Source organism: Pseudomonas sp. NPDC087342 (assembly GCF_044744265.1).
Lineage (GTDB): Bacteria > Pseudomonadota > Gammaproteobacteria > Pseudomonadales > Pseudomonadaceae > Aquipseudomonas > Aquipseudomonas nunensis.
Genome location: NZ_JBIUXZ010000003.1, coordinates 113,849 through 169,332, shown reverse-complemented (window position 1 = coordinate 169,332; position 55,484 = coordinate 113,849). Strand labels below are relative to the sequence as shown.

The following is a 55,484-nucleotide window of genomic DNA, read 5'->3' as shown; positions in this document are numbered from 1 at the left end:
CGTGCCTTCAGCATACTCGCCGATCAGTAGCCGGACCCGCTCGACGGGCAAGTTGCGCACACGCGCCACCCGGCCGGCCTGATACTGCGCCGCCGCCACGCTGATCTGCGGATCAAGACCACTGGCGGAACTGTAGACCAGGTCGGCGGGCACCGTGGCGGTGTTGCCGGGATCCGCCGCGTGCAGCGCCTCGATCCGCCCCTTGACCGCGTCCATCAGCGCCGGGTTCAGCGGGCCGAGGTTCGAACCGCTGGAGGCTTGGGCGTTATAGGCCATGGGGCTGGTGGCGGAAGGGCGACTCCAGAAGTATTTCGGATCGCTGAAGCCCTGGCCGATCAACAGCGAACCCACGGTTTTGCCATCCCGCTCGATCAGGCTGCCGGCGGCCTGATGGGGAAACACCAGCCGCGCAATGCCGGTGGTGACCAGTGGATAGGCCAGGCCCGTGAGCAGTGAAAACACGATCAACAGGGTCAGCGCCGGACGCAACAGAGTGGCCATGACAGTGCTCCCTCAAACCAGACCGACAGCGGCAAGCGCCATGTCGATGATTTTGATGCCAATGAATGGAACGATGACACCGCCCAGCCCGTAGATCAGCAGGTTGCGCCGCAGCAGCAGGGCGGCGCCGACCGGGCGGTATTTCACGCCTTTGAGCGCCAGGGGAATCAGGAAAATGATGATCAGCGCATTGAAAATCACCGCCGACAGCACCGCCGAATTCGAGCTGGTCAATCCCATGATGTTCAGCGCCGCGAGCGACGGATAGGTGGTGACGAACGCCGCCGGCACGATGGCGAAATACTTGGCGACGTCGTTGGCAATCGAGAACGTGGTCAGGGAGCCCCGGGTCATCAGCATCTGTTTGCCGGTTTCGACGACCTCGATCAGCTTCGTCGGGTTGCTGTCCAGGTCCACCATGTTCCCGGCTTCCTTCGCCGCTTGGGTTCCCGAGTTCATTGCCACCGCGACGTCGGCCTGGGCCAGCGCCGGGGCGTCGTTGGTGCCGTCGCCGGTCATCGCCACCAAGCGGCCTTCGGCCTGGTAGCGGCGGATCAGCTCGAGTTTCTGTTCCGGGGTGGCTTCGGCCAGGAAGTCATCGACCCCGGCCTCGGCGGCGATGGCGGCAGCGGTGACCCGGTTGTCGCCAGTGACCATCACCGTTTTGATCCCCATGCGCCGCAGCTCAACGAAGCGTTCCTTGATCCCGCCCTTGACGATGTCCTTGAGTTCGATCACCCCCAACACCTTGGCGCCGTCGGCCACCACCAGCGGCGTGCTGCCCCGGCGGGCCACGTCTTCGACGATGGTTTGCACGGCGTCCGGGAAATGGCCGCCCAGGCTTTGGATATGGCGCAGGATCGCTTCGCCGGCACCTTTGCGCAGTTGGCGAGTGCCCATGTCGACGCCGCTCATGCGGGTCTGCGCCGAGAAGTGCACGAAGTGGGCGTCGAGCGCGCCGATGTCGCGCTCGCGCAGGTTGAAGCGTTGTTTGGCCAGCACCACGATGCTGCGACCTTCCGGGGTTTCGTCGGCTAGGGAGGCGAGTTGCGCGACATCCACCAGGTCTGCTTCCTTGACCCCCGGTGCGGGTAAAAACGCTGAGGCGTGACGGTTGCCTAGGGTAATGGTGCCGGTCTTGTCGAGCAGCAGAACGTCCACGTCACCGGCAGCCTCTACGGCACGGCCGGAAGTGGCGATGACGTTGGCTTCCATCATGCGGCTCATGCCCGCCACACCGACTGCCGACAGCAGGCCGGCAATGGTGGTGGGGATCAGGCACACCAGCAACGAGATCAGCACGGTGATCGACACCGGCGTCCCGGCCTGGGCCACCGCGACCCCGAACAGCGAGAAGGGCAGCAGCGTTACGGTGACGCCGAGGAACACAATGGTCAGCGCCACCAACAGGATCGACAGGGCGATTTCATTCGGGGTTTTTTGCCGTTTGGCGTTCTCGACCATGGCGATCATGCGGTCGACGAAGGTTTCGCCGGGGTTGGTGGTGACGCGCACGACGATCCAGTCCGAGAGCACCCGGGTGCCGCCGGTGACCGCCGAGAAGTCGCCGCCACATTCGCGGATCACCGGGGCAGATTCGCCGGTGATTGCCGACTCATCCACCGAGGCCGCGCCTTCGATGATTTCGCCGTCGGCGGGGATGATCGAGTCGCCGAGGTCGCCGGCCTCGACCACCACCACATCGCCTTTGCACAAGCCGCTCGATTGCGCCAATTGCCACTCGGCGCCGTAGTGCGGTTCGCGCAGTTTTTTCGCCCAGGTTTCCTTTTTCAGGTCCCGCAGCGAGGCCGCTTGCGCCTTGCTGCGGCCCTCGGCCAGGGCTTCGGCAAAATTGGCGAACAGCACGGTAAACCACAGCCACAAGGCAATCGCGAGGATAAACCCGGAACTGGCTTCACCCTGGCCGCGCAAGGCCTGGACCCACAGGGCGCTGGTGATGATCGCGCCGATGTAGACGACGAACATCACCGGGTTGCGCCACTGGATTTTGGGGCTGAGTTTGCGCACGGACTCGAGCATGGCCGGTGTGATGAGTTTGGGGTCGAACAAGGAGAACGCTTTGCGTGTCATGTTCGTGGTCTCACTTGATCAGGTTGAGGTGTTCGACGACGGGCCCGAGCGCCAGCGCCGGCACGTAGTTCAGCAAGCCGACCAGCAACACCGTGCCGATCAGCAGCGCCACAAACAACATCCCGTGGGTAGGCATGGTGCCGCCGGTGACCGCCAGGCGTTTCTTCGCGGCCAGGCTGCCGGCGACGGCGAGCACCGGGACGATCACGCCAAAACGGCCGGACCAGGCGACGATCGCCAGCATCGTGTTGTAGAACGGGGTGTTGGCCGACAGCCCGGCGAAGGCGCTGCCGTTGTTGTTGGCGGCCGAGCTGAAGGCGTAGAGGATTTCCGAGAAGCCGTGGGCGCCGGGGTTGGCGATCCCCAGCCTGCCAGCCTCGGCCATGACGGCGATGGCGGTGCCGAACAGCACCAGCAACGGCGTCACCAGAATCGCGATGGCGACCATTTTCATCTCGTAGGCTTCGATTTTCTTGCCGAGGTATTCCGGGGTGCGGCCGATCATCAGTCCGGCGATAAACACCGCGAGAATGGCGAACACCAACATGCCGTACAGCCCCGAGCCAGTGCCGCCAAACACCACTTCACCGAGTTGCATCAGCACCAGCGGCACCGCACCGCCCAGTGGCGTAAAGGAGTCGTGCATCGCGTTGACCGCACCGCAGGACGCAGCGGTGGTCACGGCGGCAAACAGGCTGGAGGCGCTGATGCCGAAGCGCAGTTCCTTGCCCTCCATATTGCCCGCCGCCGTGTCGATGCCCAGCGCGGAAAATTGCGGATTACCGAGTTGTTCGTAATGAGTGACGGCGATTACCGCGATCACGAAGATGATCGTCATGGTCGCCAGCAACGCCCAACCTTGACGGATGTCACCGACGACGTGGCCGAAGACGAAACACAGCGCGGTCGGGATCAGGAATATTGCGATCAACTGCGAGAAATTGGTCAGCGCCGTCGGGTTTTCATACGGGTGCGCCGAGTTGGCATTGAAGAAACCGCCGCCATTGGTGCCGAGCATCTTGATCGCTTCCTGGGAGGCGACCGGGCCCATGGCGATGGTTTGCTTGTCGGTGCTGGCGGCCACGGTGAGCGCACTGCCCTGGGCGTCGAGCTTCGGCTGGCCGGCGTCATTCAGCACCGGGGCCTGGTATTGCATGACTTCCAGCGTCGAGACGTCCTTGTACGGGTCAAGGTTCTGGATCGCCCCTTGGCTGACGAAGAACAGCGCAAAGATCAGCGACAGCGGCAGCAGCACCCACAACGTGATGCGGGTGAGGTCGGTCCAGGCATTGCCGATGCTGGTGGCGCTGTGGCGGGCGAACCCGCGAATCAGCGCCACGGCCACCACAATCCCGGTGGCGGCGGACAGGAAGTTCTGCACCGTCAGCGCGAGCATTTGCGTCAGGTAGCTCATCGTCGACTCGCCGCCATAGCCTTGCCAGTCGGTGTTGGTGACGAAACTGGCGGCGGTGTTGAACGAGGAGTCCGGCGTCACCGCACCAAATCCCTGCGGGTTGAGCGGCAGCACACCTTGCAGGCGTTGCAGCGCGTAGACGACCAGCAAGCCCAATGCGTTGAACAGGATCAGGGCGAGGGCGTATTGCAGCCAGCTCATCTGCGCTTGCGGCGTGACCCCGGCCAGGCGATACAGCGGCGATTCGATACGCGCGCCGAAGGCAAACCGGCCCTCCATCACCGTGGTCAGCCAACGCCCGAGCGGCCAGGCCAACAGACCCAGCGCCAACAGGAAGGCCCCGAGCAGGCCCCAGGCTTGCGTGGTCATAGGAAGTCCTCCGGGAAAAACAGCGCGGCGACCAGGTACACCAACAACCCGGCCGCGATGATGCCGCCGAACAGATAGAAGCCTGTCATGACCGTCTCCTGTTAAGCGCCGCACAGCCCCGTGCCAGGCCGATCAGGCTGATGAAAAACAGCGCACCGAGTACCACAAAGATGAAGTCCATGGCGTTTCCTCCCGCGATGAGGAAAAGCCTAGAGAGATGCCTGGAAAGTTGTTATCAGGATTGGGGACAGAGGGATAAAGATCTTATAAAGACCCGATTAGATAATGCCGCTTGAGGTTCCCCTGCAATGCGGAAGGTGGCCGGCGATCAGGGGGGCGTTTGCTAGGGACCTCAACACACGTGGCCACCGCCACTGCAAAGGAAGAACACAGGGGGCAAGAAAGCTGGGGCGCCAGATGTGCGCAGCATCGTCTGAATCGCTGGGATCGAGTTAGGGGCCATGGTCGCTACTGACAGAGCAGTAGCCGCCGTTTAATCCGCTCAGGCTTAGAGCGCCCGTCTGCCCGTGATGAATTCCGCAGGCGAAAAGACTGAACAGAACGCTGGCGTATAGCAGCCATGCAATCGATGATCGGTCAATGTGGGAAGCTTTCAAGGGTGGCGATTCTGGCACCGAATTTTTCAGGGGCAACAGCCGTAGCGAGAATCAGACTGTCTCCGCTCGATTACGCAAGGTGTTCTTTAGTCAGCGACGTTTACTGAGTCAAACGTCACTGATTTATATACATCACGTCATCAATTCATTTTGCTGTGATCAGGCATATTCAGTGCCCGCGCTTTCGCCTCTATCTTGATCGTCTCCTTCTCGCCTTTGTCATTCTCTACCGTCAACGTCAGCGGCACCTGGTCGCCTTCTTTGACTTGGTCAACCAAGTCAATCAGCATCACGTGATAGTTGTGGGGATCCAGGGTGACCGCTTTGCCGGCAGGCAGGTCAACGAACCCTACTTCTTGCATACTCATCACGTCGTTCTTCATGGTCGACTGGTGGACTTGTACCGTTTTAGCTATCGGTGATTGCGCGCTGAGCAGCTTGCTATCGGTACTTGCCGTGATGGTCATAAACGCACCGGTCGCTTGTTGGCCCGGGACCGTCGCTCTAACCCAAGAATCGTCTACCTGCGTCTGAGCCGAAACTTGGCAAGCCAGCCCCAACAGGGAAAGCCCAAGTACGATCTGTTTTACGCGTGCGGTAATGCGGTTGTTTTGGTTGGGAGTTGAATTCATTAACAAACCTCCATGACGGTAAGCAGATCTTCGGCACACTCTTGTGCAGTAAGCGAGTGAGACAATCCAACGCGCAGCGTTCCCCGCGTGTCATAAACATAGCTCGTTGCTGTGTGGGACAGTGTGTAAGTTGATCCACTCGGGATTTTTTCGTAGAACACTCCGAACTCTTTGGCTGTGGCGGCAGTTTCCTGCAGTGTCCCGTAGAGTGCGACAAACGACGGATCGAAGGTTTTGACGTAGGCATCTAGAACGGCCGGTGTATCCCGTTCGGGGTCCAGAGTAATGAAGATAACTTGAAGACGGTCGCCATCCTTTCCCATCAATTTCTTGACTTGTACCGCGCGAGCGAGCGCCGTGGGGCAGATCGCCGGGCATTGGGTGAAACCGAAGAACACCATAGGCATCATGCCGCGAAAGCTCGACAGCGTTCTCACTTCGCCGTCAGTACCCTTTAGCTTGAACGTGCGCCCGAGAATCTGATCACTCAGGTCTTTGCCGTATTTGTACGACAGTTCGCCTCTGGTATCGCAGCCAGTCAGGATGGTCAGACCTAACAATCCCATACCTGCAATCACTCGGCGACGATCCAACATAACACTCATCTGCTACTGCCCTCCGAAAGCGTGTGTGTCTCAAAAATTTTTCAAATTGGTCAGATTATTTACTGCAACTGCGTGAAAAATGACCTTGATCGATACCTTCGACGCGGCAAAGGATTTGCGTTCAATCACCAGTGCAAGCCAATGACGCAATCTCTACGTTGAGTGTATTGGGCTGATTGGAAAGGTCGTAAGTCTAACGATGCAAGCCACCACGATAACCTGCGACATTCTGGCGCATGCACTGCGCTAGGCATGAAGGATCATGCCTGCCAAATTACCTGCGGCAGACTGTCGCAGATGGAGTTGAGAAACTTTGACGGGAGGGTGGTTCGTCTAATGCACGGGCTGTGGAAAGCCTTTAATCTGTTGGCGCATGGTGGTCTCACCGTTGGTGAAACATAGGGAAGCGGCTATGTAGCAGCGCAATCCTGCGCTGATCCCCGTAGGTGTTGAACGGGCATCGCTTTTGTCGAGTGTTTCAGCCGTGTGAGACTCTTCATGACTCCTGACTGAATATCGCTTCCGCCGTTTAGATATCTCTTGTGAGGGGGGGCAATCGGCAATTGCCGTTCTTTAACCCCTTGTTCTTCGGTGTTAATGTTGTGGCTATGAATCTTTCCATTTCAGACCGCTCACTCGTTGCTTGGATGCTGTATTTTTGCGTCCTGTACAACGTGTTCGCCTGCGGTTTTGGGCATGGGCAGATGACCGGCCTTGAGCTGAATGGCGTTGGTGGTCAATTTTGTTCCGCAGTTGAGGGCAAGAGCCCTACACAGAATTCTGATTTTTCTGACCAATTAGCAAGCGGTTGGGCCGGCAGTATTTCCTGCGCAATGTGCTCCGCGGTGACGTTAAGCATCGCGTTTCTATTTTGCTTTACTTGGCTGCTGCGGATTGGAAAAAAGCTGTTCCTAGGTAGCGAACTGCGCTGCAAAGCACCTCCCCGCTACTCCTGGCCCTCGGCCAACCCTCGCGCTTCCCCTCGAGTTTGACGCCTGCAAGTGGTCGGTTTGATTCGCCGGCTGCCGCTTGATTTCGTTCGCTTACGCCTGTTGTCGCTGAAACGACAACAGGTGGACGCCGTTCAATCGTCACGGGAAGGAAAAAATAATGTCTCGCAGTATTGATCATCCAAGTTGTAGATTCACAGCACTCGAAAGGAAATCTTTAAGTTTTTTTCCATCCTCTATACAGCGCACAGCGATGGCATGGAGGCTGGCATGCGCACTGTAGCTATTCCCTCAGGAGCATCGCGACTTATCAGTAACAAGTCGCGAGTCAACAATCGTGGCGACTTCCTGTTGCCGTTTCCTGACTACCCAAGTAATGCACGCTGTTTTGTTCACCTGGATGCCCGTTTGCTGCCTTACTGGCATACGTTGTTCGACGTTTGCCCTGGGCTGCTTAAGCTAGATCCGCCCGATGGTTTGAATATTTTTCGAAATTTTATGACATGGGCGTATCGCAACCATCCCCCCTTGAATTGGACTTACTACTTGAGTGTATGCCGCTGGTTACTTGGTTCAGCTTACAAGACGCAGATCCTTGATGAACACATCGATGCCTTCATGACTGCAGCAGCAGCCCGATGGATAAATACTGATGATAGCCAGGCACGCGGGTTAGTGGTGACCTGGCAAGGTTCGTTGATGAGGGTATTCGACTGGAAAGTTGCGCCACGAACTCTTCCTACGGGCTTAACAGAGGACCCTGAAGCAGAAGAGTTTCCACCGGCGCCTTGGGACTTCGCTTGGTGTCCGTTGACAGGGAAGGGTGGTACCGGGTTTCGACGTTGGCTACCTATTCCTGGATAGCTGTCCTAGATCACAGGGTCGCTCCGCTGGAGCGACCTTTATTTCGACATCCAAGCAATAACGGCCTTGTAGTCCTCTTCAGTGCAATCCATACATAGACCTCTTGCAGGCATCGCTCTGAATCCTTCTGTTACGTGTTTAACTAAAACGTCGGTACCTTTCTCTAGACGGCGTTTCCATGCGACGTGATCGCCTTTTTTCGGCGCCATCCATGACTGGCCACTGTGGCAATTGGTGCAGGTTCCGTTGAATACAGCTTCTGGTTCCTGAACAGCATATGCGCCAGAGGATGAGAGTAAAAAGACGGCCGCCAGCATTTTTTTCATAGTAAACCTCATAGGTCGATAATAGATATTTTGCCGTCGGAATGACGCTATGCATCCGCGGCTCCTGGGCATTGGAAATATTTGATCCATCTGGCAGGGCGTGCTTGTGAGATGTTTCGAGTTTACTGAGGGGGTTTTGACAACCAAAATGCGACAAACTGCCGCAGTTGTTGGTTCGACGGGCATGTAGATGGTCGGAGAATTTTGGTGTGGCAGAATGTCGCAGCCTAATTTGTCTGTAGATGCAGCCGCATTCACGCTGGCATGGGGTTCTTTTTGGCAGGATTAACGTTGTTTATGAGCGCCAAGCCCCCAAAAGGGGGCTCTCTTCATACTCGCGGAGGGTTCACACAGATACTGAAGCGATTTCTATAAAAGGCCTGCGCGAATCTGAGCCTTTTTTGGTGCGTTTAAATATTGATATCGGTATCTCCCGTCGGAAATAAAGCGCATGGGTATTTTCGTACGCTGATATATAACGATGCTTAGACTAATCGCAATCCTGTCATACCACACATTATCGCCGCAGAAATAAATACGCTGAACGATAATCCTGCCCACCAAAATCGGTTAGCCCTAGAGGAGTTAACACCGTGGGCCAGCATTACCACCCTCAGTCCCGATATCAAATGTGCTAATACGAAAAACACACCGAGTGCATAGTGCGGCAGGAGGCGAATATTCCAAGGGTCGTGAATCAAACCGGTTGGCAGTCCGGCGGCGAATGCCCAGTCGGTAGGAATATCAAGCCAAGTCCGAGCGTAAAAGAATACAGAATTCATGTGCCCCAAGATGAACACAGACATGAATACCCCAGACGCGATTTGGAACACCCTGTAACGGTCGGCTAATGTTTCACTCCATGTCCATACCAAGCGTAGGCCGCTAAAAATCTGGAATAACATCACAGCCACTAATATGGGTTCTATGATCTTTGCACGATAGACCGTACGGCCTATATCCATAACGGCCGCGTGAGCTTCGGGACTGATAAGACCAAACAGGTGGTTGAAAATATGGAAAACAACGTACAAAGCCGCAATTGAGCCGCTTATGCCGTGAGCCACCCGCAGATGTGCAGACGTGCGGGGTTGTTCCGAAATGACGGCGTCCGTGCTTCGAGATGCTAAGTATCCAAACAGAAGCCATACAGGTGTCCAGATCCATGTGTCTGGCACTTTGCTGCCAGCCATGTAGGACAGTACTCCAAAGAATACGTACACCGTTGGCGCCGTCACAGCGAGCAACGCAAATCGTCGTGCTCGGACACTCTGGGCTGTTGGCTTCGAGAGTTGAGGGCGACTAGCGATCATTATATTGATTAACGGTACGGCGAATGCAGCAATCAGCAGCAAAGCGGCCAGAAACGTGGAGCTAGAGTTTATTCGAATGCTTTCGTTTGAGGAGACGGTCGGTGTTACTGACCAATGAAATGCATCGAGGATCCAGGGATAAATTGCGGCAGTCAACGCCGGAATCCACACTGCTAATAATTGGGAATCGATTGATATCTTGGTACTTTTTACGAGCGTATCTTCCGGGTTTGGAAAAGCTTGCATGGGGGAATACTCCTGCTACCGGAGAAAACTTTGCGCCGGCAATTATTAGTAAATACGTTGGAGGGAAAGCCTAAAGCTGCTGTACGAAATGCAGTCCCTTCGCCAGCAAGCCTTCACGAAAATAGAAGCGTTGCGCTAAAGCGTTATGCAGCCCGGTATCCAGTACGAGAAAGGCACAACCAAGCTGCTTGCCTTCATCTCGCACGTTGTCCAACAATTCTGCGCCAACTCCTGAATGCCGCTGACGAGAATCGACCACTAAATCGTCTACGTATATGAAGCGCCCGTAGAGTAGGTTCTCTGATGCCCGAAATCCGATCAGCCCCGCCAGTTTTTCGTCCTGCCAGAGTCCAGATAATCGGTAACCCTGGTGTGATTGGCGGCCTAATTGTTGAGTGAATGACGTTACATCGTCCAAATGAGGCCTTAACTGTTGCATCAGTTCGAATCCGGCGTTTATTTCGGCCTCGCTTTGCAGCTGTTTGAACTCGCATCGTTGCATGACCATCATCTCGGCGAAGAAAGTGATCACAGGGTAATGCTTGTATGACTTATCCTATAGAGGCAAAAAATGAAAAAACGACTAGGACATGTTTGTGACAAATCTCTACACCTCTGGCAAAGAATCGACTCCGATTTATCGACAGATTTACTTACGCTTCCGTACCTCGATCGCCGACGGGCGATTGAAGCCTGGTGATCGGGTACCTTCAATTAGAGCGCTAGCCTCGGAGCTGAATCTGGCCAGAGGAACCATCGAGACGGCCTATCAGTTACTGATCAATGAGGGATATTTGGTCGGAAGGGGGGCTGCTGGAACAATTGTGTCACCGCTTATTAAATCCGTTCCGAAACCGTCAGAGGCATCTCCTAGCTCAGTACCACAATATGCTCTCGTCCATTCGGGAGAGCCTCCGCAGCCTTTTCAAATGGGATTGCCAGCACTAGATGCCTTTCCCCGTAAGCTATGGAATCGTATAGCCTCAAATGAATTGCGGCACTCCTTTCTGGATGGTTTGATTTATCCAGACGCCAGGGGGCATTTGTCGTTACGGAGTGCGGTTGCGGGATATCTTGGTGTTTCACGCGGCATATCCTGCACGTCAGGACAGATTTTCATTGTTGCTGGTTATCGCGCATGTCTTGATTTGATCAGCCGTAGCTTGATGCAACCAGGCGATAGCTGCTGGGTCGAAGATCCGGGATATTTTGCGGCAAACAGTTTTCTCCGTGAGGCTGGGGCAACATTGGTTCCAGTACCTGTAGATGCTGACGGTATGGTTGTCGAAGTCGGCGTAAATCGAGCGCCTAATGCACAATTTGCGGTCGTGACTCCGACTCACCAGAGTCCACTATGCGTAGCACTATCAATGCAACGCCGCCAAGCATTGCTCGAGTGGGCGAACCAACGAAAAAGCTGGATTATCGAAGACGATTACGACAGCGAATATCGCTATCACGGCCGGCCTTTACCTGCTCTGAAAAGTCTGGATGTACAAGATCGAGTCTTGTACTGCGGTACGTTCAGCAAAGTGCTGCTGCCAAGTCTGAGACTGGCGTACTTAGTGGTACCGAAAGAACTCGTTTCTCGCTTTTCTGAGATGGCTGACAAAATGCACAGCCATTGCCCTGCGCTATGGCAGGTGACCGTTGCGAGGTTCATTGAAGAGGGGCACTTCGGGCGTCACCTTAAAAAAATGCGAAATCTCTATGCTTATCGTCAGCAGCTACTTGCACAGGCGCTGCTCGCAAAACTGTCGACTCAGCTTTCTATTGATCCTCAGGTAGGGGGTATGCATCTCCTGGCGCGCCTTGATAAGAGTCTGGACGATTGCAGAATTTCTGAAAATGCCAAACTAGCCGGGCTACGAGTTGAGGCACTTTCTAAATGGTACTTAACACCGACAGCCGAGCATGGCTTGCTGTTGAGCTTTACGAATGTAGTCAACGAGGAACAGGCGACTGAGCTAGTGGAACGCCTTGCCCTAGCATTTATTACCAAGTCTGAATAATGCCTCATCAAAGAGGTCTCATGCCTTCGAAAAGATGAAAAATCTCAAGCAAGTAGGGATTTTTGCTCTTCGAAAACGCTATTCAATGTGTGGCAGATCACGAATCTACGCAAAGGGCGCTACAACGATTCCTCAACCTGAAATGGGTATATGGATATGATTTTTAATTCTATTATGGAATAACGAAGTTTTGTTAAGATAGCAGCACCGGAAGACCGGACATATTGAGCAAACCTGTTTATTGGAGCCCCCATGTCCGGCACCGACTCAACTCCCAGCCACAATGTAGGCGACTTATTCCTTGCTCCTTACGAATTTTTTTCTAATTACGTGATCAAGGGCGATGCCAAAACAGGCATCGAATCTCTAACGAAAAATTTTTACTCAGTAGCCGACCTGTTGCGCTGCAAGGACGTCGTCCGCAGGCCTGCCGGTTGGACGTTGAAGATAGCCGCCAGCCAAAAACCCAAGGTCTATTGCCTGATTGAAGCCTCATCAACTTCTGCGGCGGCTCCGGCGCAGCTGTGGATGGGGAACACGCGTCGTCTATCTGTCATAGCAAACCGGTGCTGTTCTATGACTGATCGCCAAACCAGTTAAGGGGGTACTTCAAGCTTATCAAACTAGAGGCGTTTCCCTTTAATGCGGAAGCGTGAAGGCATTAGCAGACATAAAAAACTGATCCCGCAAAGCACCCAATTCGATGCCAATACTCTTGGTGTTTGGCATATCCACGCCATTCACGGCGCAATGCCCGCAACTGGTGACGATCTTTGAAAAAGCCGATTTGCCTACGATTTGCTCAACGGAATTCTCAGGAAGATAAGCGAGAAACGTAAGAAGCGTTGGGAAGTGGCTGAGGTCTTTTAAAAGAGCAGTCGCAGGTATGGCAAAAATGAGTGCTGTCAGATGTGGCAGAAAAGTTAAAGGCAAGTCTCTGAGCGGTCGTTCCGAAGCTGTGCGTTGAAACGATCGCTCGGGCGCGCCTCAATTGTTTTTATAGTCGTGACGCAGAGTCATAGAGAGTATTCCCACGCATCGCGTGGGATCGATAAGAGGTGACAATGATGGTTAAGTTGTTCAGCGTGATCCTGGCTTCATTGATGTTTTCAAATGCAGTGTCGGCTGCCGAGCCACCCACTTTGCGTATTGGGTACCAGAAAAGCTCGGTGAGCATGGTGCTCGCGCGCGAGTACAAACTTTTCGAGCAGGAACTTCCCGGGACAGAGGTGCAGTGGACCGAATTTCTCGGCGGTCCGCCGTTGATGGAGGCCCTAAATAGCGGCAGCGTAGACATCGGAAATATTGGCGACATCCCTCCGATCTTCGCCCAAGCAGCAGGCATCGATTTACAGTACATCGGCGTGGAGCCTAATGACGGAAAAACCGAGGCCATTTTGCTGCCAAAAGCAAGTACCGTGCAGTCTGTAGCTGAACTCAAAGGCAAGCGCGTGGCGTTGCTCAAAGGATCGAGCGCACACAATTTGTTCCTGAAAAGCTTGCTGCGTGCAGGTCTGCAATGGAACGATGTGAATGTAGTTTACCTCTCGCCATCAGACGGCCGTGCTGCATTTGAACAGGGCAAAGTTGATGCCTGGGTGGTGTGGGATCCCTACTATTCGGCTGCTGTAGTTGACGGCAGTGCCCGCGTATTAGGAGACGGTGAGGGCCTCAATCCCGCAGGTAGTTTCTACGTTGCTAGCAGCTCTTTTGCCAAACAACATCCACTAGGAGTCGCCGCGATTCTCAAGACTCTTGGTCGCGCGCAGAGCTTATCGTTGGACCAGCCCGAAGAGAGTATTGCGCTGATGGCTAAGACCTTGGGCCTTCAACCAGATGTAGTGAAAAGTTACTTTGGTCATCGCTCTACAACGCCAATTCGTCCGTTGGAAGCCGTTGATGTAGCTAACCAGCAACGCACCGCCGACCTGTTTTTAGCCAATGGCCTGATCCCGAAAAAGGTTGATGTACAACAGATCGTGTTCAAGGCCCCTTAATCCAATCAGTGAGCAGACCATGCAACCGATCTACATCGATTTTCTCAATGGTCTAGACGTCAAAGAACTCAGCTTGAGTAACGATGGAAATCCTCACTGCCATTGAAGAAAGTTTGGCTAATTCAGGACCGAAATGAGGCTGTGAACGAGCCGCGTACCCATCTGATTCCAGGTGGCCAGATCAATGGCCACTTCAATGTGTTACGCGGCGTATTGAAGGGTGATATAGGGTATGCCGTAGTTAAGGTGGTGGGTGATTTCGTGGAGAACTACCGCAACGGCTTGCCTTCGGAGCTAGCGATACTCAACCTGCTGGATCCCGCTACCGGCGTACCAAAAGCTATCCTCGATGCTTCGGCAATAACTGACATGCGCACCGGAGTTGTAACTGCTATCGGTGCAAAATACCTACCTCGATCGGACAGCAAAGTTCTCGCGCACATTGGTGCAAGAGGCACGGCGTATTGGAACGTGCGATTGTTGGATCACCTATTCGACTTTGAGGAAATTCGTGTGCATTCTCGGCGGGAGGACAGTCGTCAGGCATTCGCCGAACGCTTAAGTCGTGACCTAGGGAAAACAGTGACAGTTACACATGACTGGGAAAGCGCGGTCCGTGAAGCGGACATCGTGGTCGAGGCATCGCGCCTGAATCAACCCGAGCCGCTGCTGCATACTGAGTGGATTAAGCAAGGAGCGTTCGTCGTGCCTTACGGCACCATGAGTGCGGTGCAACTGTCGCTTACCGACATCATGAGTAAAGTCGTGGTGGACGATTGGGGGCAATGTAAGAGTGGCATATTTGGCTCCTTAAGGGCGCATATCGAAGCGGGGAAACTCAGCGAAACTACCTTGCACGCTGAACTAGGACAAATAGTCGCCGGACTTAAGGATGGCCGGCATTCGCCGGAGGAAACCATTCTTTTCTGGCATCGCGGCCTAAGCCTAAGCGACATAGCCTTGGGACATGCTCTGTTGGAAAAAGCGCATCGTTTGGGTATTGGGCAACGCCTGCGTTTTGCATGACCCGCCTCGATCCTCAAGGGCTTGCGCTGGCGATTTGCGTAAGCGGTTGACCAACACACCTTCACACTGCTGGCGGAGTATGATTCAGTTCACCAGCGCCATGCAGACGCATCGCGGTTATCTCTGGACCAGGACACACCACATGCGTAATGACGAAATCTGGAACACCGAGACTGCCGAGTCTTATGATGCACTCGACAGCGAAATGTTTTCGTCCGAAGTGCTGGTGCCAACCGTAGATCTGCTTGCAGAACTCGCAGGAGAAGGCGGCGCGCTTGAATTCGCAATTGGAACCGGGCGTGTGGCCGTACCGCTCAGCAAGCGGGCATTTCCGTGACTGGAATAGAAGTATCTCCTGCAATGGTGGAGCAGTTGCGCAAAAAGGTTGATGAAGCAACTATCCCGGTTGTTCTAGGAGACATGGTTAAAACCTAGCGCCGGGGCACTTCAGCCTCGTTTATCTGGTTTACAACACAATTTCAAACCAGTTGACGCAAGCAGATCAAGTGATGTGCTTTCGCAACGCTGCACAGCATCTTGCTCCAGGTGGCCATTTCGTGGTCGAGCTTTGGGTTCCTGAACTTCCCAAGACGACGGCTCCGCAGACTGTAATTCTCTGCTCCGAACCGGGCTATATCGGCCTCGACACCTACGACGTGGTGAATCAAAAAGTCGTATCGCATCATTTCAGATTTGGTGATGACCGCCAGGCTCACCTTTTCCGCTCCCCCCAACGTTATATCCGGCCTGCTGAGCTTGATCTTATGGCACAGCTGGTCGGGTTCGAGATTGAAAGCAGGTCTGCTGATTAGGCTGGCTCGCCCTTCACCAGCGAGTCGCGTTCGCACGTCTCCGTGTACCGCCTTCTGGGCCACTGAGGCACGCGCCAAAGCCGTAAAGGATTGAAGTAGTCACGCTTTTCTCGCTGACTTCAGCCTCTGCTGGTTATGAAAACGGCCAATGGCTTCTACCTCATTGAAACGCGATTGACCCGCAGCCGTGTATGCGTCCGGGATTGAGGTCACGCTGGATTAGAACCGTTGCCATTCATGCGGAAGCGACTGCTCAATTTCACTTGCTCGTCGCGTCGGCAGGCGCGTGAGAACATCCTTGATATACGCGTACGGATCATGACTATTAGCCGTGCAAAGAGCCAGTTTTTGCGCCCCGATGCCCACGCTCGGATTTGGTTCTCACACCAGTTAATGTCAATGGGAACGGCCCCTTCATCATGAGGGCGCGACAGCGCTCCACAAAGTTTCAGGCTGTAATCGAGTTCTCTGCTGTTCTTCGATCCTTTAGGCACCAGGTCAATCTGAGCGATCATCCAGGCATGCATCATTTCTATCACCGGTACGGCTTTTTTTGCTGTATTCGACGTCGTAAATCCAGCTCCTGGTCGCGGATTTCGCTTTCGATTTTGTACTATTGAGTCGAGAGCGGTGGGCGTGGGGCGCTTGGCCAATGCGTCGAATTGAAATATATGTCCGGCGCACGGTTGGCCGGGCAGGCGAGGGCGCTAGGGCGTTTCACCAACCGTCACAGACAACCTATTGTCGTTTAACAAAAGTGGTCTGCCATTTTGATAGGTGTTTTGAGGTCAGTTTCTATCAAGAGCATCTGGTAAAGAAAAAGTAAACTTGCTCAGTTTTTTGGAATTTTTTTTCCGTAAGTCGCTCTTTTGCATATGTGCATAAGGAGGGCTTCATGAATCGCACTGATCTGTACGTCATTGAATACCGACTCCATGGCAGAGCTAAGTCGTTCGTCATTCGCGCCCTGAAAATGTGCGACGCTGATGCATGGCATTGGGCATGTTGCGACGCTGAATTGGCGCCTATACCCAAACCGGGAAAAGCGCCGCTGAAGGTTTTTAGCAAACCCATGGCCGAAAGATTCGGCGTGACGGATGTGAAATGGCGGGAGACCTCCAAAGTAAATTGGACGGTTGCGGTTTCCACGTGAACCAAGACACGACGCAACTCGTGGTTTCGCAGGGCTGTTATTAATTGACCTATGACGCTGTGCTTACTGCTGGGTAATTGCACTCCACCTGACCACCCATTTGCATTGCACTTGCCCACTCATTTGCATTCAACTTGACCAGTCGTTCGCATCGGATTTGACCAGCATACTGAGTGGCCCTGACTGGCAGAAGTCGACCCATAGCTGCCCTTCACAAAGGGCAGCTAGCGACCCTTAGCGGCCCCTTGCGACAGGCAGAGTTCGGCCAGGAGCGGTCATTTTCGACCAGATTCTTACCCGTCAAGAAAGCTGGTCGTACCCGAATGCACATCCAGCAAGTACGTCGGTTGGTTGATAATCTCCGCTCCAGCCTCGGCTGCGACCGCGCTCAGAGATCAGATGTAGGTTCTTTCTAGCCCGCGACGAAACCACGTACATGAGCTTCTTCGCTGTCTCGGCCTGGTTCGGATCGCTGAAATGGGGAACCATCCCTTCTAGCAGGCCATAGGCGATCACTGCATCATACTCAGCGCCCTTTACCCCGTGGATCGTCGATACGGTGATACCAGTCCGGCCCGCAAAGACTTTCCTGAACATCTCCAATTCAGCGATCGCCTCAGCGCCTTCTTTGATGAGCTTGTCGACGCGCTTCTGCGAGCATTCAAAGAAAGCGTCGTGATGCTCTTGGAGCGCCGCGTAAGTGTGGCGATCGACTCCCAAAGTGGAACATAGCTGGTCGAAGAACACCCGGAGGAAGACCAGGCCATCGGTTTCGGTGACGGTGATGGAGTTGCAGACGCGCAGCAGTGTCTTGCGGTCCAAACCTTGAACCTCGACGCCCGCCACGCTGAGGTCAGCGATTACTTCCCCCGCCCATCGCATCCGGCGTACATAGAGCTGTGGGGACGCCTCCGTCAGAATGATCCGGGCGAGCTTGTACCAGAAATTGTCGACGTCGCGCGCGAAGGGCACCATGCCCGGGCCATCGAACGAATAGGCCGGAAGCGCCGCGACCAGACGGCGTGTCATGCTTGCGAGATGGACCCACCAAGGCGCAACGATGCAGACCTCATGCTGAGCGATCCCGAGCGTTTCGACGTTGAATTTGATGAGCCTTACAAGCTCTTCTTCCAGCGCGTCGCGGTGCGTCTGGTGATCGAATGACACCACGCTCGCGTAGTCCTTGCCCCTTCCCACCGCCTCGATCTTCGAAGGCAAGACGTTGTAATTGCCGAAATAGCTCACAATGCGCGATGACGACCGATAATTGCCTGATAGCTCCATTTCCTTGAAGGCGATGCCGCACTGCGTCCCAAAGTCCGCCGCCGTGATCGCATAGCCGCCAAGCGAGCCATAAATTGCCTGATTAGGATCGCCTACGACGAAGGCGGACGCACCACCTTTAGACGCTTTCAGGATCGATGCGAGGATCGCATATTGGATTTCCCGCGTATCCTGAAACTCATCGAGGAGCACGCATTCAAAGATCGAGCCCAGCACCACGCTGATCGAGGGATTCTTCTCGATGAGTTGATAGGCGTAGAAAAGGATCAGTTCAAAATCAACCTGCCGCTCGGCACGGAGCGCCTTCCAATATGCCTGCAAAACTCCACGAATTGCTTCATGCTTGTCAGTCTTGTTGCATGTCAGGACACAGCCGTTCGGCTTCAAATAATATGCGCAGTCGAAGCTGCTGAGCTTAGTGCCCTGCACCGCGCTGCAGAGTTCCTCGTGCATTCGTTCGGTGTCATGGGCATTGATCACCCGGAAACCGTGCTTGAGCGCCGAGTGATAGATTCCGTAGGGCTTTAAGATCCATTCGAGACAGAAGGAGTGGATCGTGCCAATCCAGAGCTGGCTTGTATAGACACCAAGCTGCTCAATCCGTTCGTGAATCTCATCCGCAGCCCGGTGGGTGTAGGTGATCGCGACGACGCGTTTTTTGTCCGACTTAAGCTCCGACAACAGCCGGGCGATCTTGTAGGTCAGGGTCCTCGTTTTACCGCTCCCTGGGCAGGCAACGAGGAAGACGCTGCCTGGATGCTCGATGGCTGCGACTTGGGCGTCGTTCAGATCCTTCCTGTCCCAGACAAACATTCTAGAAGCTCGCCAGGATAGTGTTGATGCCGTCTGCCGGAAAGGCCTGTAGCATTTCGGCGCGGACACCTGCAAAGTCGATCTCGCCGCGGTGGTAGCGTCTGATTTGCGCGCGCATCGCGTCGATATCTCCTGGCGCGTGTAGTTGCGACGCCGCAAGGATCGAGACCCGATAGTCCAGCACACGCGCCCATGTCTGGATGGATACCGGGATATGCGCTTGGAAGATGGCGTCGAGGATGTAATCCGGAATGGAAGTTTCTGGCGTGATCATTCGCCCTAGGATGATGGCGAACCACCCTTTTCCGGCGTAACGTGCCATCGTCAGCACGCGCGTCCCGAAACGTGCGATGTCGCCCGATTCCAGCTCCATCTTAGACGTCGCGATGGTGCCGCCATCCTTATAGACGTCGCCCAGCACCGAAACGACAGTGCCGACATTGCCGGCGGAGACGAAATCGACCTCGAAAGTGTGGTCGGCGAAGTGCGCCGTCAGCCAGGGATTCCCGGCACACAACTCCTTGAGCGCTGCCTCGCGCTGGAGTCCAGCGATCTGTGACCCCAGTGCTTTCTTCTTCGCGGCCGCCTTATCGTCACTGTCTAGTATGTCCGTGGTCGTATCGATAAACGCGCGGTCAAGGTCGGTGATGATCGCGCAGCGCTTGCGGATGCGCTCGTTGTGGAAAAGCACCGCAACGTTCTCGAAGCCGGTGCTGCGGATGTTGATCAAGCTGATCCCCAGCTCGTCCAGGCTAAGCCCGAACACTTTTTTAACGAGGATTGGGATGAGGATCTCCTCGGCGTCGCCCTCGACTAGAACCACGCTCTTGGCGAAGAGCAGATTGCTGCGGACAGCATCGAGGTAGCGCTGGATATTGCCAATCTGGCCGGCGTCAAGTCCCGTAGATGGCTGAAAAACCTCGCATCGTCCGTCTTGCCGGCCGAGGATGTTGATGTTCACGACGTTGTTCACTTCGGATATGTGGGTCGAATGGGTCGAATAGATTATCTGGGTGTCATCAAAGTTCAGCCGGTCGAACAGCGTTTTCTGGATATGGGTGTGGATGTGCGCCTCCGGCTCCTCAATCACGAGGAAATTGGCGAAGGACTCTTTCTGCTTCTGGTATTTGAACTCGAGCAGCTTCAACGTCAGGTAGATGAGGTTTGCACCGCCTAGGCTCAACTCGTGAATCGCGCCCTCATATTCTTCCTCACTCTCGCCCACAAATAGCTTGAGCGACTGGAACAGACGGTCGGCCTCGTCGGACAGATCCGAGCGGATCGAAAGTGATCGCGGAGAGTAGGTCTCGCCTGCCGCATCGGTGATGGTGTCGCGGATATCGGTGCGGATGGTTTCTACATCTGGTAGGCCCTCAATTGCATCGTTGAGCCCTTTGACGAGCGCGGTGATCGGCTCGAAGCTCTGCGGATCGATCTCACCGCTTCGACATTTGAGCAAAGTTAGGAGGGGGTTGGTGCGGTTGTTCTGGAAGTCGGCGACCACATCGCGCAGTGCTTGCACGAAGGTGAAGCAAACTTCGCGCGAGATCGAGAGCATGCCCGGGATGACGCCCCCGATAGCGGGGATCGTCAGTTCTTGGGGAAATATTACCGCATCGAAGTCGCCAACCAGTTGCCTGTAGGTTTCGGGATCGAGGAAGTTTGCGGTGCTCTTGCCGGTGAAGATCGTTTCATAATCCGAAATGGTGATCTTCGAACGTGCCTCGGCTAGTCCTACGGCATCACCGACGGCAAGGTCGGCCAGGGTCCGCCGAACTGCCGCCTTGGGGCGAAAAATAAGGTTGTAGGTCGCCTTGCCGATCGCGTCGTCGGCGATATTACCGGTCCCATGGAGAAAGAGGGATTGAATCGCTTCGTCCTGGGATACCTCATCGAACTCGAGGCTAATGACTACCCAGTGACCGCGCCAGTCGCCAAGGCCCCGGTGGAAGTCCTTCTCGTCGAGCCTATATGCCGCGCGCAGCAGCGTGTCGTCGAGCAAGAGACGCAACGCCCGGAACAGGTTGGTCTTGCCTGATCCGTTCTCGCCGATGATCGTGTTTACGCCCTTGTTGAATACGACATTCGCGCATTCGAAATTCCGATAGTTGACGAGTTGTAACCTTGAAATATGCACGAATAACGTACCCCGTTTAGCCGTAGCTCGTTATTTTAGCCTGCCCAATCGAGCTGGAGCATTGTGCGCTCCCGTGGCTTGGTGGTGAAGATACGGCTCAATCGCTTAGCAAAGCACCGATCGAATCCTGCATTGTAGGCGAACACAAGCGCCGCCGGCCCTGCAAAGGCTGCAGCCCCTGCGATCTTGATCGGAACTAATCGGGGCAGACCACGATATTGATACTGACGGGGAAGTCCAAAACTGACTCTACCGCCAGTAAGTGACTGCTCTTGGCCGATTGCTGCCGGTGACGATCGACTGAAAACAGCCAAAAGCGGATTGCCCTATTAATAAATCCGTCCCCTTTGTGTCCAAACCACAAGTCAAATCTCTGCGCTTTACTGTAATTTTTCTGGGCCAAAAGTACCGGTTATTTTCCAAACAGTAGATTGATGCTCTTCAAATTTCCCGCCCAAATCTAATCCGGTGCCCTTTATGGTGGCTTTAAAACCAGCATTCAGCCCGTAATCGTCCGAGTACGTTAGTGACAGATTGAAATTCCTTAATCCGTTGTTTACGCGAGCGGTAGCAACAGTCTGCCAAAGAGCTTCGTGAGGATACCAAGTCAAATTCTCAGGGATTGATGGATTGTCATGCCCTGTCAATTTTGCGTCAAAAATAATTGTGGAGTTCTCTGCTCTATTTTTTCCGACGCCAATCGAAGCAGAATCTCCAGCCGGGGTTGTAACGCCGAGACCTGCTGAAAACTCTTGATCCCAGCCGCTGACATGCTCAACCTTAATTTCATTAGCGCCTAGGCTCGATAGAAGCGTTATCACTTCCGCAAACTTATGCTCGAACGCCTGACGGTGGAACGAGCTAGCGGTGTAGTACATCAGATGATTTGCCGGATGTTGAGCGTAAACAACATTTTCTCGCGGATGACCTGGCGGGAAAATAAGATTAATTTTCTTAGATTCGGAATAGCTAAGAGTGGTGAGATCAGCCCCTTTATCTAGAGCATCCATAATCGTTTTAATCAGTTCTACGGCTTGCTTGCCGAGAGTAATGGCAAACGGTTCACCATAAAAAGAGAAGACTGAATTAGCGATTTTTTTTACGAAGCTCTCTTCAGGTGCTACTGGTGCCATCTGGACTTCGCGCATTGCTTCAGCTGTTTTATCCGGGACCACGACAATGAGTCTATGGCCAATCTCGTAGCTGTCATCCATGAGAATTTCGATACTCTAATTAGATTGATAAGTGGTGGTATTCAAAGCCTACTAGATTCGGAAAGGAACTCCAACTGTAGCTGGTTTATTTTCCCCTGATATACGCGCTGATATGCCTCTGACAACGATGATGATTTGAGCCAACGCTCTCAGCTTTGGAGACGAGCGATCCTAAGCGAAGGGCCGCTTCTGGCCGAAAGCAACCCCTCACGTAGATCCGCTAAAAAACCATGGTCGCCAGTCATCTATGCCTAAGCGTAAGGGCAATTACTAGCACTCCCGCAGTCGCATAATTGCGTCTGTAATAGCTTTTGCGTTTGTGTCCAAGGTTTCCATGGCCGCTACTGCGTTTATTGCAACACTCTCTACGCTATTTTCTAAAAGCCATTTGGTGATCTCTTCTATTGCTGCACCAAGAGCGTGCTGATTGTGCAAAAGCAATGTCAGAGCATCCGCCGTGGCAATCGCGCAGTCTGGGTTATCCGGCATGGCGGTCATCCTTGATGAGTGGTGACGGAAGCCTAGTTCATCTCTCTACTCTCCGTTCCGGCCGTCATCTTTAATGCGGTCGCTATCCAGTGTCTTGTCTCATTGGTTTACTGGCACCCAAGGACCTGAAGGTTCATTGGTTCCTACGAGCATTAACGTAAGGACACCGTATTCGTAGCTCCCTGGCACTCCGCCAAATTCGATTTTTTCGCCGTCTTTGAAGATTCCATCGTAAAGCGTAATTGGGCTGCCATTGCGTGGCGTGATTGTTACCTTCGTCCTGCCCGAAGGGCGGCAGGAGCCTCGGACAAGGGCTTCAGTGTAGTTGTCACGCTCCCCTTGATCGAAAGTACGAACTTCAGTTTTTCCACCGGGACGGCGGCAGTCTTTACCATATAGCCCTACAGCCATGACCTCTGCTGATCGCTCTTTATCGACTTTTGCGGAAATGTAGAACGTCAGCTGGGCGACGATTTGCTGGTCTAAAGGCATGGGAAAAATTTGGTCCTGCGCCCAGGCGACAAGCGATAAAAACAACGGATTGAAATTCTGAGACAAAAAATTGCTGTAGGCCTCGGCAACGGCCCCGCCTGTGGCAGACAGAAGTGCTATCCCGGCACTTTTGACCCAGCTCTTTTGTAGCGTTTGGCTCGTGGAGGAAGGCTTCGAATGCTCAGGATTTTTTCTTACTGTGGGCTTGTTTCGCACTGCATCCTCGCATTCTTATTGGTCCAATATTCTTCTGATAGCGAATGAGCCACCCTGACAAGGAGGCGTTACCGTGTGCTTCCTTTTTTCCTACATCAAATGATGTAGAATTTACGGAAATCCCCAGAGGCACTCCCTCATGCGCAGCGAAGATTTTGCTTTTCAGGACGTACCACCGGAACTTGCAATTGAACATCTCTTCGGGATCACAGAGAGTGACCTCCGGGCGACGATCATAGATTGCTTTCGATCATTCGTAAGCGCTGGCCCCCTCCACCCGAAAGGTTCGGGTGGAACGCTTGCATGGATACATGGCATCCGGGCTCTACGAGCCATTCTATTGCCAAAGGGCTGGACGTCAGACGATCCGCGAAATCAGCCGCGTGTTGTCTCTCCGGATGGCAAGCATGCAATCACCGTAATCTGCGGCGATGAAAACACTGGCAATCCTCATCAGACGCCTTTGACCCGCAACAAGCGGGGAAGTCAAACCACCAACAGTGTTCATTACAATGCAAGGCAGCAGGATTTGTTTCCCGTTTCTCGTGAGGAGCTGCAACGCTTCACTCCAGGGACCGAGCGTCAGCAGACTTTATGGATCTTGCTTTTCCACGTAGATGTGCAGAACCGTACGGTGCATTACGAATTGTCTCGCCCAATCAACATGGCAGAGAACGAAAAGGTTGACGACTGGGCGCCTCGCTTTATCATGCCGCCGCTGCAACTTGGCGAGCCGGACGGGTTCCAAGGTCCAGCAGCAGGCCCAGACATAGATATCCCTGTGACACCGAGATCATGAACGAATTGAGCGATTTCAATCCCAACCGGCTAATCCTTGCTAGGCAACGCCGGAGTCTTACCAAGAAATTGCTCGCCGACCGTGCAGGTCTTAGTAGTAAGCTGATCACGCTCTATGAAACCGGTGTCCAGGAGCCTACGGCTGAAAGCTTGGGCCTGTTGTCTCATGTCCTAAAATTTCCCATGAGTTTTTTCTTTGGGCAGGACATTGAGGCGCCTACAGATGAGAACGCTAGTTTCCGTTCATTTTCTCGCATGACCGCAGGGCAACGCGACGCTGCTCTGGCTGCTGGCGGTATTGCGTACCTGCTAGCTGACTGGATAGATCAGAAATTTAATCTTCCAGTGGCTGACATTCCGGACTGTTCGGGCATGGACCCTGAAGCTGCCGCAATGGTTGTCAGGACCGAATGGCTGCTGGGTCAGACTCCGATTAAGAACATCGTCCACTTGTTGGAATCTAAAGGTGTGAGAGTTTTCTCACTTGCTGAGGAGACGAACCAAGTCAACGCTTTTTCGTGCTGGCGTCGAGGCACGACTCCATTCGTGTTTCTAAACACCCAGAAATCGAGTGAGGCAAGCCGGTTCGATGCTGCCCATGAGTTGGGGCATCTAGTGCTGCATCGCCACGGAGAAAACAAAGGTAAAGAAGTGGAGGCTGAAGCGAATGCTTTTGCCTCAGCTCTCCTCATGCCGCGCGACAGTATCCTCGCCTATGCACACGGATGCAGGACCACTGCTGATGTTCTCAAAGCGAAGAAGTTTTGGAATGTCTCGGCGATGGCTCTGACCTACCGGTTGCACAAGGTTGGAATACTGACTGAGTGGGTCTATCGAGATCTGTGCATCGAGTTTTCGACAATGGGGGCCCGGACTTCAGAGATTGACCCCTCTCCGAGGGAAAGCTCCCAGGTGCTCCAAAAAGTACTTAGTTTCGCTCGGGATAGAGGAAAATCGCTTCAGGGTATTGCGTCGGACTTGAGCGTGGCTCCAGATGATCTGACTCCAATTCTCTTTGGTCTAGCTCCGGTGATTGTCACAGGTAATCATGCAGGATTACCCACTGCTAAGCGCGCGCCAAACTTACGGGTAGTACGTCCCTGAGCTATTCGTGCGATGGATTGGTACAAGCTGCCTAGATTCGCCGAGGCCGTTAAGAGATCGCCCTCTTGGGCCACTTCAGCGCAGCTGGTGAATCGCAGCTGGCTAGTCAGATAAATAACGCGTACCGCGAAATAGTCCAGTTGGCAAAGCGCCGTCAGAGGGGGGGCGACCAATCCCCATTCTCGCGTTTCTATCACCGCAGAAGGGAAGTGACTTCACAGCGGATGGGGGCTTGACGATGATCTTGAATGGACTCAATTCGATCAATCACGCCCTTCACAGAATGCCATTACCTCTACGAGTTAACGCCTGGGAAACAGGGCTTGCCTGTCACCGTTACCTCGCCGCTCTGATGTCTTGAGTCTGCACGTTATGTGCCCCCCACTGATTGGCTTATGCGGTTGCCCGTTTGGACTCCGTCATGCACGCCTAAAGTTTTGTAGAAACTGAGGAATTGGTCTGAGAACTCTTCGGTGAGTCCCTGCTGGGCAGACTTGCGGGACCTAATTACAAGGAAGCCCGTGTCAATCTTCACGGACAATGGCCGTGCTTCCAGCCCCTTGCCAGCGAATTCTGTAGCCGTAGGAGGGTCAACAATGCTGACTCCTAAACCCTGTGCAACCAGAGCGCATGCAGTGTGTGTCAGGCTCGCCTCCAGGCTTGTGATTCTGGGTACTTGGGCAAGGGCTAATTGCACCCCAGATGAAAAAAGAGATCCTGGTCGCATGGAGATGAATCTCTCTCCTGCAAAATCTGAGGGGCTCACGATTTCCAATTTGCTCATCGAGTGACCGGTCGGCATTACAGCGACGGCATCCATTTCAACAGCCTCCATCTCCACGCCGTGAGGGTTCAAAGGGCCTTCGGCGTAACCGATGTCAACTTGACCTGCGGATACCATCTCAACAACTTGGTGCGATGGAACACCAAGGATACTGATCTGCAAATTCGGTCGGTCCGGTAGGAATCGGGACAAAAACCTAGGTAGTAGAGTGTTGGCGACGGCAGGCATCGCTGCAATTCGTAACGAACCTGCGGTGTGTTCACGAATACCGGCTGCCAGTCGACCTATGCGGTCGAGCCCAATGAACGAGCGCTCAACCTCAGGTATCAACGCCGCCGCTTGAGGAGTCGGGATGAGGTGACTCCCTTTACGTTCGAAAAGCGGCAATCCGATTGCTTCTTCGAAATCTCGCACTAGGCGTGTCACTGCTGGCTGCGTGACCGACATCAGATTCGCGGCACCTGTCATCGATCCGGTACGCATGACGGCATGAAAGGCTTCGACTTGGCGCAGGTTGATCCGCATGATTCCTCCTATAACATTTTGACATACTGAATAGGGCGATATTTGATTTTGAATTATGCCGCTGGCATGCGAAATTGCAACAAAACCAAAGCAGAACAATAAAAATATGCGACAGCCTAGAGTCCTCTTGAAGCCCCTGCCCCCGAAATTCATTAGCTATAAGTGCTTGCCGCTTGTGGAGTAGTACCTTGAATTCCCTCCAAATTATGAGCTTTGGTGAACAGGGTTGGGCGGCAGATATGTTGCTCGCAGCCCTCATGACATGCGCGATCTCAGTCTCGGGTTTTCTCGGCGGGTCTGTCATTGGTTGCTTGGGCTGCTGGGCGAAGCTTTCCCAGTATGCGCTCCTCCGATGGTTGGCAGATGTCTACACAACAGTGCTCCGTGGTGTGCCCGACCTGCTGATCATTTACATGTTCTATTTCGGCAGCAGTATGGTGTTGACCCAAATTGCGCAGTCCCTCGGCTTCAAAGGGTTTGTTGGCTTTCCGGGATTTTTAGTTGGCGTGGCAGCCATTTCTGTAATCAGCGGTGCCTATCAACTTGAAGTGCTTCGGGGAGCGGTTATCAATGTGCCGGTGGGTACCATCGAGGCCGGAAAGTCGCTCGGGCTTCCAAAATTAAAATTATTTGCGCTGATCCTTGCCCCGCAAGCGCTGCGAATAGCTCTTCCAGGACTCGGTAACGTCTGGCTTTTGGTTCTTAAAGATTCTGCGTTGATAAGTGTCGTAGGGTTGGTCGAACTCATGCGTCAGTCTCAAATGGGAGCTGGAGCTACTCATCAGCCCTTCTTGTTCTACTGCACGGCTGCGGCCCTCTATTTTGTGATCAGTGCCTTGAGTAGTCACTTGATCGGACGGCTTGAACACAAGCTGGACAAGCCAATGAGGAGAGCATGATGGATTACACTTTTATGCTTGATTGTTTCAAGCGGTTATTGGCGGGCGTCCCTCTAACTCTCAGCCTTTCTGTATTCTCATGTGCTGTGGGACTGGTACTGGCCTCGGTGCTCTGCGCAATGCGGCTTTCAAAAAAGCCTTGGTTGGATTATCCCGCACGTACGTTTGTTGGCATTTTTCGTGGCACGCCGCTTCTTGTGCAGTTGTTTGTTATCTATTACGGGCTAGGTCAGTTCCATGGCGTACGTGACAGTTTCTTGTGGCCCTACCTGCGTGAGGCCTACTGGTGTGTTTTGCTGGCACTCGCTCTAAACACAGCAGCTTATACCAGCGAGATTCTACGTGGTGGAGTGAACTCTGTTCAGAGAGGGCAAATCGAGTCAGCTTTATCCGTAGGACTTCGAAAAGACCAGATTTGGACGAATGTCATCATTCCTCAAGCATGGCGCCAAATGCTGCCTGCTTATGGCAACGAGATTATCTTGCAAATCAAGTCAACCTCCTTGGCTTCAATTGTAACGCTCATGGAAGTTACAGGTATCGCGGCAAAGCTTGTGTCTGAAACTTATAGACCAATTGAGGTTTTTGTATGCGCGGGCGTCCTGTATCTGATTTTCAATTTTGTAGTAACCCGCGTCGTACAGCTTATTGAAACCCGGATTACACGGGGACTGCGGCGCTAATTCGATAGTCGTGCATCTGCCAACAATCGCAAATGAGGAAGTCTGATATGACATTCAAGAAATTGATGATGGGTACCATCATGTTCGCTTCAGCTTGCGCGAGCATTGCGCACGCAGATGACGTGGTCAGAATCGTTACCGAAGGTGGTTACGCGCCTTGGAACTTCGTGAAACCAGGTGGGCAACTCGACGGATTCGAGATTGATCTCGCAAAAGATCTATGCGACCGCATGAAGGCTCGCTGTGAAATCACTGCGCATGACTGGGACAGCCTGATCCCATCCCTCAACGCTGGTCAGACTGACGCGATCATTGCAGGCATGAGCATCACCCCAAAGCGGCAAGAAGTGATCGGCTTCAGCCGCACGTATGCAGCCCCAATCAACACCTTCCTGGTTGCGGGTGATAGCCCCCTTGGATCGCTCCCTGGGCAAGGGAAGAACATAAACCTGGACACCGATGAAGCAGGTGCTCAAGCACTCGTGAAGGAGCTTACTCCATTGCTGAAGGGCAAGGTGCTCGGCGTACAGGGTTCGACGACAGCCTCTGCATTCGCTGAAAAGTATCTGGTCAACGTGGTTGAGGTCCGTGAGTACAAGACGGTCGATGCCCACAACATGGACCTGATGAGTGGACGCATCGACGCAGTGCTGGCCAACGCTGTCGTCTTGAAACAGTCCATGAAAGATCCTTCGATGCAAGAGGCGAAAATGGTAGGCCCGACGTTTACCAACGGCGTGTTCGGCCCTGGCATCGGTGTCGGCCTGCGTAAGTCTGATTCCGCGCTGAAAGCCAAATTCGATGAGGCAATCACCTCTGCGGTTAAAGACGGCACGGTCAAGAAGCTTTCAGAAAAATGGTTCTCGGTTGACGTAACCCCATCGGAATAAGTGTGTGTGGCTTCCAGGCTGACCGGAGCAGGATGTGATGAGTAGCGAAACAATCGTAGTAGGCGGAGGCTTGGTTGGTTTGGCAACCGCCTATGGCTTGGCGCGCGCAGGCGTGTCAGTGCGGCTGTTGGATCAGGGCGATGTCGCATTGCGAGCAGCCCGTGGAAACTTCGGCTTGGTCTGGGTGCAGGGCAAAGGCTATGGCCTTCCAGCGTACGCACGTCTAACCATGCGCTCAGCAGCTGGTTGGCCAAGCTTTGCTCATGACTTGCTCAGTGAGACCGGCATTGACGTTCATCTACGGCAGCCTGGGGGTTTTACTCTTTGCCTCAGTGATGAGGAGATGGCGGAAGAGACGCGAATCCTCCACTGGCTTCGTGAAGCGTTAGACGATGATTATCGCTTCGAGGAGCTTGATCCTTCCGAGTTGCGTCGTCGCCTGCCATCTGTAGGCCCCGATGTGGTTGGGGCTCTCTATTGCCCAGCGGATGGTCATGCCAATCCGTTGTTGTTGCTCCGGGCACTTACCGCTGCGGTTCAGAAACGTGGCGTGAGTCTGGAGACTGGTTGTGACATCTCTGCCATTGAGCGTGATGGATCAGGCTATCGGCTGGTCGGAGCGGGCAAGTCCTGGAGCTGTGATCGAGTGGTTCTGGCCGCAGGGCTTGGTAACCAGTCGCTAGCTGAGCAGGTGGGAATTTCTCTCGGCCTTGAGCCCAACCGAGGTCAGATTCTAATCACAGAGCGGGTTCCCTCATTTTTGGACTATCCCACCAACTATGTGAGGCAAACAGGTGAAGGCACTTTACAGCTTGGTTATTCAGGGGAGGCTACAGGTCTGAATGACGGGGTCAGCACTCCAATTATGTCTAGCATCGCGAGCAAAGCGGTCGCGTGCTTTCCTCGATTGGCGAATGTGCAGTTGGTTCGAGCCTGGGGCGCACTTCGCGTACTCACGCCGGATGGCTTTCCAATCTACGAACAATCCAAAACCTTTCCTGGTGTTTACGCATTGACCTGTCATAGCGGTGTAACGCTCGCAGCTGTTCATGCCTACGAAGTCGCACCTTGGATCTGCGGTGGTCCAGCTCCCTTGGAGCTTGAAAGCTTTAACAGCCAGCGATTCCTCAATCCTGTCCGCGAGGTATCCAACCATGCGCACTGATCCACTGTTTCGAGCGCTGGATGACCATAACACCTTGGTTGAGATCGAGTTCGATGGCGAACGGTTAGAAGTCCCGAATAACGTCAATCTTGCCGCAGCACTTCTTGAAGCTGGAGTCACCAGCACCCGGCGTACCCCAGTGAGCGGCGCTCCGAGATCCGCGTACTGCATGATGGGTGTCTGCTTTGAATGCCTGGTTCAAATTGATGGTGTCACTCGTCAGGCCTGCCAAGTGCGAACGCAATCGGGATTGAAAGTGGAGACTCATTTTTCTCGTTCGACTGATGGTGAGTCCAATGTCTGAGCACGTACAGGTTGTAATCCTTGGCGCAGGGCCAGCTGGCCTTTCCGCTGCCCTCCAGCTCCATGCTGAGGGTATCAGCGTTCGCGTGCTAGATGAGCAAGCCACGCCCGGAGGCCAGATTTACCGCGAAGTGAGTTTGGCATCTTCCAAACGCAAAGCGTTGCTGGGCAAAGAATATGCGGCTGGTGCTCAGCTCGTTACCGGATTCCTTCGCAGCGGGATTGATTATGTCCCTGGGGCATCCGTTTGGTTCGTGAGCCCTGAGCGGGAAATTCATTATCGTGTGGCTGGTGAGACACGGGTGGTAACGGCGGATCGGGTTCTGTTCTGTAGCGGTGCCTACGAGCGTCCGATGCCTGTACCGGGTTGGACATTGCCAGGGGTCATGACAGCCGGGGCAGGCCAAATCCTACTCAAAACAGGAGCCAGTGTGCCCAATGGCCCAGTGGTGTTGGCAGGTACCGGCCCGCTGCTTTATCTCCTAGCAGTTCAGTACGTAGAAGCCGGTGTGAAGATCAAAGCGCTCGTGGATACAAGCAAGCGCTCTGACGCCCTAAAGGCCGCCCGCTACCTGCCTGCCGCGCTTCCTGCATGGCGACAGTTGCTCAAAGGTATTTTGCTCATGGCACGCATCCGGCGCGCAGGTATTGAGTGGTACCAAGGCGTGTCGAACATCGCTATCCAGGGAACATCCCAGGCTGAGGGTGTCCGTTTCACTAGCAATGGAATTGAGCACCACGTTGATTGCTCATTGGTACTGCTCCATCAAGGCATCGTGCCTAACACTCATCCAACGTTGGCTATCGGCGCTGAGCACCGTTGGGATGAGGGGCAATTGTGCTGGATTGCCAAGCAGGATCAGTGGGGCGAACTGAGCGTTCCTGGTTTCTTCGTTGCTGGTGATGGTGCAGGGGTGAATGGTGCTGAGGCTGCTGCATTGCAGGGGCGCCTGGCTGCCACGGGTATTGCCCATTCAATCGGTGGTCTCACTGCGGACGAAGCTGCCAAGCGAGCCAGTGTTGTGCGACACGCCTGGAAGAAATTCAACAGCATCAGGCCCATGCTTGAGCGCTTGTACCGTCCTGTGGTTGAGCTTCAGCTCCCCTCCGATGACACGATTATCTGCCGCTGCGAAGAAGTTACGGCAGGAGCCGTACGCCAATACGCGGCGCTGGGCTGCCTCGGACCAAACCAGACCAAAGCATTTGGCCGCTGTGGAATGGGCCCATGCCAAGGGCGGCAGTGTGGCCTCGCCGTCACACAAATACTTGCTGGTGCGCGAGGCGTATCTCCGGCTGAGGTCGGGTACTACAGAATCAGACCGCCGCTCAAGCCGATAACGTTGGCTGAGCTGGCACGTGAAGAATGAGTGGAGGAACTCAAAATGACAACGATTGAACGGATTGATAGCAACGCCCGCCTGAGTCGCGCCGTGGTTCATAACGGAACGGTATACCTCGCCGGGGTCACTGCGTCTGATTGCACTCAGGATATTGAGGGCCAGACACGTCAGGTCTTGGCGACGATTCAGGAGCGTTTGGTCCGGGCCGGTAGCGACAAAGGAAATGCTCTCTCCGTGCAGATCTGGCTGGCGGACATTGTGAGAGATTTCGATGCAATGAACGCTGTTTGGGCCGAATGGCTCGGTGCCGATGGTCGACCAGCACGCGCAACGTGCCAGGTCGCATTTGATGATCCGGATCTGCTGATCGAAGTCATTGTAACGGCAGCTGTAAGTAATTAATTGCTCATAGCTTTATAACTATTCTAAGGCTTTCATTTAGCCTGATCGCGCATGGCAGAAGTCACGAGCGCGGAGATAATAGATAGGGTACTTTATGTCCATACCTTCAGAAGCTGCGACCCACAGGGATGGCGGGCAGACAGTAGAAATTATTAAAAGCCCGGTGGCCGAAAAGCTCATTATCTCCGGTCTGTGCAAACACTATGGCGAACATCAAGTATTGCGAGGCGTCTCCCTCAATGCTGTCAAAGGGGACGTTATATCGCTCATCGGCGCGAGCGGCTCGGGTAAGAGCACGCTCCTCAGGTGTGTGAACTTTTTAGAGCAGCCAGATGCTGGCCGAATTCAGTTGGATGAATATTGCCTGGATATCGGTAACGGGCTCCGCCCTAATTTGCCTAAGGCCAAGGAGTTAGAAAAACTTCGCTCTCGGTTAGGTATGGTTTTCCAGCATTTCAACCTCTGGAACCACATGACCGTCTTGGACAACGTCTGCCTTGGCCCTCAGAAGGTCTTGGGCATCAGTCGCCAGGAAGCGGTCACCCGCGCGGAGGGTTACCTTGAAAAGGTAGGCCTGCCAGCCAGAACGGCACAGCAATATCCTTCGTTCCTTTCAGGAGGCCAGCAGCAGCGGGTCGCTATCGCTCGTGCATTGGCGATGGAGCCCGAAGTCCTTCTGTTTGACGAGCCAACCTCTGCACTAGATCCAGAGCTTGTCGGAGAGGTGCTGAAGGTGATCAAAGCACTCGCCGAGGAAGGGCGAACCATGCTGATGGTTACGCATGAAATGGAATTTGCTCGCCAGGTTTCCAGCAAAGTTGTCTTTTTGCATCAGGGACTGATAGAAGAGGAAGGTGGTCCTTCTATTCTGGATCAGCCTAAGAGTGAGCGACTTCAAAAGTTCCTTTCTAACTGTCTCAAGTAATTTTTGGACTAATTCCGGTAGTCGGTTCAGTTGAATGAGCCGCTGGCTCTTTTGCAAATGGCTATTGCCATTCGCGGTATTGGTTCGATGAGTGCATGGCTGCAAATGCCATCTTAAATGTTCGGCGGCTAAAAGTTTGCTGCCAGAGCTGGTTCTACGCCTGGGAAATATCATGACTAATATCACAGAGTATGCGCTGCGCGCTGATTTTGATAACTATTTAGTTCCGAGCTACTCTCCCGCTTCATATATTCCTGTGAAGGGTCTCGGCGCTCGGGTATGGGATCAGCAGGGCGTAGAGCGAATCGATTTTGCAGGCGGTATCGCAGTTAACGCGCTAGGGCATGCTCACCCTGTCTTGGTGAGTGCGCTAATGGAGCAGTCGGACAAGCTCTGGCACGTTTCCAATGTTTTTACCAACGAACCTGCGCTCAAGCTTGCAAAGGCACTGGTTCGCGCGACATTCGCGGATCGAGTGTTCTTTGCTAACTCAGGCGCAGAGGCAAACGAGGCTGCTCTGAAGCTCGCGAGACGCTATGCGCATGATAAATCGGGCCCTGAAAAGTTCGAAATCATCTCGATGGTCAACAGCTTCCATGGTCGAACGCTGTTTACCGTTAATGTCGGTGGCCAGCCTAAATATTCCGACGGGTTTGGCCCAAAAATCGAGGGTGTTACGCATGTCCCGTTCAACGACCTGAGTGCCCTTAAAGCGGCCGTTTCCGAGAGGACCTGCGCGGTCATCATCGAGCCCATCCAAGGTGAGAGCGGTGTCGTTCCTGCCAGCAGAGATTACCTCCAGGGCGTACGTGAACTATGTGATACCAATGGCGCGCTCCTGATATTCGATGAGGTTCAAAGCGGCTTCGGGCGTACTGGTCATCTCTATGCCTATCAGGCCTATGGAGTAACGCCAGACATTCTCACCAGTGCCAAAAGCTTGGGTGGTGGATTCCCCATCGGTGCGATGCTGACTACTGCTGCCATCGCTGCTCACTTCACTCCAGGCACCCACGGCACTACCTACGGTGGCAACCCGCTCGGGTGTGCGGTGTCCCTCGCAGCGTTGGGTGTTATCAATACCGACGAAGTACTGTCCGGTGTAGCCCTTAAGCATCTGCGCTTCAAAGGTCGATTGGAGCAAATCGGCCAACGCTACGGAATATTTGATCAGGTGAGAGGCGTAGGGCTGCTCATTGGCGCAGTGCTTTCCGAGCCATGGAAGGGGCGTGCTAAGGAGGTTCTCACTGCTGCTGCGGCGCATGGAGTTATGGTTTTACAAGCGGGTCCGGATGTCGTGCGGTTTACCCCTAGTCTGGTCATCACCGACGAAGAAATCGATCAAGGCTTGGACCGGTTGGAATCCGCAGTCGCGGCTCTCACCAGGGATTCAGCAGCATGTTAGTGGTGAGACCAGCAACGCTCGCGGATTTGCCTCAGGTTATTAGCCTGGCCGAGCAGAGCCATATAGGAGTGACGTCTCTGTCTACCGATATGGCAAAGCTGCGCGAGAAGATCATCGTTTCGAAGACATCGTTGGATGCTGATGTCGCGTTTCATGGTGAAGAAAGCTATTTCTTCGTGCTAGAGGACAGTGACACCGGTCGATTGCATGGTTGTGCGGGGATCGTGGCCTCGGCAGGGTTCTCGGAACCATTCTACAGCTACCGAAACGATACCTTTGTGCATGCCTCTCGCGAGTTAGGCATCCACAGTAAGGCCCAGGTGTTATCGCTGTGTCACGACCTTACTGGTTACACGCTGCTGACCGGCTTTTATGTTGATCCAGACTTGAAGAACAGTGCAGTGGGAGAAGGGCTTCTGCGCGCTCGTCTGATGTTCGTGGCCAACCATCCAGCACGTTTTGCCAGCCATGTTGTTGCCGAGCTTATTGGGCACAGCGACGAAACAGGTGACTCACCTTTCTGGAATGCCGTAGGGCGTAATTTTTTCGATGTGAGCTACGACGAGGCGGAGCGCCTGTGCAGCTTACACAGTCGTACCTTCATCGCTGAATTGATGCCGTCATACCCCGTGTATGTCTCGCTGCTCCCGGATGATGCTCAAGAGGTAATGGGGGCCGTACACCCACAGTCAGCCCTCAGCCATGACGTCCTAATACGCGAAGGATTTGAAAGCGACAGGTACATCGATATTTTCGACGGTGGACCCACTCTCAAAGCGGACCTGGCGTCCATCCAGACTGTCGCAAATAGCCACCTGGCAACTGTGGTGGTCGGTGAGCGTCCAGTGAGCGCCTCAAACTATCTGGTTAGCAACCTTGGCCTGAGCGGCTTCCGTGCGATCACTGTGCAAACGGAATGGCTGCCAGACGCACCACTCATTTTATCCCCAGAGGCTGCTCTCGCACTCGCCGTGACCGAGGGCTCCTCCGTGCGTGTCGTTCCGCTCTGGAGCACTGGAGTACAACCATGATTGTCCGTCCCGTTCGTGAAGCTGACCTTCCAGCACTGCTTAAGCTGGCGAAGAGCACAGGCTCAGGACTTACAACATTGCCCGCAAACGAGGAACGTCTGGCGCACCGGGTAAATTGGGCAACTAAGACGTTTCGCGGCGAAGCAGAGGCTGCGGATGCAGATTATCTATTTGTGATGGAAGCGGACGATGGAGATGTCGTTGGCATCTGCGGGATCGCTGCTGCGATTGGCATGCGTGAGCCTTGGTACAGCTATCGAGTCGGTATGACCATTAGCGCCTCTCAAGACCTGGGTATACACAAATGCAATCCCACGTTGTTTTTAGCCAACGACCTCTCCGGGCATTCCGAGCTTTGCTCGCTGTTCCTGCACGCCGATCACCGTATCGGCTTGAACGGCCGTTTGCTTTCCAAAGCGCGATTCCTATTCCTGGCCGAGTTCAGCGAACTCTTTGGCGAAAAGATCATTGCCGAAATGCGCGGTGTATCCGATCAAGACGGTCGTTCACCTTTTTGGGAAAGCCTCGGGCGTCGGTTTTTCCAGATGGAGTTTGATCGCGCGGATTACCTCACTGGGCTTGGCAGAAAAGCTTTCATTGCTGAGCTGATGCCCCGCTTTCCTGTTTACACCTGCTTCCTTTCAGAAGAGGCGCGCAGCGTGATTGGCATGGTGCACCCGAACACCGAGCCAGCGCTCGCGATGTTGAAACAGGAAGGTTTCAGCTACCAGGGCTATGTCGACATTTTCGATGGGGGGGCATCTATCGAAGCGACAACCAAGTCTATCCGAGCCGTGGCAGACAGCCAGGTTCTAGTCCTCGCAGTTGGTACCCCTGGCGACCAAGCTGAGTCATTCCTTATCCACAACCGCCAATGTGAGAAGGCGCGCATTACTGCGGCGCCGGCACGCGTGGCCGCCGGATCACTCATCGTTAATCAACAGACTGCTGATCGCTTGCAACTCACACCTGGTGCCTCGGTCCGCGCAGTCCCCCTTAACCCTCCTAAACGCAGTTGAGAGAGGACCAGACTATGAACACTCATTTCATTGCCGGGAAGTGGTTAGCCGGAGCGGGCGAAGAGCTGACTTCCCTTGACCCTGTTACTCAAGCAATCGTATGGCAAGGTAAAACAGCATCTCAGGATCAGGTTGCCGATGCGGTCAGCGCTGCTCGTGTAGCATTTCCATCATGGGCGAGGCAGCCAATTGAGGCGCGAGTCGGCCTGCTCGAAAAATTCGCAAACATTCTCGCCGAGCGCTCTGATCAACTCGCCTGTGCTATTGGTCAGGAAACGGGAAAACCCTTGTGGGAAGCGAAAACCGAGGTGACCAGCATGGTCAACAAGGTAGCCATTTCGGTGCAGGCCTACCGGGAACGTACCGGTGAAAAGTCAGGCAGGCTGGCAGACGCTTCAGCGGTGTTGCGGCATAAACCGCATGGCATAGTTGCCGTGTTCGGACCCTATAACTTCCCTGGTCATCTCCCTAACGGCCACATCGTTCCCGCACTGCTGGCAGGCAATACTGTGGTTTTTAAACCCAGCGAATTGACTCCCAAGGTTGCCGAGCTGACGGTGTTGGCGTGGCAAGACGCAGGCCTGCCAGCCGGAGTGATCAATCTGGTTCAGGGTGGTCGCGACACGGGAATTGCTTTGGCCGCAGACGACGGTATCGACGGATTGTTTTTCACCGGATCGAGCGGTACGGGCAATCTGTTGCACCGCCAGTACGCCGGTCAGCCGCAGAAGATTCTTGCACTGGAGATGGGGGGCAACAACCCGCTCATCGTCGATCACGTACAAGATGTAGAGGCGGCGGTTTACACCATCGTGCAGTCGGCATTTATTTCGGCAGGCCAACGCTGCACCTGTGCGCGCCGTCTGTTGGTACCTGTCGGCGCATGGGGAGATATGCTGCTGGCTCGCCTTGTATCGGTCAGCTCTCAACTCGTGGTCGGTCGGTTTGATGCAGAGCCGCCTCCCTTCATGGGGGCGGTTGTATCGTTGAGCGTCGCGCAAAATCTGCTGAAAGCACAATCCGATCTGCTAGCCAACGGCGCACGTGCTCTGCTCCCGATGAGCCAATTGCAAGTTGGCTCTGCGCTGCTATCGCCGGGTATTTTGGATGTCACGGGCGTGGCTGATCGCGTGGACGAGGAGTTGTTCGGACCACTGCTCCAAGTGGTGCGATATGAGGACTTTGATGCTGCCATCGCCGAGGCCAACCGAACTCGTTATGGCTTGGCCGCTGGGCTGCTTTCGGACTCTCGTGCACAGTTTGAGCGTCTGTTGCTAGAAGGTCGCGCCGGAGTTGTGAACTGGAACAAGGCTCTAACTGGTGCTGCAAGCAGTGCCCCCTTCGGTGGTATTGGTGCCTCCGGCAACCATCGTGCGAGCGCTTACTACGCCGCTGATTACTGCTCCTATCCCGTTGCCTCGCTGGAAAGCGAGCGTCTTGCTCTGCCTGAACACCTCACGCCTGGAGTAACTCTTTGATGCCAGTTTTCGAGATGAAACCCAACGGCCTTGAGAACCTGCTGGAGTTAACGCTGGCTGATGAGACCCCGATTGCAACCACACAGCAGGTAGCGGACGGTACTGGGCTGAGATGGTTGAGTGAGGGCATCCTAGAAATCACTCCACCGAACGGCCAAGCCCAAAACCTTGATCTTCTGTTATCCGCTGGCCTGCATGGAAACGAGACTGCCCCGATTGAGCTGCTGGATCGCTTGGTAAAGGCGATTGTTGGCGGCGAGCTGAGAGTCCGAAACCGAGTGTTAGTGGTGTTCGGAAATCCCGAAGCGATGCGCCAAGGTAATCGGTTTGTAGATGAGGATATCAATCGCCTGTTTTCTGCTGCTGAATCGTCGAGCCAAAGCCTGGAGGCGAAGCGTGCGACCCTGCTCAAGAGCACGGCATCGGCTTTCTTCACTAGCGATACGCGCTCCAAGCTTCACTACGATCTTCACACCGCTATTCGTGGCTCAAAGATCGAGCAGTTCGCCCTCTATCCGTGGTCAAGAGGCAGAACGCCGTCATCTCTAGAATTACGAAGACTCAGCCACTGTGGCATCAAGGCTGTCCTCTTGCAGCGCAAGGTGGGAATCACCTTCAGCTCGTACACATACAACTCTCTAGGGGCGGAAGCGTTGACCATAGAGTTGGGCAAAGCTAGACCTTTTGGGCAGAATCAAGGCTTGGACCTGTCGGCCATAGAAGGCGTCATACGCTCACTGGTTGATGGTAGCTATAGCGATGCACCTGAGGTTGAGCCTCCTCTCAAGGTGTTTGGCGTCTCCAGAGAGATCATCAAACGGAGCGATCACTTCCAGCTTTATCTGGAAGACTCAGTGCAGAACTTCACGCACCTGCCAGTAGGCTACTTATTGGCGGAAGATGCTGATGGCCTACGTTGGGTCGTCGATGAGGAAAACGCCCACATTATGTTCCCAAATCCAACGGTCAAAAATGAGCTAAGGGCTGGCCTGATAATCGTGCCGTTATCAGAAAGCGCAACTTCAGCATCGATCATCAGCGACTAGCCGACAAACCCCCATCCGCAAAACGCATCGCGCCGTATGTTCCACACCATGCACTCGATAACCCAGATGTTCGTAGAGAGTTCGATGTGATCCCGGAAACTGTAACGGCACATACGTTTGCGCCTATCTCGGCAGAGGCCTCAACTTGTCGCTTGCTAGACAACTGGGATAAGGGGCTGCAACTGTTGGCAGCCAAAGGCTTCGCGCAGGTGAGTATCCGGGTACTGGCAGCGTGCATGGGGGTATCACCTGGTGCGCTTTACCACCATTACCCCAGTAAACAGCATCTACTGTTTGGCATCGTTGAGGAATTTTACGAGGAGCTGTTGGCGGCTCTGAAGCGCGTAGACCCAAGAACGAAAGAACCCGTGAGTGCAGTGATTCTCGCCCATTTGGACGTTTACGAGGACCACCGCTGGCACTGTTGTATTGCGGTTTGCGACTGTAACTGCCTTACCCCAGATCAGCTTTGTGATCTCGCTCGGCTGAAGGGGCGATATCAACAGCGCCTGGGTACTTTTTAGGCTTTGATCTCCTTGAATACGAGGAGGAGTCCGGGCAGATTGCCGGAATTATAGGCGCGCTACTGCGGTCAACTCCGCTGTGGGATGTGGACCCTGGTTTGACGCCAGACAAACGGAAAACAGTATTAGGTCATCTGCTGCGCGGCGCCATTGAGGGCGCTTTGGCCCAGAGCTTCGGCTCACACTGTCCACGTCAGTCAGACTCGATTTCATAGCTGGCATCGACCGGCTGGTAGCTGCCTCTGGGGCACTTCCGCGTAGCGGGTTTCATTACGCGTGGACCGCTTCGCGAATTTGTCCAGGGGGACGGCATCCTGATCTAGCCGATTCCTGTCATACGGCCGATATTGGCCGATTGCTGCCTGTGGTGAAGGACAGCTATCGACCCAAAGCGGACGTTGTCAGTGCACTGAGCATCTAGTAAAAAGGTCATCTTTTTCATGTTCTGAACCGTATTCTGACGATTCCTGACTGACCGCTTTTGGCCGTTTTTTGCCGGTCAAGGCCACTCAGTATGCTGGTCAAATCCGATGCAAACGACTGGTCAAGTCGAATGCAAATGGGTGGTCAAGTCCACGCAACTACGCAACTGCGACGCGGACCGACTGGAAGCGTGTGCCTACAGCCTCGTTGAGGCCGATTCGAAGAGTCCGTTCTCCTGGCAAGCGTTTTACTGAGACTAAATCACATCGCTGATACTGAACGTATTGAAGCTCAGAGGGCTGTTGCGCATTCCGGGGAGCTTATAGACTCTCCGCTGCCATGAATAATGCGGCGTTGTACTCGATGGTCAACTGTTCAAGGAACCAAGAGTGGTGGCTTTAAAAAACAACGGCGACCGCAGTCGCCGTGGCGTATTGTCCGCCTCAGCAATGCGGCGACATCATGTTTGCAGATGCCCGTCCATCGTGATTTGGGGACCGAAGCTGTCGATTTTTTTATGTTCGATTAATTCAGCGCCACCGAGCAGAACCGCCATGGCGCTGAGTATGTTGAACTAGTACGGCATGTTGATCTTAGCTACCTAGATAGCTTGACCACCAGATACTTCGATACGCTGCGCGGTTACCCAGCGATTGTGTGGAGTCAGAAGGCTCGCAACCATAGGGCCGATGTCATCCGGAACACCAACCCGTCCCAGTGCAGTCATCTCTGCAAATTGCTTATTGAGCGCAGGCATGTCACGTACTGCGCCCCCGAGAAAATCAGTTTCAATAGCGCCTGGCGCCACGGTATTGACCGTGATTCCACGGCTCCCAAGTTCCTTTGCCATGTAAACGCTCAGTACCTCGACGGCGCCTTTAGCGGCCGAATATGCGGAGAAGCCAGCCATTGAAACCCGCGTCAACCCGGATGAAAAATTCAAAATGCGCCCCCCATCCACCAACAGCGATACCAATGCTTGGGTCAGGAAAAAAACACCTTTGACATGAGTGTTGAATAGAGAGTCAAACTGCGCTTCAGTGGTGTCGATAAACGCTGCCATTTCTCCTTGGCCAGCATTGTTTATCAGATGGTCGAAGCAGGCGCGCTCCCAATGGTTTGCGAGTTCTTTGGAAACTTCGCCTGCAAAAGCTTGGAACGAGGTGACGTCAGTTACATCGAGCTGAATCGCCACGGCCTTGCGCCCCATTGCCGCAATTTCGGCTACCACCTCTTGCGCCTCCTCTGCGCCGTTGCGGTAAGTCAATATGACATCGCCACCACTACGAGCGATCGCAAGCGCCGTGTTGCGACCAAGGCCCCGATTCGCGCCGGTAACAATCGAAATGGTCGTCATCGTTTTCTCCTGAGGGTTGATGCTATAAGTGCTGCAACGATGACGCCTGACAGATTTTGTAGGTTGCGCGATTATTCAATTGATTTGCCTATTCGACCAGCCTGTCCTTGAGACTGGTTTGCCGAAGCGCTGGTATAGTGCAAGGTAGCTGGATGATTTGCCTATTCCTTCAAACTACTTGCTGCATTATTCACTCGGAAGCAAAGGTACGCGCTCTGCGCGGCAGTATGTTTGTCTCGAAAAACGAGTTGATGACCTATGAACGAGTTGCTTAAAGCTGTCAGTCGCTACGCTGACGCTAACCAGCAGGGCGGAGTTGCTCACACCCCTTTTCCAGGAATGGTGATTCTCAGAGAAACGATGCCAACGCCTCTGCTCTACGCGATCACCAAGCCACTGGTTGCGTTAGTGGTTCAAGGAAAAAAGCGTGTATCGATCGGCAATAACACCGTTGAATTCGGTGCAGGAGATTCACTAATAATCACCGCAGATGTACCGACGGTAAGTCAGGTCATTGGCGCGTCTCGAAGCGAGCCGTACTTGGCGTTTGTCGTGGAGCTTGATCACGCATTGATAGAGTCGTTGGTCGTTGAGATGGGCTCAGCTCCCTTCGACCTAGGGGAAACCTTGCGTGTTGATTCCACGGAGATGGAGGTGGCAGACGCAGTCCTTCGCTTGCTTCGCCTTCTAGATCGTCCTACATCGGTAGGAATACTAAAAGATCAACTGGTAAGAGAGCTTCATTACTGGCTCCTTTCCGGGCGATATGGCGGCGCGATTCGCGCGCTTGGGATCACCAGCAGCCATGCACAAAGAGTTGGCCGTGCGATCGCGCGGATTCGTGATGACTTTGCCAAACCGCTGCGTATGGAGCAGCTTGCTGAGGCGGCGGGTATGAGTCTTTCTGGCTTTCATACACATTTTAGGATGATTACTTCTCTGACTCCGCTTCAGTATCAAAAGCAACTCAGGCTGATTGAGGCAAGGAGCGCGCTCCTTGCTGGTTTGCCAATTGCGAAAGCCGCGTATGACGTTGGGTACGAAAGCATCCCGCAATTCACACGCGAGTACGGTCGAATGTTTGGCTTGTCACCCGCAAAGGATATTCGTGAGGTTAAAACGAGGCTAAGCACATCGGCTCAGCCTTGAGTCGATGCCTTTGCTGCCCCTATCAGGTGCCCGAGCGCTTGCTGCATCGACTAGCACTCTAAATTTTTTGGGAAAGCGCTTGCCGATTTGACGTGATCGAAACATTGCCCAGAGGATATTGCATAAACTTAGAGGCAGCAGTTGTCTTTGAAACCACCTTACGGGTTCGGGCTGTTACCCATTGAAGCGACGCTTTATCTGCCGAAACGTTACGTTCGCGCCAATACATTATCGAGATGGGCGTGCTGCCTTAGACAGGTGGGTAATCCTTAATTTGATGAAACCTCATTTGCCCTGCTGCGCTTTCCATAATGAACGAAATCCTCCTCTCGGTCGCATGGTGAATTAGGTATAGGAGGTTATGCGATTTACCCACTGCCCACTTTTCAAAATTCACCAGGCGATTCCCATTTTCGTCAGTGATTGTGGGAATAATGTAGGCTTCTAATAAGCTTCTCCTGATTATTTCGGAGCTTCGAGAATGAAAGATTGATACCGGTAGAAAGGCAAAGAGTTCCAAAAAGTTTGCAGTGCGAATTTTTGGAAGGAGCACTACTACGTCAAGGGCCGAGCGGCATCGATCTGGTGTTGATGACTGAACCGTTTATATGATCTATTATGAGTTTACTAAGCCAATTACATTTTTCAAAGGAGACACTGAATGTCTAAGCTTGCAGAATTCCGCCAACTCGAAAAACATTTGGAAGAGCAGATGAAGGCTTTGGAAGCCTTGAAGGGTGATGCTGGTCTGAAAAAAGAAATCGAATTCGAAACGAAGCTTCGTGATTTGCTAGCCAAACACGGCTACAGCTTGAAGGACGTCATTAACCTTCTGGATCCGCAACAGGGGCGTCGCGCTCCTGCCGTTGAATCCAAAACTGGAACGCGCAGGCCAAGGCAGGTAAAGGTTTATAAAAATCCTCATACAGGGGAGGTCGTTGAGACTAAAGGCGGCAACCACAAAACCTTAAAAGAGTGGAAATCGGAGCATGGTGGAGAAACTGTGGAGTCATGGCTCGCCCGTTGATTCGATTGCAATTCAATAAGGCCCTTTTTAGGGCCTTTTTGCTGCCTGGCATGTTGAAAGTAATCGGTCGATTAAGTGCAGGCAGCAGCGTACTATTCCGACGCAAAGACTCGGTTTACCAGCAGCACTGCAATGAATAACGCGCCTACTATCCCTAAGGAAATCATCAAACCGTGCTCGCTGACATAGGAAACCGTGGCGCCAGTGGCAATGGGCCCTACTACGCTTCCTAGCGTGTAGAACATTGCGATGGCTGTCATAGCTGTGGACACTTGGTTTTCGCTAATTCGGTCTCCTGCCTCTATCACCGCTAGGGTGTTCATACCTCCAATGGCTCCCCCCCCAACAAAATAAGATGAGGGTAGCAAGCCAAGGAAAAGGTTGGCTCAAGGGAATGGCAACCGTACCCAGCAGCAGAACAAGACCACAACCTAGTTGACCGGTCTTATACGAACTGCGGTCTGCCATCCAGCCGACAGGAAGTTGAAGGACAGTCCCTCCAATGCCGAATACCGAGATCAGCAGTGCCGCGGCAGTAAATACATATCCGACCGAGAGTCCGTATCCTGCAAGGAAGGACACGGAAGAAGTCTCTGAAAAGCCGGCGATAAACGCGCCACACAGAGCTACCGGAATAACTTTAAACAAATTACCATGGCGCTTTTCTACCGGGGTTAGCGGCTGTGTATCCTGTTTTTTCAGAGTTAGGGCCAAAGCTCCAGACACTGAAGTAATCACCATGCAAGCGTAATAGGGAGCAGCACTACTTGCACCGAAAACTACCAACAGCAGAGGGCCTATAGCTATTCCCAACCCCATTAGTGTCTCGTGCACTCCGATCGCCCGGCCCCGTTCACTTTTCGATGCAACAGCCACAATCCAGGTATCGCAAGCAATCCAACGCAATATTAAGCCCACACCCAGCATGAAGTTTAATGCGAAAATTATTACCAAGTGGTTGGTTAGAGTCATTCCAATCAACGCCGGAATAGTGAGCACGGTGCTGAGGATGTTGCTTTTGACGAGTCCTAGATAAGCCAGCAGGCGCGGTACTATTTTGTAAAGCAGCAAAATCGCCAGCCACGAAGCGCTGACAATCAGCCCAATCGTCGCCGGCGGTACACCTCGTTGTTCCAATGAAATAGATAGCAGTGGTGTAACGGTACCAATCTGCACTATCTGTGACAGGGCCGAGAGGGTATTTATTTTGATGAGGGCAAGCCATCTTTGCCTGTCAGTCTGTTCGATGCTCGGGATTTCCATTCATTGCTCCTCCAATTCTACACAGTGCGTAAATTGGTGTATCCACCGTAAGCCAACCTAGTAATTAATGAGCATTTTTTCCGAAATAAAGCCTTCATTATCGCGTATCTCACAGTTGCACCGGACTACCATTTCGTCGCTTTAAACGGTCATACGATAGGTAAGCGCTATTCTATGGCACATTAATATGATTGTAAGTAGTTAGGTAGCAGTTTCAAACTGCCTTTCGTACAGCTAATAGTACTTGTTGTTCTAGCCATAGACCAATCGCTCACATGGCTCTTAAGGAGAACATGCATTTTAAGGAATTGTTGGGTTTAAATTTTGTGCCCGCTAGCCTCGCATGGCGTGATTTTGTAATTGATTAAAACTGGCTTAAGTGTGTGGTGGTCGTGCAATAGTTTGCATGATTGACAATGAGGGGCCGAGGGGGATCTTTAATCTTGTTACTTAAATTTTTTTTGGTTTCGGTATTTGATATATGAGGTTTTTGATGTTAGGATTTTTCCATTGGATGAATTTTTGCGGGGGTATCAATATATGTGGAAAGATACAGATTATGATCATGCGCTTATACAAGCGACGGTGATTGGTGTAGATGAGTTTGACATGGGCGATAGTGGTACAGATCCGCGCTTGCTTGCGTTCTCGACCTCCTACGTCATGGAGAACTATGTCAGGCCAAATGAGTATGCGGTATTTGGGAGCGAGCTAAAGCGGGAAAACGATGTTGGTTATGAAATTCAAGAGGTAATGCAGGTGCTCGTCAAAGGTTCTCCAGATGCGACTGCAGTTTTTCTAAGATCTGAGACGTTTTATTTGGGCTTGGACTTTAAACCTCTTGTCGATGGGCTAGTTATGAATGAGGTCTCACGACATACTGTTCGAGAATTTATTGTGCGAAATAACATTGGTGTCCGTCCGGTTGGTAAAAAATGACACCGTATTCTGTTCCTAAGTGCCACAGAAAACCTATACTGGCTTCACTGAACTCAGCAGTCGGTTTTTGACCGGTGAATGGGTATCGGCATTCGCACGGCCTGTCGGATTTTGGAGAAAGCCAAGTGTTTGATGGAGCAATAGACATGACTTATACTCCCGGTGCTGTCAGGTTGTAGCTCAAACGTTCATCAGTTTGCTTATTGGACAATCGATTATACGGAAAGCGCTACAGTTACACAGGTGCTTCAATCGTAAGGTGAATCGCTATCGATTGAGGAAATGAGCATTACACCATTCAAATACTGTACACGAGACACTTTTATGAACGAAGATCTAAGTGAAGAAGAAATGCGTCGTGCACTTTTTGGCAGTCCAGGTAAGGAGGCTGCGCTGAAGGCGCCCCATTTAGAGGTAACGTCAGATCAGCAGCATGTTTCAAAATCTCGAAAAACATCAATTTTGCGCTCGCCAAAGCTGAGAGTAACGCTTCGTGTTATGTCCGAGTTCGAAGGAAAGGCTGAAACGTTAATTTATGATGCGAGTACATTGAGTAGCATCGTGGCTGAGCAAGAAGCAAAAATGCAGGCGAGGAAGAAAAAGTTTAAGTATTTTGAGTTGGTCTCGATCGAATCGATTTAGCGTTTTGCGAAGGCTTTGTTATTAGTGTAGGCGACCGGGCTCGAAGAACCTATACAGCGCTTCTCGCACCATTTCTTGCGCGTCGGAATTGATTTGATGTACAGCGCGGCCTCTGGTTCGTCATCGTCATTGCGCTCATGCCGTTGATAGAGCGAATTTCAGCTGTTCAATTGAACTGTTCGTAAGAGCCAAGGCTGCTCACAGTGGTCAAGTCGGCTTGAGTGGTGGGGGATTGGACGCATGGCCAATATGACTTCATGTCCGGCGCACCACTACCCCGGCTACACAAGGGAGCGCTGATATTGCAACGGTTGTCATTATCGGCCTGTAAGGGGGAGGGCGGAGGCATCGAGCCTGAAATTTAATCAACTGAATCCCTGTGTATTATGAACAAAACCCTCCTCCTGGCAGTCGCAACACTAGTCCCTGGGTAAAGAGCCTTTTGTATGTCTTTACGATCCGTTTCCGTCGTTGTGCTGTTCACTTGTTGGGTTGCCATGAGTTCGGCCGCTGAGCAGACGCCGTTGCGCCTAGAGCGTGTGGAACGCTGCGGTAACCTGTTGGTGAGTGAAATTCAGGATTGGTGCATGACTGTGCGAGGTCTTTCAGAAAAGTTGCCTGTCTTGAAGCTCGGCGCCGAAACATTATCTCCGGATGCTGTCCAGCGAGATGGCAGCAGTCTTAAAGTGCGCATCGCTAGGGCGGAGTTTCAGAGTGGGCCTTTGTGGTTGCAAGATAGTCGACGTGAAAGCAATGCAGTTTGGCTGACGTTGCGCAACAGTCACGTTCTGGCGGCCGGCCCCGACGAAGTCATGAAGAATATGGAGGGTCTTAGCACCTACGTTGATCTGATTAGCCTTTTGATCGAGGAAAACCACAATGGCCTCCAGGAGGCTGAACGTCTTGCCAAAAAATATGGGGCGAAGGTTGTTGGCAGCATTGCCCCCTTAAACGTCTATCAGCTTCGTTTGCCCGCTAAAAATCTTGAACAACGCGACGCTTTGGTCCTACGGATTGGCAGTGAAACTAGTGTGGATGCTGTAGTGATTGAAGAGTCTGCGGCAGAAGGGACTGAACAAAATACGGCGCATCAGGAAAAGGAAAAAAAACCGGCGCCTGACTCAGACGAATGGGCCGCAAATCGGTTTCTTGATGCCGTCAATTATTACCGAAAGTCTATTCCACAGCGTCAGCTGCCCTTTAGTCCGCAGCCAATACGTATTGGTCTAATTGAGCGCGACGTGGATTTCGATACTTCAGATTTTGCGGACTATTCCGGTGCCTGTTCGATGCCCCGTACGTGCATATTTGCACGTGATGCAGTCAAGTCAGACAGCCATGGCACTACTGTCGCAGGCATTTTGGGCGCGCGCTGGGATGATGGCGGTAACACAGGTTTTCTACGGGGTTTGGACAAGACCAGCGGTGGATTCGACATCATCGTTGATCGTAACTCCGACGCAGGGATTACGGCGAATATCGCAGCCTCGGTTAACCTGGTTGAGGATGGCGTACATGTGCTCAATTGGAGCTGGGGCATACACCGTGTGGGAGCACAAAATGTTAAAGGAGACGACGTAGACTCCTTCCTGCGTTCCGGCATAGCGATGAGTGGTTATGAAGAGTTACTTGAGGAATTTTTCCTCTGGCTGCGCAAGGAGCACCCAGACGTAGTGGTGGTGAATTCGGCTGGGAATGGAGCTTCATTCTCTGGAGCAGATGAATATCGCCTACCTTCTTCATTTGTAACGGAGCAGTTATTAGTTGTTGGTGGCCATCAGCTCAGAGAGCACGCCAGTCTCCACGTCGACGACCCAGCCTATGTTGAAAAGCGCAGCTCCTCCAATGTCGATATGCGTGTTGATATCACCGCTGCTGCTTGTGCTCATTCCTCCACCAAGATCGTAGGGCAGGCAAGCGAAGTTCATTGCGGAACGTCTTACGCGACGCCATTGGTCGCAGGCTTACTGGCAGCCATGCTTTCGATTAATCCTGAACTTCATCCCGAGCAACTGCGCATTTTACTGCGCCGTAGTGCCATGACTATTGGCGAAAATCATGACTTCGAAGGGATGGATTCGGAAGACCTCACAGCCCCGATCCTACCATCCGAGCGCGGCTACCAGATCGATGATAAGGATGTAGGTCGTTCGGCGCGGCTAGATATGCTCAAGGCTGTGGATTTAGCAGTGCAAAGCCGCAGTCGGGTGCGTTGAACCGATATTGGTGTTTGGGATAACCATTAGCAAGAAGACTTGTCAGGTTCAGCAGTGTCATTGCCTTCAAAGACAAATGGTCTGCTGCGGCCAAATTGAGCCGCAATCTCGCTGCAAATTTTATTGAATTCTTTGTCAACGAGCGCTTTTTCTTCAGGGCTTAACGCCTCATATTCCGCTCGCCAAGCTCCTCTTCTGAACGCAAGACGTTCCTTGTTTAGAGCTTTGATTTTCATCAAGCGCTCAAAATCAGAGTCGTCAAAAATGTGGTCTGTCATTTCAGCCTTCCTTTCAACAATCCATGTCCATTTTTGGATACCTCAATTTATACAACAACGCCGTGTTCTATTTTCCAAATTAACGCTTCAATCAGTTCTAAGCCCACGAATGAGGAGAACAGCGCTATCGGGGCCTGATTATCCAGCGCCAAGGCCGGTCTTGTAATCCAGTTACGCATGGCAACCTGGTCCCCCTCAAATAACCCCAGCGTGGATCGAAGGACAATGGCTGAGCGGAGAAGGTAATCGCTTTCGGTAGAATTTAGTCTGCCGGTGCTCAGCCACCTTCGTCTTGCGGAATGTTTTACACCGAGAAGCGCAGCCATTTCTCCTGGCTGCAGACCGACCAAGGTACTTACCTCATTGAAAAATGACGTAGGAAGACCCTGTCGTATGAATTTCGAGATCGAGACCCAATCCACTTTGTCATCAAGCGTTCGCAGGAAGTCCTTTGAGCCTGGTGAGGAGGGTGGAACAAAAATCTTGTGTTCGTCCATTTTTTCAACCTCTCAACGACGTCACTGGCTTGACGGCATATCCTCCAACTCTAGCGATCTATTCGCCGGGTGCGCCCTCGTTGGTTGAGAGATCAAGAGCGAGATCGACCTGAACCTTCTCGAAAAGCGATTGCAAGTCCTCATCTGACGATCTCTCCAAATAGCACCCAATAATGAGGCTTGCAGGGTGGATGTTCATAAAGGCCGCGAATTGCTCGATTTTCTCAATCGTCGGAGATTTCAGTCCTCGCTCAAGCTGGCTGATGTAGGTCCGGCTGGTCACCAGCGCGAAATCATCCTGGCTAAGCCCCCTCCGCAGCCGCAATTTTCTGAGGGATCGGCCAAGGGCTTCATTCAATTCCATTTTCTCATCTCACAAAAGAGATGATGAAGCAGGAAATGAACACTATAATGCCACGCACTATAGTGTTCATTACAACTTTTTGAGAAATTATATGTTTGAAACCTATGAGGCTGCGAGGCTGCCGGCCCTGCCGTCATTCGAGCAAAATACCACTCGATGGGCGTTCATTGCCCAGTCCGCAAATAAAGAGTGGTTCTACGTGACGCACCAATATTTTCAAGACGGCGACCGTGAGAGTGTGTGCAATCAGCAGTTCATGATCCCTGACGTGATTGGCTTGATGAGCTTGGTGCGGTCCGATACCGCCGACGCGTTCGTTCGCTCTGTGCAACTGGTTTCGCCAGGTTGGATGAACGGCACCGAAGAATGGCGGATGGAGTTCCTTCTAGGGCTGATCGCTTTACGTGGAGATGAATCCGGCAGATATGCCTACGAAGTGGCGGGTGGTGGAATTTATCCCACTCTATTTGCAAATGCCGCGCAAAGCTCCGGAAAAAAAATATGGTCAGCTCGATAGGAGAAGCCCCAAGTGAGTCCGCATCTTGAGCATCTGCTCTGCAAACCGAATCTGTCGCTTTTTCCTAATGCCACGATAGTGGACGACCATTTTTTTTGGGGGTTCGAATGTAGCGATGGCTGGTTTGACATTCTTAACCATGCGTTCGCGCTGGTGTCTGCGAGAACGGACATTAGTCCCGAGTGTGGTGAAGTGGTTATCGAAGAGGTTAAAGAAAAGTTTGGGGGGTTGAGAATCTACTATCGCGGTGGGGACGATTTCGTAGAAGGCGTTCTGAATCTGGCGGAAGCCGCCTCAGTAAATATCTGCGCCATATGCGGTAACCGTGCTCCTAACAGGCGTATGCATTTCCACCACCCCCGTTGTGAGATTCACTATGGCGATTGAGTCCATCAGATTTGGCATGGTGAACCGAAAGGGGCTGATCAACGATTTGAAAAATCATTTCGGCCGAAAAGGCCATCTCATCGAGCTGGAGGACGTAAAGAAATGCACGTCATCGCCTAGATTGTTCGACCTAATGATTCGTCAGCTCCCGACGGAGGGACTAGTACATGTCGGAGATACCTTTCTGGATCAGAGAACAATGCTTGCGGACTCGCCACAGCGTACCTATGGAGTTTCTTTGTCCCAATGGCAAGGAATGCAAAAACACGTGGAGGTGGTTGACGTCTTTCATGTAAATGAATTCAGCGTCTCGAAGGTCCAGGTCTGGCCCTTCGATCCTGGGAGCCTGGGTGAAGAAGAGGCTAGATTAGCCATAGCTTTGTCATATACAGCTGCGGAGTTGTATGCGGAGCCAAGGATAGTAGGCGCGCTCAACGATGTGCTCGATGAGCTGGGGTTTTGGGTCAATCCAGACCTTTATTGATAAGGTCTGGGGGGAGCCAGTTTGGCTTGTCATACTCTGGATTTTCAATGGGGCGATGCGACATCGAGGCAGGCACGATGCCTATGCACGCTGATAGGCTTTCATGAACGCTGCATCGTTCTTATTGATCGCATTGGCGAAACAGGATTAGCCTTACCTCTGCGGCTACTTAGATGCCCGGTCAAATCCATCCGGATTGCGCCACATAAAATATAAAGTGCATATGGCAAAAAAAGCGAAAGCAAAACCAATCAGCAGACCAATTTTCTTGGACATCCAATAGCCTGTCAGACAACCCAACATTATGGATATCACGAGGATTATACTGTCGCTCCCTCGGTGCGCATCACGAATCAGGCTCCAGCTTGATTTATCTAAGGAACCTTTATTCATTTCCTGGCCGACCATTGCTGGATCTGCGCAAGGGTCGCAGTGGCTCCGCCACAGACCACCAGTAAAACGTTGTCGTACGGGTCAAGTGTACGGGGGGTATAGGCTACCGCGAGTGCCGCACCGCACGCAGGCTCAACAAGCACACGATGATCCAACAGAAAACGCTGGCACGCGTCGAGGGCATCCTGATCGGTAACCGTTACGCTTTTTACGTGGTGAGTAGTGGAATACTCAAATGCCTGGTCGCAGACTCGCTTGGCTCCAAGAGACGTTGCAACTGAGCTGATGCCCTCTATTTCCACAGGTTTGCCAGCCATTGTTGCGGCGTGAAAAGACGCAGCGCCTTCAGTTTCCACCGCTATGACTGGAACGTCCTGCCATCCATTACGATGTAGCCCTTCGACTACGCCACAGAGCAATCCTCCACCGCCGACTGAGAGCACTACCACGTCAGGCTTTTGACCAAGCTCGGCGACTTCGTCGATTAAAGTCGCATGCCCGGACCAAAGTAGCGGGTCGTCGAACGGATGGATGAATGCATCGCTGGGGGCCATGAGTGTCAGTGCCAGTTGGTTTGCCTCCTGCCAAGAGCTACCATGAACGATGACTTTCGCCCCTTCCAACGCGAGTAACTCTTTCGCTCGTTCAGTCGTAGTTTCCGGGACAACAACCGTCACGGGGACACCTAACTGACGCCCGGCATACGCTACCGCCAGTCCTGCATTGCCTCCCGAAGAGGATATAAACCGCGTGGCCCCACGCGCGTGATGAATCTCACACGCGTGGCCTACGCCGCGTAGCTTGAAAGAACCACATGGCTGAAGAGCATCTAGTTTAAGCCAGATGGTGCTCTTGGCTATGGCGCTCAGAGGGCGAGATTCAATAAGGGGGGTGTTAATATGCAGGGCCATAGTGAGTTTGCTCTCAAGATAAGTTGTCAGGATGGCGGCAGTCTTTATTTAGGAGGCCTGAGGCGCTACAGCCTGGACTTCAATCTCAACATCCAGATCAAATGCCAGCTTGGCGCTTACGACCGACCGCGCTGGGAACCCGTTGTTGAAGTACGTTGCGTAGGCTTGATTGAAGTCAGAGAAATGCTTCATATCGGATAGCCATACGGTGACCTTGAAAATATCTTCAAGCTTCGCCCCGAGCGATTCCAGCGTCTGCGATATGTTTTCCATGATCACTCGCGTTTGAGCCTTCACATCTCCGTGAATAGGCGTTGCATCTGCCGCCATGGAGACCTGCCCAGACAGAAATAAAAAACCGCCCACCTCAACGGCTTTAGAGAACGGGAAAGGTAAAGCGGTAGGATATTGTTTGATCGCGTGGTTCATATAATCACCGGGTTGTTGAAGCGTCGACTCGAAGCTGCTCCAGGTAGTTGTAGACCGTGAAGCGAGTGACCCCCAAAGCAGTCGCCGCTTTCTCGACCCCACCTTTTACTATGAAGAGACCGCGCTCCTGCATCACTCGCACGGCATCAACCTTCGCTTGTTTGTTCATCTTTGCTGAGCCTACGCGCGCCAGCGAATCCTGAATAATTTCCCCCATCAACAACTCCATGTCCGCGGGCTCAGACGGTTGCTGACTGGAGTTTTGCATCATGGGCTGCAGCTGTTCCAAAAACGCTTGGGCCGCGTTTAGTCCGGTCAGATCCGCATTGATGCAAAGGCTGGCGAACGGATGTCCGCTACTGTCACGAAAGACAACTGTGGCGCTACGCAGTCTTCGTCCATTGACCGTTGTCGGGTAATCAACAATGACCACGGGGTCGGTACCGCTCTGCTTCGCAGAAGCGTCCATCACGGCGGAAAAGCCCTTATCTTGATCGAGCCCGCCGATGACAGGGCTGCCCACTTTGCGCCCGGAGACATGTCCATTGGCGATTAACAGAACAGAGTTTTCAGGCTGATCGAGGTCATGGAGCACGATTTCCGTATTCCGCCCTATCACGCTACTGATCGCCGTGATGGAGGCCTTTAACACGGCAAAAATCATCAGGCGTTCAGAAATAGTTTCAGTAGACATGCAAGCCACCGTAAATCAACAATGTGTTGAAATATAAATTTATTGTTGAATTAAGACAAGTGGTCTTTCAGCGCGCAGCATCATGGCGGGGCCCTTGACCCAGAATTCAATTCAAGTGGGCGAAGAATAAATTCTTGGACGCTTCAGGATTTTCGTCTAAGTGCTCCTACACGGCGCACTGTCCTTGGGCTTCCTCAATTCGGCCGCTGTTGGCAGGCCCAAATTACTTGCCAAACGCCGCCAACACCGGCCGCCCATCTAGGTCTGGTCCGAGGAAACTGCCATAGGAATCGTTGCCAGTTAGCCAGGCTTGGTATATGCGGCTGAGGTCCTGCTTACCCCATTCTTGCCAAGAGCTTCCACTCAGGTATTCAGAGACATTGGCTTATTACCACCAGGTGGCAAACCTAACAGCTTCCGAATCCCGTTAAGAAAGGTCCCATAAGGTCGTCCCAGAAAGAGCATCATCAAGGCCGCGCCTAGAGTGCCGCGCACCAGGCTACCTCCTGATGCACCACTAAAAGCAATGATTGCCGCATAGATGGGCACCTGGAAGCTGACGAGGGCAAAGCTGTCCCATAGCAACGTGGATAGCCGACCCTTACCGGCTCGCTTCATCACCCAATCCCGCCATATGCCATAGGGCCTCGCGACTGGAATCATTAGGGCAGCTCCCAGAAGGCGAGCATGAAGGACTTGATCCCACGTCATACCAGCAATGAAACGCTCGTTGATAATGCCGGTTGTCGTGAAAAACAGAATCAGCGCGGTGGTGTCTGCATAAAACGCAGTCCGACGTGATGGCTGTCGCATTTGATTAGGCAAATTACATCTCCTATCAACCCTTGGACCAAAAGCGAGTTCCGACTTAAAGAGGCGGAACCTATAGCATTTAGCGCTACGGCCCATTGGCGGCGACTGGCCGGGCCTATTATGCTTCTAAAGTGTACCGGTCAAATCCGATGTGATCGCTGGTCGAGATGGATACTAATAACTGGTCTCGTCGAAGATGAATAGGTGGCCGAAGTGAGCGCTATCTATTAAAGGGGAGAGCCGCCGACCAAAAAAGCTGAGCTTCTCTCCTGTATGAAGCGTCGGGCTTAAAGTTTTTTTGCAGATCCAACGCCTACTCAAAAAAGTGAGGAGGAGGGCAAAGCTTTAAAAGTTAGCGGTCGCAAAGAATCACTATCTTCTCCGCATCAGCTGCAATTTCGAGCACCGATGGGGTGTTTGGTGGAATGACAGAAATCGATCCCGGAAGTATAGGTGCGGTTTTGCCATCCATGATTAATGTTCCAGCACCCCCCAGGGTAATGAACACTTCTCCATCGTCGCCGCCGGGGTGGCTGTAGGAGCCCATACCGGCCCTCCAGACGCCTAGCTTCACTCCATCGACACTAACAATTTCTTTGAAAGTCGCGATTGCCAACGGGTTAGTACTGATAACCGAAGGCCAGCTGATGCCCACTCTATCGTTAGATGCCAACCACTGTTGTATTTGAGAGAGTTCGCCGTCAGTAAGTGGTTGTATGGCTTCTTGAGAGCTGGTCCTGCATGCCCGGGGCATTATTTCCACTAAGGAACTGGGCATCGAGGCTTTGAGATCTTGTGCGAAGG

The 55,484-nt window shown here is 53.1% G+C and carries 60 protein-coding genes and 1 pseudogene (2 of these 61 running past the window's edge); 34 read left to right on the top strand and 27 right to left on the bottom strand.

Annotation, left to right across the window (positions count from 1 at the left end):
- From kdpC to ACIOYV_RS11170, 6 genes are all read right to left on the bottom strand, one after another.
- On the bottom strand, positions 1-501 hold the 5' portion of the coding sequence (gene kdpC / locus ACIOYV_RS11195; protein WP_401323667.1) for a potassium-transporting ATPase subunit KdpC. It extends 72 nt beyond the left edge of the window; only the first 501 of its 573 coding nucleotides appear in the window; the start codon lies at positions 499-501; its stop codon lies off the left edge, out of view.
- Between the two features lie 12 nt (positions 502-513).
- Positions 514-2,592, bottom strand: a complete 2,079-nt coding sequence (kdpB, locus tag ACIOYV_RS11190) for a potassium-transporting ATPase subunit KdpB (protein WP_401323666.1) — start codon at positions 2,590-2,592, stop codon at positions 514-516.
- A 10-nt stretch (positions 2,593-2,602) separates the two neighbouring features.
- Entirely contained in the window at positions 2,603-4,375 is a 1,773-nt protein-coding gene (gene kdpA, locus ACIOYV_RS11185; RefSeq protein ID WP_401323665.1) for a potassium-transporting ATPase subunit KdpA, read from the bottom strand.
- Positions 4,372-4,464 carry a K(+)-transporting ATPase subunit F gene (kdpF, locus tag ACIOYV_RS11180; protein WP_123402870.1) on the bottom strand — a complete coding sequence of 31 codons (93 nt, stop codon included), beginning with the start codon at positions 4,462-4,464 and terminating at the stop codon, positions 4,372-4,374. Before kdpF ends, kdpA begins: the two co-directional genes overlap by 4 nt.
- A gap of 668 nt (positions 4,465-5,132) precedes the next feature.
- Positions 5,133-5,624 (bottom strand): copper chaperone PCu(A)C, encoded by a 492-nt coding sequence (locus tag ACIOYV_RS11175; protein WP_401323663.1) that lies wholly within the window; start codon positions 5,622-5,624, stop codon positions 5,133-5,135.
- On the bottom strand, positions 5,624-6,229 hold the full coding sequence (locus tag ACIOYV_RS11170; RefSeq protein WP_401323662.1) for an SCO family protein: 606 nt from the start codon (positions 6,227-6,229) through the stop codon (positions 5,624-5,626). The genes ACIOYV_RS11175 and ACIOYV_RS11170 overlap by 1 nt, the downstream gene beginning before the upstream one ends.
- A gap of 608 nt (positions 6,230-6,837) precedes the next feature.
- On the opposite strand from ACIOYV_RS11170, the gene ACIOYV_RS11165 reads away from it, so the two are divergent.
- Both ACIOYV_RS11165 and ACIOYV_RS11160 read left to right on the top strand, forming a co-directional pair.
- The gene (locus ACIOYV_RS11165) at positions 6,838-7,221 is read left to right on the top strand and encodes a DUF2946 domain-containing protein (RefSeq protein ID WP_401323660.1); all 384 of its coding nucleotides are present in this window, start codon (positions 6,838-6,840) and stop codon (positions 7,219-7,221) included.
- A gap of 228 nt (positions 7,222-7,449) precedes the next feature.
- Positions 7,450-8,043, top strand: coding sequence for a putative natural product biosynthesis protein (locus tag ACIOYV_RS11160; RefSeq protein ID WP_401323658.1), 594 nt, complete (start codon positions 7,450-7,452; stop codon positions 8,041-8,043).
- A gap of 38 nt (positions 8,044-8,081) precedes the next feature.
- Here the strand turns inward: ACIOYV_RS11160 and ACIOYV_RS11155 are convergent, their stop codons facing one another.
- The 3 genes from ACIOYV_RS11155 to ACIOYV_RS11145 form a co-directional block, all read right to left on the bottom strand.
- Positions 8,082-8,369 (bottom strand): c-type cytochrome, encoded by a 288-nt coding sequence (locus ACIOYV_RS11155; protein ID WP_401323656.1) that lies wholly within the window; start codon positions 8,367-8,369, stop codon positions 8,082-8,084.
- A 485-nt stretch (positions 8,370-8,854) separates the two neighbouring features.
- Positions 8,855-9,928: a hypothetical protein gene (locus ACIOYV_RS11150; protein WP_401323655.1), complete on the bottom strand. Its 1,074-nt coding sequence runs from the start codon at positions 9,926-9,928 to the stop codon at positions 8,855-8,857.
- Between the two features lie 70 nt (positions 9,929-9,998).
- The gene (locus ACIOYV_RS11145; RefSeq protein ID WP_401324018.1) at positions 9,999-10,430 is read right to left on the bottom strand and encodes a GNAT family N-acetyltransferase; all 432 of its coding nucleotides are present in this window, start codon (positions 10,428-10,430) and stop codon (positions 9,999-10,001) included.
- Positions 10,431-10,518: 88 nt separating this feature from the next.
- On the opposite strand from ACIOYV_RS11145, the gene ACIOYV_RS11140 reads away from it, so the two are divergent.
- Positions 10,519-11,940, top strand: a complete 1,422-nt coding sequence (locus tag ACIOYV_RS11140; RefSeq protein WP_401323653.1) for a PLP-dependent aminotransferase family protein — start codon at positions 10,519-10,521, stop codon at positions 11,938-11,940.
- Between the two features lie 252 nt (positions 11,941-12,192).
- Positions 12,193-12,540, top strand: a complete 348-nt coding sequence (locus ACIOYV_RS11135) for a hypothetical protein (protein ID WP_401323651.1) — start codon at positions 12,193-12,195, stop codon at positions 12,538-12,540.
- 39 nt (positions 12,541-12,579) lie between these two features.
- Here the strand turns inward: ACIOYV_RS11135 and ACIOYV_RS11130 are convergent, their stop codons facing one another.
- Positions 12,580-12,873 (bottom strand): hypothetical protein, encoded by a 294-nt coding sequence (locus tag ACIOYV_RS11130; protein WP_401323649.1) that lies wholly within the window; start codon positions 12,871-12,873, stop codon positions 12,580-12,582.
- A gap of 134 nt (positions 12,874-13,007) precedes the next feature.
- Between ACIOYV_RS11130 and ACIOYV_RS11125 the strand changes: the two genes are divergently transcribed.
- From ACIOYV_RS11125 to ACIOYV_RS11110, 4 genes are all read left to right on the top strand, one after another.
- Positions 13,008-13,937: an aliphatic sulfonate ABC transporter substrate-binding protein gene (locus ACIOYV_RS11125; protein ID WP_401324016.1), complete on the top strand. Its 930-nt coding sequence runs from the start codon at positions 13,008-13,010 to the stop codon at positions 13,935-13,937.
- 141 nt (positions 13,938-14,078) lie between these two features.
- Positions 14,079-14,963 carry an ornithine cyclodeaminase family protein gene (locus tag ACIOYV_RS11120; RefSeq protein ID WP_401323647.1) on the top strand — a complete coding sequence of 295 codons (885 nt, stop codon included), beginning with the start codon at positions 14,079-14,081 and terminating at the stop codon, positions 14,961-14,963.
- A gap of 142 nt (positions 14,964-15,105) precedes the next feature.
- Positions 15,106-15,300 carry a hypothetical protein gene (locus ACIOYV_RS11115; protein WP_401323645.1) on the top strand — a complete coding sequence of 65 codons (195 nt, stop codon included), beginning with the start codon at positions 15,106-15,108 and terminating at the stop codon, positions 15,298-15,300.
- A 172-nt stretch (positions 15,301-15,472) separates the two neighbouring features.
- Positions 15,473-15,775 (top strand): hypothetical protein, encoded by a 303-nt coding sequence (locus ACIOYV_RS11110; protein ID WP_401323644.1) that lies wholly within the window; start codon positions 15,473-15,475, stop codon positions 15,773-15,775.
- 219 nt (positions 15,776-15,994) lie between these two features.
- On the opposite strand, the pseudogene ACIOYV_RS11105 reads toward ACIOYV_RS11110, so the two are convergent.
- Positions 15,995-16,388, bottom strand: a pseudogene (locus ACIOYV_RS11105) (transposase); the annotation flags it as partial.
- A gap of 282 nt (positions 16,389-16,670) precedes the next feature.
- On the opposite strand from ACIOYV_RS11105, the gene ACIOYV_RS11100 reads away from it, so the two are divergent.
- On the top strand, positions 16,671-16,928 hold the full coding sequence (locus ACIOYV_RS11100; protein WP_401323642.1) for a DUF6555 family protein: 258 nt from the start codon (positions 16,671-16,673) through the stop codon (positions 16,926-16,928).
- A 300-nt stretch (positions 16,929-17,228) separates the two neighbouring features.
- On the opposite strand, the gene ACIOYV_RS11095 is transcribed toward ACIOYV_RS11100, so the two are convergent.
- The 5 genes from ACIOYV_RS11095 to ACIOYV_RS11075 form a co-directional block, all read right to left on the bottom strand.
- Complete coding sequence (locus tag ACIOYV_RS11095; RefSeq protein WP_401323640.1) at positions 17,229-19,025, bottom strand: UvrD-helicase domain-containing protein; 1,797 nt, start codon at positions 19,023-19,025, stop codon at positions 17,229-17,231.
- 1 nt (position 19,026) lies between these two features.
- Entirely contained in the window at positions 19,027-21,162 is a 2,136-nt protein-coding gene (locus tag ACIOYV_RS11090) for an ATP-dependent nuclease (protein ID WP_401323638.1), read from the bottom strand.
- Positions 21,163-21,542: 380 nt separating this feature from the next.
- Positions 21,543-22,376: a hypothetical protein gene (locus ACIOYV_RS11085; protein WP_401323636.1), complete on the bottom strand. Its 834-nt coding sequence runs from the start codon at positions 22,374-22,376 to the stop codon at positions 21,543-21,545.
- 270 nt (positions 22,377-22,646) lie between these two features.
- Positions 22,647-22,865 carry a hypothetical protein gene (locus ACIOYV_RS11080; protein WP_401323635.1) on the bottom strand — a complete coding sequence of 73 codons (219 nt, stop codon included), beginning with the start codon at positions 22,863-22,865 and terminating at the stop codon, positions 22,647-22,649.
- A gap of 99 nt (positions 22,866-22,964) precedes the next feature.
- Positions 22,965-23,573, bottom strand: coding sequence for a hypothetical protein (locus tag ACIOYV_RS11075; RefSeq protein ID WP_401323633.1), 609 nt, complete (start codon positions 23,571-23,573; stop codon positions 22,965-22,967).
- A 139-nt stretch (positions 23,574-23,712) separates the two neighbouring features.
- On the opposite strand from ACIOYV_RS11075, the gene ACIOYV_RS11070 reads away from it, so the two are divergent.
- Positions 23,713-24,372: a hypothetical protein gene (locus ACIOYV_RS11070; protein WP_401323631.1), complete on the top strand. Its 660-nt coding sequence runs from the start codon at positions 23,713-23,715 to the stop codon at positions 24,370-24,372.
- Positions 24,369-25,475 (top strand): helix-turn-helix domain-containing protein, encoded by a 1,107-nt coding sequence (locus ACIOYV_RS11065; RefSeq protein WP_401323630.1) that lies wholly within the window; start codon positions 24,369-24,371, stop codon positions 25,473-25,475. The genes ACIOYV_RS11070 and ACIOYV_RS11065 overlap by 4 nt, the downstream gene beginning before the upstream one ends.
- 370 nt (positions 25,476-25,845) lie before the next feature.
- Here the strand turns inward: ACIOYV_RS11065 and ACIOYV_RS11060 are convergent, their stop codons facing one another.
- Positions 25,846-26,784 carry a LysR substrate-binding domain-containing protein gene (locus tag ACIOYV_RS11060; protein ID WP_401323628.1) on the bottom strand — a complete coding sequence of 313 codons (939 nt, stop codon included), beginning with the start codon at positions 26,782-26,784 and terminating at the stop codon, positions 25,846-25,848.
- A gap of 188 nt (positions 26,785-26,972) precedes the next feature.
- On the opposite strand from ACIOYV_RS11060, the gene ACIOYV_RS11055 reads away from it, so the two are divergent.
- The 15 genes from ACIOYV_RS11055 to ACIOYV_RS10985 all read left to right on the top strand — a co-directional run bounded on the left by ACIOYV_RS11055 (position 26,973) and on the right by ACIOYV_RS10985 (position 40,574).
- Complete coding sequence (locus tag ACIOYV_RS11055; protein WP_401323627.1) at positions 26,973-27,683, top strand: ABC transporter permease; 711 nt, start codon at positions 26,973-26,975, stop codon at positions 27,681-27,683.
- Positions 27,680-28,366, top strand: a complete 687-nt coding sequence (locus ACIOYV_RS11050) for an ABC transporter permease (protein ID WP_401323625.1) — start codon at positions 27,680-27,682, stop codon at positions 28,364-28,366. Before ACIOYV_RS11055 ends, ACIOYV_RS11050 begins: the two co-directional genes overlap by 4 nt.
- A gap of 47 nt (positions 28,367-28,413) precedes the next feature.
- Positions 28,414-29,256: a lysine/arginine/ornithine ABC transporter substrate-binding protein gene (locus tag ACIOYV_RS11045; protein WP_401323624.1), complete on the top strand. Its 843-nt coding sequence runs from the start codon at positions 28,414-28,416 to the stop codon at positions 29,254-29,256.
- A gap of 37 nt (positions 29,257-29,293) precedes the next feature.
- Entirely contained in the window at positions 29,294-30,421 is a 1,128-nt protein-coding gene (locus tag ACIOYV_RS11040) for an NAD(P)/FAD-dependent oxidoreductase (protein ID WP_401323622.1), read from the top strand.
- Entirely contained in the window at positions 30,411-30,725 is a 315-nt protein-coding gene (locus ACIOYV_RS11035; RefSeq protein ID WP_401323621.1) for a (2Fe-2S)-binding protein, read from the top strand. Before ACIOYV_RS11040 ends, ACIOYV_RS11035 begins: the two co-directional genes overlap by 11 nt.
- A complete protein-coding gene (locus tag ACIOYV_RS11030) occupies positions 30,718-32,094 on the top strand; it encodes an FAD-dependent oxidoreductase (RefSeq protein ID WP_401323619.1) in 1,377 nt (458 codons plus the stop codon). The genes ACIOYV_RS11035 and ACIOYV_RS11030 overlap by 8 nt, the downstream gene beginning before the upstream one ends.
- Positions 32,095-32,109: 15 nt before the next feature.
- On the top strand, positions 32,110-32,469 hold the full coding sequence (locus ACIOYV_RS11025) for a RidA family protein (RefSeq protein WP_401323617.1): 360 nt from the start codon (positions 32,110-32,112) through the stop codon (positions 32,467-32,469).
- A gap of 94 nt (positions 32,470-32,563) precedes the next feature.
- Entirely contained in the window at positions 32,564-33,394 is an 831-nt protein-coding gene (locus ACIOYV_RS11020) for an ABC transporter ATP-binding protein (RefSeq protein ID WP_401323616.1), read from the top strand.
- Between the two features lie 172 nt (positions 33,395-33,566).
- Positions 33,567-34,799 carry an aspartate aminotransferase family protein gene (locus ACIOYV_RS11015; RefSeq protein ID WP_401323614.1) on the top strand — a complete coding sequence of 411 codons (1,233 nt, stop codon included), beginning with the start codon at positions 33,567-33,569 and terminating at the stop codon, positions 34,797-34,799.
- Positions 34,793-35,830 (top strand): arginine N-succinyltransferase, encoded by a 1,038-nt coding sequence (locus ACIOYV_RS11010; RefSeq protein ID WP_401323612.1) that lies wholly within the window; start codon positions 34,793-34,795, stop codon positions 35,828-35,830. Before ACIOYV_RS11015 ends, ACIOYV_RS11010 begins: the two co-directional genes overlap by 7 nt.
- On the top strand, positions 35,827-36,849 hold the full coding sequence (astA, locus tag ACIOYV_RS11005; protein WP_401323610.1) for an arginine N-succinyltransferase: 1,023 nt from the start codon (positions 35,827-35,829) through the stop codon (positions 36,847-36,849). The genes ACIOYV_RS11010 and astA overlap by 4 nt, the downstream gene beginning before the upstream one ends.
- A gap of 14 nt (positions 36,850-36,863) precedes the next feature.
- Complete coding sequence (gene astD, locus ACIOYV_RS11000) at positions 36,864-38,327, top strand: succinylglutamate-semialdehyde dehydrogenase (RefSeq protein ID WP_401323608.1); 1,464 nt, start codon at positions 36,864-36,866, stop codon at positions 38,325-38,327.
- Positions 38,327-39,373 (top strand): succinylglutamate desuccinylase, encoded by a 1,047-nt coding sequence (gene astE, locus ACIOYV_RS10995; RefSeq protein ID WP_401323606.1) that lies wholly within the window; start codon positions 38,327-38,329, stop codon positions 39,371-39,373. The genes astD and astE overlap by 1 nt, the downstream gene beginning before the upstream one ends.
- An 86-nt stretch (positions 39,374-39,459) precedes the next feature.
- The gene (locus ACIOYV_RS10990) at positions 39,460-39,897 is read left to right on the top strand and encodes a TetR/AcrR family transcriptional regulator (RefSeq protein WP_401323604.1); all 438 of its coding nucleotides are present in this window, start codon (positions 39,460-39,462) and stop codon (positions 39,895-39,897) included.
- A gap of 530 nt (positions 39,898-40,427) precedes the next feature.
- Positions 40,428-40,574 carry a hypothetical protein gene (locus ACIOYV_RS10985; RefSeq protein WP_401323603.1) on the top strand — a complete coding sequence of 49 codons (147 nt, stop codon included), beginning with the start codon at positions 40,428-40,430 and terminating at the stop codon, positions 40,572-40,574.
- Between the two features lie 347 nt (positions 40,575-40,921).
- Here the strand turns inward: ACIOYV_RS10985 and ACIOYV_RS10980 are convergent, their stop codons facing one another.
- Positions 40,922-41,677 (bottom strand): SDR family NAD(P)-dependent oxidoreductase, encoded by a 756-nt coding sequence (locus ACIOYV_RS10980; protein WP_401323601.1) that lies wholly within the window; start codon positions 41,675-41,677, stop codon positions 40,922-40,924.
- A gap of 258 nt (positions 41,678-41,935) precedes the next feature.
- Between ACIOYV_RS10980 and ACIOYV_RS10975 the strand changes: the two genes are divergently transcribed.
- Together ACIOYV_RS10975 and ACIOYV_RS10970 are read left to right on the top strand one after the other, a co-directional pair.
- On the top strand, positions 41,936-42,826 hold the full coding sequence (locus tag ACIOYV_RS10975; protein WP_401323600.1) for an AraC family transcriptional regulator N-terminal domain-containing protein: 891 nt from the start codon (positions 41,936-41,938) through the stop codon (positions 42,824-42,826).
- A 661-nt stretch (positions 42,827-43,487) separates the two neighbouring features.
- Positions 43,488-43,853 carry a histone-like nucleoid-structuring protein, MvaT/MvaU family gene (locus tag ACIOYV_RS10970; RefSeq protein ID WP_401323598.1) on the top strand — a complete coding sequence of 122 codons (366 nt, stop codon included), beginning with the start codon at positions 43,488-43,490 and terminating at the stop codon, positions 43,851-43,853.
- 282 nt (positions 43,854-44,135) lie between these two features.
- On the opposite strand, the gene ACIOYV_RS10965 is transcribed toward ACIOYV_RS10970, so the two are convergent.
- Entirely contained in the window at positions 44,136-45,116 is a 981-nt protein-coding gene (locus ACIOYV_RS10965) for an MFS transporter (protein ID WP_401323596.1), read from the bottom strand.
- Positions 45,117-45,626: 510 nt separating this feature from the next.
- Here ACIOYV_RS10965 and ACIOYV_RS10960 point away from each other — a divergent pair.
- From ACIOYV_RS10960 to ACIOYV_RS10950, 3 genes are all read left to right on the top strand, one after another.
- Complete coding sequence (locus ACIOYV_RS10960) at positions 45,627-46,055, top strand: hypothetical protein (protein ID WP_401323595.1); 429 nt, start codon at positions 45,627-45,629, stop codon at positions 46,053-46,055.
- Between the two features lie 324 nt (positions 46,056-46,379).
- Positions 46,380-46,697, top strand: coding sequence for a hypothetical protein (locus ACIOYV_RS10955; RefSeq protein ID WP_401323593.1), 318 nt, complete (start codon positions 46,380-46,382; stop codon positions 46,695-46,697).
- A gap of 446 nt (positions 46,698-47,143) precedes the next feature.
- Complete coding sequence (locus ACIOYV_RS10950; RefSeq protein WP_401323591.1) at positions 47,144-48,913, top strand: S8/S53 family peptidase; 1,770 nt, start codon at positions 47,144-47,146, stop codon at positions 48,911-48,913.
- Between the two features lie 26 nt (positions 48,914-48,939).
- On the opposite strand, the gene ACIOYV_RS10945 is transcribed toward ACIOYV_RS10950, so the two are convergent.
- The 3 genes from ACIOYV_RS10945 to ACIOYV_RS10935 are packed head-to-tail and all read right to left on the bottom strand — an operon-like array spanning position 48,940 to position 50,052.
- Positions 48,940-49,191, bottom strand: coding sequence for a hypothetical protein (locus ACIOYV_RS10945; protein WP_401323589.1), 252 nt, complete (start codon positions 49,189-49,191; stop codon positions 48,940-48,942).
- A 47-nt stretch (positions 49,192-49,238) separates the two neighbouring features.
- Positions 49,239-49,688: an antitoxin Xre/MbcA/ParS toxin-binding domain-containing protein gene (locus tag ACIOYV_RS10940; protein ID WP_401323587.1), complete on the bottom strand. Its 450-nt coding sequence runs from the start codon at positions 49,686-49,688 to the stop codon at positions 49,239-49,241.
- A 58-nt stretch (positions 49,689-49,746) separates the two neighbouring features.
- A complete protein-coding gene (locus tag ACIOYV_RS10935; protein WP_401323585.1) occupies positions 49,747-50,052 on the bottom strand; it encodes a helix-turn-helix domain-containing protein in 306 nt (101 codons plus the stop codon).
- Positions 50,053-50,143: 91 nt separating this feature from the next.
- On the opposite strand from ACIOYV_RS10935, the gene ACIOYV_RS10930 reads away from it, so the two are divergent.
- The 3 genes from ACIOYV_RS10930 to ACIOYV_RS10920 are packed head-to-tail and all read left to right on the top strand — an operon-like array spanning position 50,144 to position 51,440.
- Positions 50,144-50,569 (top strand): hypothetical protein, encoded by a 426-nt coding sequence (locus ACIOYV_RS10930; protein WP_401323583.1) that lies wholly within the window; start codon positions 50,144-50,146, stop codon positions 50,567-50,569.
- 12 nt (positions 50,570-50,581) lie between these two features.
- The gene (locus ACIOYV_RS10925; RefSeq protein ID WP_149086614.1) at positions 50,582-50,956 is read left to right on the top strand and encodes a hypothetical protein; all 375 of its coding nucleotides are present in this window, start codon (positions 50,582-50,584) and stop codon (positions 50,954-50,956) included.
- Positions 50,946-51,440 carry a hypothetical protein gene (locus ACIOYV_RS10920; protein WP_149086615.1) on the top strand — a complete coding sequence of 165 codons (495 nt, stop codon included), beginning with the start codon at positions 50,946-50,948 and terminating at the stop codon, positions 51,438-51,440. Before ACIOYV_RS10925 ends, ACIOYV_RS10920 begins: the two co-directional genes overlap by 11 nt.
- A 389-nt stretch (positions 51,441-51,829) precedes the next feature.
- On the opposite strand, the gene ACIOYV_RS10915 is transcribed toward ACIOYV_RS10920, so the two are convergent.
- The 5 genes from ACIOYV_RS10915 to ACIOYV_RS10895 all read right to left on the bottom strand — a co-directional run.
- Positions 51,830-52,744 carry a pyridoxal-phosphate dependent enzyme gene (locus ACIOYV_RS10915; protein WP_401323581.1) on the bottom strand — a complete coding sequence of 305 codons (915 nt, stop codon included), beginning with the start codon at positions 52,742-52,744 and terminating at the stop codon, positions 51,830-51,832.
- Positions 52,745-52,792: 48 nt separating this feature from the next.
- A complete protein-coding gene (locus ACIOYV_RS10910) occupies positions 52,793-53,173 on the bottom strand; it encodes a RidA family protein (RefSeq protein WP_401323579.1) in 381 nt (126 codons plus the stop codon).
- Between the two features lie 4 nt (positions 53,174-53,177).
- Positions 53,178-53,867, bottom strand: coding sequence for a transcriptional regulator (locus ACIOYV_RS10905; protein WP_401323577.1), 690 nt, complete (start codon positions 53,865-53,867; stop codon positions 53,178-53,180).
- Between the two features lie 363 nt (positions 53,868-54,230).
- Positions 54,231-54,692: an L-alanine exporter AlaE gene (alaE, locus tag ACIOYV_RS10900; protein WP_401323575.1), complete on the bottom strand. Its 462-nt coding sequence runs from the start codon at positions 54,690-54,692 to the stop codon at positions 54,231-54,233.
- A gap of 340 nt (positions 54,693-55,032) precedes the next feature.
- Positions 55,033-55,484: the 3' portion of a hypothetical protein gene (locus ACIOYV_RS10895; protein ID WP_401323573.1), read on the bottom strand. Its footprint extends 97 nt past the window's final position; 452 of the gene's 549 nt are visible here — the last part of the coding sequence; the start codon falls outside the window, past its right edge; its stop codon occupies positions 55,033-55,035.

Coding starts and splice junctions, on each gene's coding strand:
- kdpB (WP_401323666.1), bottom strand. CDS start 2,592: ATGACACGCAAAGCGTTCTCCTTGTTCGACCCCAAACTCATCACACCG.
- kdpA (WP_401323665.1), bottom strand. CDS start 4,375: ATGACCACGCAAGCCTGGGGCCTGCTCGGGGCCTTCCTGTTGGCGCTG.
- kdpF (WP_123402870.1), bottom strand. CDS start 4,464: ATGACAGGCTTCTATCTGTTCGGCGGCATCATCGCGGCCGGGTTGTTG.
- ACIOYV_RS11175 (WP_401323663.1), bottom strand. CDS start 5,624: ATGAATTCAACTCCCAACCAAAACAACCGCATTACCGCACGCGTAAAA.
- ACIOYV_RS11170 (WP_401323662.1), bottom strand. CDS start 6,229: ATGAGTGTTATGTTGGATCGTCGCCGAGTGATTGCAGGTATGGGATTG.
- ACIOYV_RS11165 (WP_401323660.1), top strand. CDS start 6,838: ATGAATCTTTCCATTTCAGACCGCTCACTCGTTGCTTGGATGCTGTAT.
- ACIOYV_RS11160 (WP_401323658.1), top strand. CDS start 7,450: ATGCGCACTGTAGCTATTCCCTCAGGAGCATCGCGACTTATCAGTAAC.
- ACIOYV_RS11155 (WP_401323656.1), bottom strand. CDS start 8,369: ATGAAAAAAATGCTGGCGGCCGTCTTTTTACTCTCATCCTCTGGCGCA.
- ACIOYV_RS11150 (WP_401323655.1), bottom strand. CDS start 9,928: ATGCAAGCTTTTCCAAACCCGGAAGATACGCTCGTAAAAAGTACCAAG.
- ACIOYV_RS11145 (WP_401324018.1), bottom strand. CDS start 10,430: ATGCAACGATGCGAGTTCAAACAGCTGCAAAGCGAGGCCGAAATAAAC.
- ACIOYV_RS11140 (WP_401323653.1), top strand. CDS start 10,519: ATGTTTGTGACAAATCTCTACACCTCTGGCAAAGAATCGACTCCGATT.
- ACIOYV_RS11135 (WP_401323651.1), top strand. CDS start 12,193: ATGTCCGGCACCGACTCAACTCCCAGCCACAATGTAGGCGACTTATTC.
- ACIOYV_RS11125 (WP_401324016.1), top strand. CDS start 13,008: ATGGTTAAGTTGTTCAGCGTGATCCTGGCTTCATTGATGTTTTCAAAT.
- ACIOYV_RS11115 (WP_401323645.1), top strand. CDS start 15,106: ATGCGTAATGACGAAATCTGGAACACCGAGACTGCCGAGTCTTATGAT.
- ACIOYV_RS11110 (WP_401323644.1), top strand. CDS start 15,473: ATGTGCTTTCGCAACGCTGCACAGCATCTTGCTCCAGGTGGCCATTTC.
- ACIOYV_RS11100 (WP_401323642.1), top strand. CDS start 16,671: ATGAATCGCACTGATCTGTACGTCATTGAATACCGACTCCATGGCAGA.
- ACIOYV_RS11095 (WP_401323640.1), bottom strand. CDS start 19,025: ATGTTTGTCTGGGACAGGAAGGATCTGAACGACGCCCAAGTCGCAGCC.
- ACIOYV_RS11085 (WP_401323636.1), bottom strand. CDS start 22,376: ATGGATGACAGCTACGAGATTGGCCATAGACTCATTGTCGTGGTCCCG.
- ACIOYV_RS11080 (WP_401323635.1), bottom strand. CDS start 22,865: ATGCCGGATAACCCAGACTGCGCGATTGCCACGGCGGATGCTCTGACA.
- ACIOYV_RS11070 (WP_401323631.1), top strand. CDS start 23,713: ATGCGCAGCGAAGATTTTGCTTTTCAGGACGTACCACCGGAACTTGCA.
- ACIOYV_RS11065 (WP_401323630.1), top strand. CDS start 24,369: ATGAACGAATTGAGCGATTTCAATCCCAACCGGCTAATCCTTGCTAGG.
- ACIOYV_RS11060 (WP_401323628.1), bottom strand. CDS start 26,784: ATGCGGATCAACCTGCGCCAAGTCGAAGCCTTTCATGCCGTCATGCGT.
- ACIOYV_RS11050 (WP_401323625.1), top strand. CDS start 27,680: ATGATGGATTACACTTTTATGCTTGATTGTTTCAAGCGGTTATTGGCG.
- ACIOYV_RS11045 (WP_401323624.1), top strand. CDS start 28,414: ATGACATTCAAGAAATTGATGATGGGTACCATCATGTTCGCTTCAGCT.
- ACIOYV_RS11040 (WP_401323622.1), top strand. CDS start 29,294: ATGAGTAGCGAAACAATCGTAGTAGGCGGAGGCTTGGTTGGTTTGGCA.
- ACIOYV_RS11035 (WP_401323621.1), top strand. CDS start 30,411: ATGCGCACTGATCCACTGTTTCGAGCGCTGGATGACCATAACACCTTG.
- ACIOYV_RS11030 (WP_401323619.1), top strand. CDS start 30,718: ATGTCTGAGCACGTACAGGTTGTAATCCTTGGCGCAGGGCCAGCTGGC.
- ACIOYV_RS11025 (WP_401323617.1), top strand. CDS start 32,110: ATGACAACGATTGAACGGATTGATAGCAACGCCCGCCTGAGTCGCGCC.
- ACIOYV_RS11020 (WP_401323616.1), top strand. CDS start 32,564: ATGTCCATACCTTCAGAAGCTGCGACCCACAGGGATGGCGGGCAGACA.
- ACIOYV_RS11015 (WP_401323614.1), top strand. CDS start 33,567: ATGACTAATATCACAGAGTATGCGCTGCGCGCTGATTTTGATAACTAT.
- ACIOYV_RS11010 (WP_401323612.1), top strand. CDS start 34,793: ATGTTAGTGGTGAGACCAGCAACGCTCGCGGATTTGCCTCAGGTTATT.
- astA (WP_401323610.1), top strand. CDS start 35,827: ATGATTGTCCGTCCCGTTCGTGAAGCTGACCTTCCAGCACTGCTTAAG.
- astD (WP_401323608.1), top strand. CDS start 36,864: ATGAACACTCATTTCATTGCCGGGAAGTGGTTAGCCGGAGCGGGCGAA.
- astE (WP_401323606.1), top strand. CDS start 38,327: ATGCCAGTTTTCGAGATGAAACCCAACGGCCTTGAGAACCTGCTGGAG.
- ACIOYV_RS10985 (WP_401323603.1), top strand. CDS start 40,428: ATGCAAACGACTGGTCAAGTCGAATGCAAATGGGTGGTCAAGTCCACG.
- ACIOYV_RS10980 (WP_401323601.1), bottom strand. CDS start 41,677: ATGACGACCATTTCGATTGTTACCGGCGCGAATCGGGGCCTTGGTCGC.
- ACIOYV_RS10975 (WP_401323600.1), top strand. CDS start 41,936: ATGAACGAGTTGCTTAAAGCTGTCAGTCGCTACGCTGACGCTAACCAG.
- ACIOYV_RS10970 (WP_401323598.1), top strand. CDS start 43,488: ATGTCTAAGCTTGCAGAATTCCGCCAACTCGAAAAACATTTGGAAGAG.
- ACIOYV_RS10965 (WP_401323596.1), bottom strand. CDS start 45,116: ATGGAAATCCCGAGCATCGAACAGACTGACAGGCAAAGATGGCTTGCC.
- ACIOYV_RS10955 (WP_401323593.1), top strand. CDS start 46,380: ATGAACGAAGATCTAAGTGAAGAAGAAATGCGTCGTGCACTTTTTGGC.
- ACIOYV_RS10950 (WP_401323591.1), top strand. CDS start 47,144: ATGTCTTTACGATCCGTTTCCGTCGTTGTGCTGTTCACTTGTTGGGTT.
- ACIOYV_RS10945 (WP_401323589.1), bottom strand. CDS start 49,191: ATGACAGACCACATTTTTGACGACTCTGATTTTGAGCGCTTGATGAAA.
- ACIOYV_RS10940 (WP_401323587.1), bottom strand. CDS start 49,688: ATGGACGAACACAAGATTTTTGTTCCACCCTCCTCACCAGGCTCAAAG.
- ACIOYV_RS10935 (WP_401323585.1), bottom strand. CDS start 50,052: ATGGAATTGAATGAAGCCCTTGGCCGATCCCTCAGAAAATTGCGGCTG.
- ACIOYV_RS10930 (WP_401323583.1), top strand. CDS start 50,144: ATGTTTGAAACCTATGAGGCTGCGAGGCTGCCGGCCCTGCCGTCATTC.
- ACIOYV_RS10920 (WP_149086615.1), top strand. CDS start 50,946: ATGGCGATTGAGTCCATCAGATTTGGCATGGTGAACCGAAAGGGGCTG.
- ACIOYV_RS10915 (WP_401323581.1), bottom strand. CDS start 52,744: ATGGCCCTGCATATTAACACCCCCCTTATTGAATCTCGCCCTCTGAGC.
- ACIOYV_RS10910 (WP_401323579.1), bottom strand. CDS start 53,173: ATGAACCACGCGATCAAACAATATCCTACCGCTTTACCTTTCCCGTTC.
- ACIOYV_RS10905 (WP_401323577.1), bottom strand. CDS start 53,867: ATGTCTACTGAAACTATTTCTGAACGCCTGATGATTTTTGCCGTGTTA.